Consider the following 57,671-nt stretch of genomic DNA (forward strand, 5'->3'; position numbering starts at 1 on the left):
CCAGGCGGCCATAAGGGTTAGGCGCAGCCGCCGCGATCGCGGCGCTCAGACGGCCGACCACGGCGACCAGCCGGCGGTGTGGCCCGGCGTTGTCGGCGGCCGGTACCGTCCCTTGTCCGGTCAAGAAGAACACGCCGTCCACGAGGCGGCGCTGCACCTGCTGGAAACGCTTGGCCTCAGTCAGGCAATCCCGTCGATGGTCGACAGGGTCACGGCCCGTGGCGGCAGCCTGACAGACGACGGCCGTCTGTTGTTCCCGCGAGACCTTGTTCTCGAAACAATCGAGACGGCCCGGCGTGACGTGGTGCTGCACGGTCAGCGTCCGGGTCTCGAGCTCGATCTCTCCGGTGCGCGCGTGCACATGAGTTCGGGCGGCGCCTCGCCCAGCATCGTCGATCTTGAGACCGGCCGGTATCGCGACGCCGCGACCAGGGATCTCTACGATGCCGCGCGCCTGGTCGATGCCATGGAGCACGTCCACCACTTCAGCCGGTCGCTCGTCGCGCGCGATGCGCCCGACACCTTCTCGATGGACGTCAACACCGCCTATGCCTGCCTCGTCGGCACGGCGAAGCCGGTCAGCGTCAGCATCACCGAACCGCATCATGTAAGAGCGGTCGCCGATATCTGCTATGCAATCGCCGGCAGCGAAAAGGCGTTTCGCGAGCGTCCCTTCCTGACCGTCATGGTGTGCCACGTCGTGCCGCCCATGCGCTTCGCCGAGGAGGCCTGCGAAACACTGGAGGCCGCCGTTCTCGCGGGGTTCCCGGTCCAGTTGATCGCCGCCGGTCAGGCCGGCGCCACCAGCCCCGCGACCATCGCCGGTTCGCTTGCCCAATCGGTGGCGGAGACCCTGGCCGCGCTCGTCTTCGTGCGCCTGATCGACCCGAACGCGGCGGCGATCTTCGCGCCCAAGCCGTTGGTTGCCGACCTCCGGACCGGCGCGATGAGCGGCGGCGGCGGCGAACAGGCCATTCTGATGGCGGCAGCCGCCCAGATGGGGCGGTTCTATGATCTGCCGACCAGCTCGATCGCCGGCATTACCGACGCCAAGATCGCTGACGCCCAGCACGGCTACGAGAAGAACCTTGCCGTCAGTCTGGCCGCGCACGCCGGCTGCAATCTGATCACCCAGGCCTGCGGTATGCAGGCGAGCTTGCTGGGCGCCTCGCTCGAAGCCTATGTGGTCGACAACGACATGCTGGGCGCTATCCTGAGATCCGTGCGCGGCGTGGAGGCAACGCCGGAGACCATAGCGAGCGACGTCATCGCCGAGGTCTGCCGCGGCGAGGGTCACTATCTCGGCCACGCCCAAACCCTCGCGCGCATGAAGGCGGACTACGTCTATCCGGAGGTCGGCGACCGGCGAACGCCGGCCGACTGGGAAGCTGACGGCGGCAACGACATGCGCACGCGGGCCAGGGCGCAGGCCCGGGAGATCCTGGCCCGGCACTATCCCGACCACCTGGACGATGCGACTGACCGGGCGCTGCGCGAACGGTATGACCTGCTGTTGTCGCGGACCGATATTGGACGACCAGCGTGAGCACACCCTTCCCTCACTTGTTCTCCGAGATTGAGATTGGCGGATGCGTCGTGCCCAACCGAATCGCCTCGACCGGCCATCACACCTACCTCTCCGACGAGGTGCCGGATGAAAGGCTGATTGCCTACCACCAAGCCCGCGCCAAGGGCGGCGCCGGCCTTATCGTGACCGAGATCGTCGCGGTTCACGAGACCGCTGGCTTCTCACCTGATCTCTTGAAGGCGGCCAGCCCGGACGTCATTCCCGCCTATGCAGAGCTGGCCAAGGCGTGTCATGCGTACGGCACGCGCCTGTTCGCCCAACTGTTTCACCCGGGACGCGAGATCCTTTCCGCGCACGCGGGCATGATGCCGATTGCCTATGCGCCGTCGGCGGTGCCGAACGAACGTTTCCACATCATGCCCAAGCCGATGTCGGACGCGCTGATCACCGATGTCATCAAGGGCTACGGGCAAGCGGCAGGTCATCTGGCCGAAGCCGGCTTTGATGGTTTCGAAATCGTCGCGAGCCAGGGTTACCTGCCGTCGCAATTCCTAAACCCGCGCGTCAACCTGCGTGACGATGCCTGGGGCGGCGATGCTGACCGACGCTTGCGCTTTCTAAGAGAGGTTATCAGCGCCATACGGCAGGCAACCGACGGCCATGTTGTCGGCATGCGCATCTCCGGCGCGGAGTTGGACGCGGAAGGACTGACCGACGCGGAAGTCCTGGACGTTGTCCGAGCCATCGACAACGACCTTGACTATGTCAGCGTTGTCGCCGGGACATCCGCCAGTCTCGGCGGGTCGATGCACGTCGTGCCGGCCATGGGTTTCGAGCACGCCTATGTCGCGCCGTTCGCCGCAGCGGTCAAAGCGGCGACGACGATCCCGGTCATCGTCACCGGCCGTATCAACCAACCGCAGGTGGCCGAGCAGGTTATCGCGGAGGAACAAGCCGACCTCTGCGGCATGACGCGCGCCATGATCTGCGATGCCGACATGGCGGCGAAGGCGAAGAGCGGCCGGCTCGATGACATCCGCGCCTGCATCGCCTGCAACCAGGCCTGTATCGGACGCGCTCACAAGGGCCTTGGCATCTCCTGTATCCAGCATCCGGAATCCGGTCGCGAGCTTGAGTATGGCGCGCTGCCCGCCGCGCCCGCGCGCCGGACCGTTCTGGTCGCGGGCGGCGGCCCGGCCGGCATGAAGGCCGCCGCGACGGCGGCAGCGCGGGGCCACGACGTCACGCTCTACGAAAGCCAGCCACAACTTGGCGGCCAGGCGCGGCTTGCCCAGACGCTGCCCGGCCGCGACGAATTCGGCGGTATCGTCACCAACCTCGAGCGCGAGATGGCCCTGGCCGGCGTGAGAATTGTCAAAGGCACGGTCGTCACCGCCAATCTCGTCCGCGACCTTCAGCCTGACAGCGTCATCGTTGCGACCGGCGCTTCACCGTACCTTCCGCGTCTCGACGGGATCGACGACAGCGCCCATGTAGTGACCGCGTGGGACGTGTTGCAGGACCGGGTCAATATCGGTGCGTCCGTCGCGATTGCCGATTGGCGCGCCGACTGGATCGGCCTGGGCCTGGCGGAGCGGCTGGCGAAGGCCGGGTCCGCCGTAACCCTGTGCGTCAACGCGGCCATGGCGGGTGAGACATTGCAGATCTACATGCGCAACCACTATGTCGCACGCCTGCACCGTCTGGGCGTTACGATCCGCACCCATGCGCGCCTCTACGGCGCTGATGACGGTGCGGCCTATTTCCAGGACACGTTGACCGAAGAGCCGATCATTCTGGACGACATCGATACGGTGGTGCTGGCCTTGGGCCACCAGGCTGAAGCCACCTTGGAGCATGAGCTGGCGGGGCTCGGGGTCGACGTTTTGGCGATCGGTGACTGTGTTGTGCCGCGCACGGCGGAAGAAGCCGTTTTCGAAGGCATGCAAGCGGGGAGAACGGTGTGAACAACAAGCCGACCATCAAGGGCGGTGACGCCGTCTATCGTGTCTTGCGCGATCAGGGTGTCACCACCGTGTTCGGCCTGCTTGGTGGATCCATGCTCGAACTCTATGACGCCCTTCATGGCGGCAACGAGATCGCCTATATCGGCGCGCGCGACGAACGCGCCGCCGGCCATATGGCCGACGCCTATGCCCGCATCTCCGGCGGGCCGGGCGTTGTGTTGGGTGCGCAAGCCGGACCGGGCGTCGTCAACCTGACGACGGCGGTTGCTGAAGCGCATCTCGCCTATTCGCCGCTTGTCGTCATCGCCGGCGCCATCCAACGCGCCGATCTCGGCAAGGATACCTTTCAGGAAGTCGATCAGGTCGGGCTGTTCGCGCCGATCTCCAAGCGTTCGATCATGGTCAACGAACCGGAGCGGCTCGCACCCATGCTGCGCGATGCCATGCGTCTGGCGATGAGCGGCCGGCGCGGTCCCGTCGTCTTGCATGTTCCACGCGATCTCTTCGCCACGAACGTGGCGGAACCGGAACCAGGCCCGGTCGCGATCGCCAAGGCAGGTCCGCCGGCACCCGACGAGATCGCGTCCATGGTGTCGCTTTTGGCGAAAGCCAAGGCACCGATCATCGTCGCCGGCGGCGGTCTCAAATGGGCGGGCGGCGCGGATGCGCTGCGCCATCTTGCGGAGGCACTCGACATCCCCGTCATCGCCTCGACCGGCCACGCCGATGTCATGCCGCACGGCCACCCGCTCTTCGCCGGCCAGGGCGGTCCCCGCGGCAACGCGGTCGCCAGCCGGCTGACACGCGAGGCCGATGCGATCCTGGTCCTGGGCGCCCGGCTCGCCTTCAATTCGACCTTCCTCAGCCACGACTACATCTCGGCCAGCGCGGCCATCGCCCAGGTCGACATCGAAGGCAGCGCCATCGGGCGCTACTTCCCCGTATCGCTCGGCATTCAGGCAGACGCCAGGGAGACGGCGGTCGCACTCAACATGGCGGTTGCCCAGGCGGGGCTGACAGGCGCTGGTTGGGCCGATTGGCTGGCCGGTTTTCGCAAGGACCGTGCGTCGCTCGATGCCGAACGCGAAGTTGAAGCAGGTTTGGACGGCGTGCCGCTTCACCCGCACCGCGCGCTGGCGGAAATCCGCACCGCCTTGCCGAAAAACGCCATCGTCACGCTGGACACCGGCAACGCCTGCTTGAATGCCGCCGACCGGTTGGCCCACCACCAGACGCCCGGGCTGGTCACGCCGCTTGATTTCGGGCTCGTGGGTTTTGGCTATGCCGCGGCCCTGGGCGCCAAGGCGGCGGCGCCGGAACGCCCGGTTGTCGCCGTCATGGGCGACGGCGGGTTCGGCTTCACCATGGCCGAGATCACATCGGCCGTGCATCACAATCTCGGTGTCATCGCGGTGGTTCTGGATAACGGCGCCTGGGGCGCTGAGAAAGCCTATCAAAGCGAGTTTTTCGGCGGTCGCCTGTTGGGCGCCGATATCGCGAGCCCGCCCTATGACGAGGTCGCGCGCCTGTGTGGCGCCAACGGCTGGCGCGCAGAAACGCCCGGTGAACTAGGTGCTGCCTTGGAAGCGGCACTTGCCGACGGCGGACCGGCCGTCATTCACACCAAGATCGACCCGACGGTGCTGCAGACCCTGCGAAAAGACCTATTTGCCGCGCCGAAATAGGATGGCAGCGGGCGACGCGGCGCCTTTCTGAGCGCGGTGATACACCAGGCAGGTTGCTGCGTAGAAACGACCAAATTCTCTTCTACCAGTCCGCACCGCACCCCATGGCCGAATGTCGACTCATTCTCATCCTCGGCGACCAGCTATCGCCCTCCCTTTCGTCGCTGGAGGCGGCGGATAAGGGACGCGATCAAATCTTGATGGTCGAGGTCATGGAGGAAGCGACCTATGTGCGCCACCACAAGAAGAAGATCGCCTTTCTGTTGTCCGCCATGCGCCACTTCGCCGAACACCTTCGAGGTGACGGCTGGCAGGTCGACTATGTGCGCCTGGATGACGACGGCAACACCGGCTCGTTCACAGGCGAAATCGAACGCGCCATAGGACGCCGTAAGCCTACATCACTGCTGGTCTGCGAACCCGGCGAGTGGCGCGTTCGCGCCATGATGGAGACGTGGGCCGAGCGTTTCCATCTGCCCACGACCATCCTGGACGACGACAGGTTTGTCTGTTCACACGCCGATTTCGCGCGCTGGGCCGAAGGGCGCAAGCAACTGCGCATGGAACACTTCTATCGCGAAATGCGGCAGCGTACTGGTCTGTTGATGGAGGGCAAGAAACCTGTCGGCGGCAGATGGAATTTCGATGCGGACAACAGAAAACCGGCGAAACCCGATCTCCTGTTGCCGCAGCCTCTGCCATTCGATCCCGACGAGATCACTCAGGACGTGCTGCGCCTGGTAGCCGACCGTTTCAGCGACCACTTCGGCGATCTCAACCCCTTCTGGTTTGCCGTGACGACGGCGCAGGCTGAAGCAGCATTCGATCACTTTGTCGAATCAACCCTGCCTCTTTTCGGTGACTTCCAGGACGCGATGCTGAGGGATCACCGTTTTCTCTATCACAGCGTCATCAGCCACACGATCAACGCCGGTCTCCTGGACCCGTTCGATGCATGCCGCCGTGTCGAGACCGCTTATGACACCGGTCAGGTGCCGCTTAACGCCGCGGAAGGGTTCATTCGCCAGATCATCGGCTGGCGCGAGTACGTGCGCGGCATCTATTGGCTCTTCATGCCCGGCTATCTAGACAACAACGTTTTCGGTGCGTCGCGGCCGCTTCCCGGCTTCTATTGGACCGGCGAGACGGACATGGCGTGCCTGAGCGCCGCGATCACCCAGACAAAGGAAGAGGCCTATGCCCATCATATTCAGCGCCTGATGGTGACCGGCAACTTCGCCATGCTGGCGGGCGTTGAGCCGCGCGCGGTTCACGAATGGTATCTGATGGTCTATGCCGATGCTTACGAATGGGTCGAACTGCCGAACACGCTTGGCATGAGCCAGTTCGCCGATGGCGGTCTGCTCGCTTCGAAACCCTATGCGGCAAGCGGAAACTACATCAACAAGATGTCAGACTACTGCGGCACCTGCCGCTACGACGTGAAGCAGAAGACAGGCGACGGCGCCTGTCCCTTCAACGCGCTCTATTGGGACTTTCTCGACCGCAGCGCCGATGTCTTGCGCGGCAACCCCCGCCTCACCAACGTCTACGCCACATGGGACCGCATGGACGGAAACAAGCAGGCGGCCTACCGCGAGAGCGCGGCATCTTTTCTGGCGACGCTTCAATGACATCGCAGAAGCTCACTGAGGACCTGCCATGAAGACGATCGTGTGGTTTCGTCAGGACCTCCGTCTCTCCGACAACCCTGCCCTCAGTTACGCGGCCGAACGCGGCGCGATCATCCCCGTCTGCATCCTTGACGACGGCGGTCGCCCGCTCGGCGGCGCGAGCCGCTGGTGGCTGCACAAGAGCCTTGCGGCCCTCAAAGACGATCTGCCGCAACTCACCCTGTTGCGCGGCGACCCACTCGAGGCCCTGAACAAACTCATCGATGAAACCGGCGCCGACGCGGTCTGCTGGAATCGCTGTTACGAACCCCACGCCATCGCGCGTGACAAAAGGATCAAGGCAGCGTTGCGCGAGCGCGATTTGGAGGTGCGGAGCTTCAACGGCGCCTTGCTGGTAGAGCCGTGGGAGGTGAAGACTGGCCAAGGCGGTCCGTTCAAAGTGTACTCACCGTTCTGGCGAGCGGCGAAAGCGCGTGACGTCGCCACACCGCTCGCCGTCCCGAAACTCGACATTGATGCGCCACGAGGCATCGGCGATGACGTCGATGACTGGAACCTCTTGCCGTCGTCACCGAATTGGGCAGCCGGTTGGGAAGACATCTGGCAGCCCGGGGAGGCCGGCGCGCAGGCACAGCTCGATCGTTTCCTGGACGATGGCCTCGCGGGCTATGGCACCCTGCGCGACCGTCCGGACAAGACGAATGTCTCGCGTCTGTCGCCGCATCTGCACTGGGGTGAGATATCGCCACGCCAGATCTGGTCGCGCACCCAGTTCCTGGCCGATCGTGAACCCGCACACCGCAAGGACATCGACAAGTTCTTGAGCGAGATCGGCTGGCGCGAGTTCTCCTATCATCTGCTCTATCACTTCCCGTCTCTGCCCGAAGAGAACTGGCGACCGGCGTTCGACGCATATCCATGGCGCGACGACATTGTGGAACTGGAAGCCTGGCAGAAAGGGCAGACCGGTTACCCGCTTGTCGATGCCGGCATGCGCGAACTATGGCAAACCGGTTACATGCACAATCGCGTGCGCATGGTCACCGCCAGCTTCCTGGTGAAACACCTGCGGCTTCACTGGTCCCACGGCGAGGCGTGGTTCTGGGATACCTTGCTCGATGCCGATCTCGCCAACAATGCGGCGAGCTGGCAGTGGGTCGCCGGCTGCGGTGCCGATGCCGCCCCCTATTTCCGCATCTTCAATCCGATGACGCAAAGCGAGAAGTTCGACCCCGAGGGTGCCTATGTCAGACGCTGGTGCCCGGAGCTTGCCCGCCTCGACGACAAGGCGATCCACGCGCCGTTCAAAGCAACAGAGGCGACACTCAGCGCCGCCGGGGTCGTGCTGGACAGCACCTACCCGCGACCTATCGTCGACCACACGGCCGCCAGAGCGGCGGCCTTGGCGGGTTACGAGGCCGTCAAGGCGGCCGGGCGCCCTATCGACAGCACCATTTAACCCCATGGCGACACGCTCTAGACTGCCCCGGTGGAGCATGCCTCTGAGAGCCTAGCGCCGACATACCCGCTGGATGTCGGTCCAGAATCCCTGCACCGCAACCTCGCTGCCGTTGCGCAAGCCGTGTGCACGCCCCGTTTTTACGAAGAACTGGCGCGGCTTCTGGCCGAACTGTTGGGCAGCGAACGCCTGATCGTCATCCGCTACAACCGCTATGGCGCGCCTGAGTTCATCATCAACACGGCGATGACCGACGAGGCGATCGAGTTTTACAGGGCCGATCTCTACCGCGTCGATCCGCTTTATCAGTATAGCCGGACCCAGGAATCCGGCGCCGTCGTCGCTTTGAGCGCGCTACGCCGCGACGATGGGGACAACCCCTATTACGACACCATTCGCCGGACCGCGCTGATCTATGACGAGCTGGCGATCCTGTTGCCGGCACCCGGACAGGTCTTCATCGGCGTATGTTGCGATCAGTCGACCCGCCGGTTCCAGGATCACGAGATCGACGCCATCCGTCGTCTTTACCCACTGCTTGACGCGCTTCACGCGGCCCATCTGGATCAGGTCCTGCGCCTGACCGTCGGCGGCGGCAATCAGCCGCTGTGGGAACTGCCCGGCGTCATGATGCTGTTGGACCGCAACAAACGGCTGCTTTACCAAAGCGACGACTGGCGGGCGATGGAGGCAAGTCATCCTGAACTCATCCAAATCGCCGCCATGTTGCGGGGACCGTCGGGCATGATCCCGCTGGATCGCGATCGAAGCCTGCATTGGCAGCAGTTGGACGAGGCCTTCGGCGTCGCACTGGGCGGTTGGATCTGCGCGGTCGAGAGCCGCGCGTCCGATGCGCTGGACGCGGACTGGAACAGCGTGGTCGCCCAGTTTCGGGATCGCCACGGGCTGACCCCCAGAGAGGCGGAGATCACCGCCTTTGTGATGCTGGGTTTTCCCAACGAGTTGATCGCCAAGAAGCTCGGGATCAGCCATGGCAGCGTGAAGAACCACCGCTATCGGCTCTACCAAAAACTCGACATCACCACCGAGCGCGAGCTTTTTTCGCTCATCCTTCATGGCCTTCTGGCTCATGACGCCCCGCCCCGCGATGCCCTGATGGCCGGCTGACATGGGAAAGGTGACTGGGGACACCATTGCCGTGTCCGCGGACGCCTCCTAGGCTGGCGGCAGATTGGCCGTCTTGGGATTTTGGCGGCGCGCTGAACCTTGCCAATCGGCAGGTCTGCGGCCGTTTTGCTCAAACATCTCCCGGAGCGGCTGACCGAAAGCAGACACCGTGGCCTTGATGTCGCGGTTCACCAATCATGGAAGGGGCATGCCATGAACACTTCATCGTTTCCGCGGTCAAGCAAACTTAAGGCGCAGTCGGATATCCGGCCGTTTCCCCTCGAGGAGTACGAAGCGCGCTGGGAAAGGGCGCACGTCGAAATGGCCAGGCTCGGCTATGACTGCGCCGTGGTCTTCGGCAAGACATCCGGCGTCTACGAGCGCGCCGGTGACATGCTCTATCTGACCAACTTCTTCTCCACCCATTCCGGCCAGGAGCCCGACACCAATCTGTGGAACGCGCGCTCGTTCAGCGCCGTCATCCTGCAGCCCGGCGAGGTGCCCGAATTGGTCACCGACGAGACCGAGGCGCGCTACGACCAGATCGCCACCGACCGGTTCAGCGGTCTCTACGACCCCGTCGGCGGCCTGGCGGACCGCTTGCGCGAACGCAACATCGAGGGACGCGTCGCGATCGTCGGGACCGACTTTTTCCCGATGAAGTACTGGCTGCAGCTGGAGGCCAAAACGCCGCAGATCGAGTGGGTCCACGAAGACGATCTGATCCGCAACGTGCGTTTGATCAAGAGTCCGCTTGAAATTGCGCTTTACCGAGAGGCAGGCGAGATTGTCACCAAGGCGCATGTCGCCCTGATGGAAGCGCTGATCCAAGGTAAGTCGGAGGGCGAAGCTGCCGGCGCCGGCGGCAAGATCCTTCTGGAGCATGCCTGCAACTGGCACCGGATCGCCATATCCCACGGCGATGTCAGTCAGTATCTGGAAAGCGATCCGATCCAGGGCTTCAGCACCAGGACACCCGCCCAGGGGGACATTGTCCACGGCTTTATCTATGGCCCCATCTACAAGGGCTACTGGCTCGACCCCGGCCGCACGGCGGTGTGCGGCGGCAAGCCGACGCCGGCGCAAAAACACCTGATTGAAACGCTTGTCGATGTGATGGAACAGCTCATGGCGGCCATCAAACCGGGCGTGAAGGTCAAGGATGTCGCGCTTCTGGGCGACAAGTTGTCGGAGGAGTCCGGCTATCAGTCGGAGGTCCTTAAGACGTCATGGCCCTATTACGGCCACAGCGTCGGCTGCATGTGGGAAGCGCCCTACATCGAATCGCGCATTTGCAGCGACGACGAGCTGTTCGAAGAGAACATGGTGCACTCCGTCGAGGCGTTCTACGAGTCGAAGGAAGCGGGCACCGCGACGTTCGAGACCAACTTCATCATCACCGCCGACGGTGTCGACGAAATCACGACGACACCGCATCTTTTCTGGTAGGAGACACAATGTCAGACCGTGCGGCGCAGGGAACGCCGCACGGCCTTGTCTCTGGCCACCACGGCGAACCCGCGTCATCACACTGTCTGATCGCGGGATAGCGCGCATCTAGACCGATGCGACGCGCCTGGACATGTGCTAAGCGGGCGCCGCGGCGGGCCATGCAAGGGCTTGGCCGGCGCCGCGATCGTTCAGGCCTTAGACCAACGAGTTCCAGATGACATCAAGAACCGGATTCTACATCGGCGGTGAATGGGTGACGCCGGCCGGCAGCCGGACCCAGCCCCTAATCAATCCCGCGACCGAGGAGGTCTGTGGCGAACTCGCCTTGGGCGAGCAAGCCGATGTCGACCGCGCGGTCAAGGCCGCCCGAGACGCCTTCGCCGCCTATGCCGATACGCCGCTAGCCGATCGCATCGCGTTGCTGCGGCGCATCGTCGATCTCTATAAGAGCCGGTTTGATGACATCGGCGAGAGCATCTCGCGACAGATGGGCGCGCCCCGAGCATTCGCGACGCGGTTTCAGGCGGGCGCCGGCCTGAGCCACTTCAAGCAGGTCGCCGCGCTGCTGGAGTCCCACGCCTTCGAACACAAGCTCGGCGCGACGCGGGTGATGCACGAGCCGATCGGCGTCTGCGGCATGATCGTGCCGTGGAACTGGCCGATGAACCAGATCACCTGCAAGGTGGGCCCGGCGCTCGCCGCCGGTTGCACGATGGTCTTGAAGGCCTCGGAATTGGCGCCGGACCCGGCGATCATCCTGGCCGAGATCCTGGACGAAGCCGGTGTGCCGCCCGGCGTGTTCAATCTTATCCAGGGTGAAGGACCCGTCGTCGGCGCGGCGCTCGCCGCGCATTCCGACGTCGACATGATCTCGTTCACCGGCTCCACCAACGCCGGCATCGCCGTCGCACAGGCCGCCGCGCCGACCGTCAAGCGAGTCGGTCAGGAGCTTGGCGGCAAGTCGGCGAACATCCTGCTGGATGGCATCGACTTCGAGGATGCGGTCACGCGCGGTGTGCAGCTCTGTTTCCGCAACGCCGGTCAGTCCTGCAATTCGCCGACGCGCATGCTGGTGCCGGCCTCGCGACTGGCGGAGGTCGAGGTCATCGCGGCGCGCACGGCCGAAAAGACTCGTGTCGGTCATCCGGACGAACCGGAAACCGTTCTGGGTCCGGTCGTCTCGGCCAAGCAATGGCAGAGCATTCAACGGCACATCGAGCGTGGCATTGAAGAAGGCGCGACGCTCGTGCACGGCGGCCCCGGGCGACCGGACGGGCTTGCGCGCGGCTACTTCGTGAAGCCCACCGTGTTCTCGAACGTGAAGTCCGGCATGACCATCGAGCGCGAGGAAATCTTCGGTCCCGTGCTGAGCATCATGCCTTACACGGACGACGACGAGGCCATCGCGATCGCCAACGATACGCCGTTCGGCCTGGCCGCCTATGTCGAAGCGCCGGACCTTGAACGCGCCCGATCGGTCGCGCGCAAACTGCGTGTCGGTATGGTGCACCTGAACGGCGCGCCCGCGGATCCGGCCGCGCCCTTCGGCGGCTACAGGCAATCGGGCAACGGCCGCGAGTGGGGCGAGCACGGCCTTGCAGAGTTCACCGAGACCAAAGCCGTCATGGGTTACGGTGAGGCCTAACAACCTAGGGGCGAACGGGGTGTCTTATTGAGGTCCGGGCTGTGACGGTCCATCATAACAACGGGATCGACGTCACCATGAGCCGAGGAAACCGCCATGAGCACCAAACCCGCACGACTGATTTCTGAAGGCCACACCGGCGGCATGGCACCCTCACATCTGGTCAGCGCCGAAGCGTTCACGACCGGTGATCAAACCGAGATGATCTCCCACGCCTATACGTCCGACGACGAGAGTATTCTTACCGGGGTCTGGGAATGCGCGCCTTGCAAGGAAGAGATCGACGCCTACCCGGTCAACGAAATGATGACCGTGCTGGACGGCTCGGTGACAGTTACCGACGCCGACGGCAACGCTGAGACCTACGTATCCGGCGACACCTTCTTCATTCCCAAGGGCACGCCGTGCACCTGGGAAATCACCAAGACACTGCGCAAATTCTACATGATCGCCGCCTGAACCTTCGATAGCGCAGCGTTATGCCCGCCAATCCCTTCATTGCGGGCGAACGGCTCTTCACCTTCGCCGTCGTCGCCGATACGCATGTCACGGAGGTCGAGGCCGATGCGATCGGCGGCTATGACGTCGATACGGTCAAGCTGGGCGCCGACCGGTCGCGCTATGTGGTTCACCAGATCAACCAGCTTGCGCCGGACTTTGTCATCCACCTCGGCGATATCACCCATCCGGAGCCCGGCACGCCGGCCTATGACGATTCAGCGACGCGTTTCCATCAAGTCTATGCCGACCTCCAATGCCCGCTTCACTTGGTGGCCGGCAATCACGACATCGGCGAAAAGGCCTTTCCGGACGAACCTCTCGCGCCGCAGCAGACACAACGGACCGTCAACGACGAGATGATCGCCGAATACGAACGGCAGTTTCAGGATCACTTCTACGCGTTCGATCACAACGACTGCCTATTCGTGGTGATCAACGGCATGATCGTCAACTCAGGGCTCCCGTGCGAGGCGCACCAGCGGGAATGGCTCGAAGCCCTCCTGAAAGACAACCATGGCCGGCGCGTCTTCATGTTCTCGCACTATCCGACCTATCTGACCGACGCGAGTGAATCCGGGCACTACGACGCCACCGACGAACCGGGACGGGCATGGTTGCTGGGCCTACTCGCGCGCCACGGCGTCGAGGCATTCTATGCCGGCCACGTTCACAACTTCTTCTTCAACCGTCACGGCGCGACCAACTGTTACGTCCTGCCGTCGATCTGCTTCCTGCGGCACGACTATCACGAACTGTTCCGTGTCGCGCCTGGCATGAAACAGGGACGTCATGACGGCGCCAAGCTGGGCTACGGCATCGTCGAGGTTTATGAGACCGGCCACCTCAATCATATCGTTCGCACCCACGGACAGACGCTGGAAGCCGGCGAGGCCCCGCCCCGATCGTCCGCAAAGGCGCCGCCTGTCCACGGCCTGAAGCCGAGAACACGCGGCGTTGGTCTCTATCTGCGCCAGCCGTGGTGTGACACCGCCGACATTCCGACGCCCTGGGGGATCGATGCCTTCAGCCGAAAGCGGGTGCGCAATGACTATCCGCTGATGGCGCTTTGGGAGATGGGCGTGCGCGACCTGCGTGTGCCGCTGGATGACCTGGCGGATCCTGAGACCGGCGCGCGCATGGCCGAGCTTGCCGCCCTCGGCCATCGCTTTACGGCCTATTCCTATGGTTTGCCCAAGGGCGCGGCGAGCGATGCTCTGCGTCAACGTGGCGATTGTCTGGCGGCATGGGAAGTGATCGCGCCGATCACCAGCGTGAGCGATTTGCTGACCGACATCGCAACGCTGAAAGGCGAGACGCCGGCCTTCTTCAACGCCTACCGTGTCGACGTCGAGGCGTTCAGCAGCAGCCACGGCCTGACGGCCGACGAACGCGGCGCTGTCGAAGCTCTGCTCGCCCTGCCGGGCGCCCGCGATGCCATTGATGGCATCGTGTTCGGCATTAGCTGGCAGGAAGCGCCGGCCCCGGCGATCGCGAATGCGCGCGATAGCGTCGCGGGCCTCGGTGTCGCGGCCGCCGTGCACGTCCAGTTCGCCCATCGCAGACCCCTGAGCCAGGACGAGACCGAGCGGCACGACGCCAGCCGTATCGCCGAAGCTGTAACGGCCGCCATGGCATTCGATGACATCACCGTGTTTCTCGACAACTTCACCGGTATCGACCGCGGCTATTACTTCAGCGGCGGCCTGGTCGACCGTCTCTACAATCCAATCGCCGGCGCGCACATCGTGCGCCACCTCCACGCCGCCCTCGCCGACGGATGCGTCATCGTCGCGGTGAGAGACGATGGTCAGGCAACAGTTGTCGAACTGAGCGGCAATGTCGGCGATGTGGCGATCGTACTGCCCAAGGTCAGTCTGAATGCAGCCGAGCTTGCGGCGCTTCCTTCACCCGCGACCAGCCGCTGGATCGACCTCGCGAGCGGAACGCCGATAACGAACGGCATCAACGGCCCGGTCTTCGTGTCGACAAGCAAGGGTGGCGAAGGACACAGCTGACCGGGCATCGCGCCCGGCCGTTCTCTCACGGAAAACTGGCGGAGGGGGAGGGATTCGAACCCTCGGTACGCAGAGCGCACAACGGTTTTCGAGACCGCCCCGTTCGACCACTCCGGCACCCCTCCGCTTGATGGGTTTTGTGGCCTCTCGCGAGGGCGCGGGACCATACCCCTTGCCCCGCCCCAGCGGCAAGACCCGCATACCGGCGCCGCAAACCGCGCGTGGTGGGCCCCATCGCCCACCCCGACCGCGTGTCTTGCCAGCGCTTGGCGGCCCCACCTATAATCGCGCGCCGGTCCTGGGGCGCGGTAACAAAGAAATAGAGCCGGAGAGACACGATGGAAGAAGAAGGCGGAATTGGCGGCGTATCCGTAGCGGCATTGCTGGCCGTCGGCTTTCTGCTTGCTTTGCTGTTCTCGGTGCTGTGCCGCGGACTGGCCAAGCCGACCGAGATGAACCCCAACTGGATGGCGTTCCTGGCCTTCATGTTCTCGATCGTTCCACCGGCCGTTCTGCATGCGTTTGGGCTGGAAAGCCTCGCGTTCTATGGCTTCCTGGGCGGTATTCTGGTCTTGATCTATGTCTTGGCCAACCGTGGCGAGGTCAGCCATCCGACCATCATGTTCGGCACCGATACCGGTGGGCGCACCAACATTCTGGGCTGCTATCCCGGCGAAGTCCTGACCATGACGCTGTTCGCCGTCTTGCTCTATGAGCTCACGACGATCTTTCTATGGGACGAACTCTACCGGTAATCGTCCGCCATAGCGCTTGAGATGCGTAAGGCGCGCGCACCGCGGGGCCGCGTCGGCGTCTAACGGCGAGGCCTAGATCTGTCGTAATGAGTGTGAGCTCTGCGCTTCCTGCAACCACGCTGTGGGCCGTACCTGCCCGAACGGCGCCGGCGAGCTTTCGAGGCGTCGACGGCGCCTTGGCTGAGTCGCGGCAAAGCCGCTTCAGGGCTGGATCTCAGCCACTTTTGCCGGGTGCTTTCCAGCCATGTCGCATCCGGTTGACATCGGGGCGCGGATACCTATAGTTCGCGGCTCCGCCCGCCAGATCAGGCCGATTTGGGCCGTGCGCGGATCAGATAAAGAAGGCCTTTTCGCATGTTCGCAGTGATTGAAACCGGCGGCAAACAGTACCGCGTCGCCCAGAACGACATCGTGACCGTGGAGCGCCTGGACGGCGACCCCGGCGAATCGGTGACCTTTGACCGTGTTCTGATGATGGGCAGCGGCGAGGACGTCGAAATCGGCGCGCCCGTGCTTGACGGCGCCCAGGTCACGGCCGAGGTGGTGGACCAGACCAGGGCTCGCAAGGTTCTGATTTTCAAGAAGAAACGGCGCAAGCACTATCGCCGCCACGCGGGCCACCGTCAGGAACACACGGTGCTGAAGATCACCGAGATCCTGGCCAAGGGCGCCAAGCCCAAGGCAGCGGCCAAGAAAGCCGCGCCGGCCAAGGCAGCCGACGATGGCGCGGCCGAGGAGAAGGCACCGGCGAAGAAGGCAGCGCCCAAAAAGGCAGCAGCCAAGAAGGCGCCGGCGAAGAAGGCAGCCGCCAAGAAGGCCGCGGCGCCTCAAACCGATAGCTCCGATAGCCAGGAGGATTGATCCATGGCGCATAAAAAAGCAGGCGGCAGCTCGCGCAACGGGCGCGACTCACCGGGCCAACGGCTGGGCGTGAAGAAGTTCGGCGGCGAACAGGTCATCGCCGGCAACATCATCGTGCGCCAGCGCGGCACCAAGTTCCATCCCGGCGAGAATGTCGGCATGGGCAAGGATCATACGATTTTCGCGACCACCGATGGTCACGTGCGTTTCCGGCGCTTGAACGCCCGGCGCATGTTCATCGACGTGGTCCCGCCGGCGGAGGCTGCCGAATAGGCGTCTGCCCCGAACCGGATCGAACACGAGGGGGAATGGCGCGCCATTCCCCCTTTTTGTTGGGCTGAGATCATGAAGTTCCTGGATGAGGCCAAGGTCTTCGTCAAAAGCGGCAACGGCGGCGCCGGCGCTGTCAGTTTTCGCCGTGAGAAGTATGTCGAGTTCGGCGGACCGGACGGCGGGGACGGCGGACGCGGCGGGGACGTTGTCGTGGAATGCGTGCCCAACCTCAATACGCTCATTGACTTCCGCTACCGCCAGCACTTCAAGGCGAAGAACGGAAGGCCCGGCGAAGGCGGCAACCGCACCGGGGCGAGCGCCGCGCCGGTTGTCTTGCAGGTACCGCCGGGGACTCAGGTTCTGGCCGAGGATCGCGAGACCGCCCTGGCCGATCTGACCGAACCGGGCGACCGGGTCGTGCTCTTGAAGGGCGGCGATGGCGGGCGCGGCAACACGCGGTTCAAGTCGTCGACCAACCGGGCGCCGCGCCGCTCCGACCCCGGCTGGCCGGGCGAGGAGCTGTGGCTGTGGCTGCGTCTGAAACTGATCGCCGATGCCGGCCTGGTCGGTCTGCCCAATGCCGGCAAGTCGACCTTTCTGGCCCGCGTCACCCGCGCCAAGCCGCGCGTCGCCGACTATCCTTTCACGACACTGCATCCCCAGCTGGGCGTCGTCGGCGTCGACGACAAGGAGTTCGTGCTGGCCGACCTGCCCGGCCTGATCGCTGGCGCGCATCAGGGCGCCGGCCTGGGCGACCGGTTCCTCGGCCATGTCGAGCGCTGCGCTGTCGTCCTGCATCTGGTCGACGGCACCGCCGACGATATCGCCGGCGACTACAAGATCATCCGCGGCGAGATCGAGGCCTATGGCCACGGCCTTGCCGACAAGCCGACCGTTGTCGCGCTGAACAAGATCGACGCCCTGGACGACGAGTTGCGTGATATGCAGCGCGAGGAGCTCAGCACGGTCGCCGGTCCCGATATCGCCATGATGTCGGGCGTCACAGGCGAAGGCGTCGATGCGGTTCTGCGCGCGCTGATGGGTCATATCGAGGCCGCGCGCCGGCCCCTGGTCGAGGCCTGAGCGATGGTTGACCGTCTGAAAAAAGCACGGCGCGTGGTCGTCAAAATCGGCTCGGCCCTGCTGGTCGGCGATACGGACGGGCGCGTGCGCCGGTCGTGGCTGGAGACGCTGGCCGCCGACATCGCCGCCATGCGGGCCAACCGCCAGGAGGTCGTCATTGTGACGTCCGGCGCGATCGCCTTGGGCCGGCGCCGGCTGGGCCTGACGGGACGCTCGCTTCGGCTCGACGAAAGCCAGGCCGCCGCCGCGTGCGGCCAGATCCATCTGGCCCATGCCTATGAAGAGGCGCTCGGTCATCATGACATCCGCGTCGCCCAAGTCCTGCTGACCCTGGAAGATACCGAAGCGCGTCGCCGGTACTTGAACGCGCTGGGCACCATCAATCGCCTGCTGCGCGTCGGCGCCGTGCCCGTCGTCAACGAAAACGATACGGTCGCGACGACCGAGATACGGTTTGGCGACAACGACCGGCTGGCGGCCCGGGTCGCGGCCATGACCAGCGCCGACGTCCTGGTGCTTCTGTCCGATATCGACGGGTTCTATGACTCCGATCCGCGCAAGCGGAAGGACGCCACGCTGATCCCCGAGGTTACCCAGATCACCGACGAGGTCGCCGCCATGGCCGGCAAGGCGCCGCCGGGCGACTCCTCTGGCGGCATGGAGACAAAGCTGACCGCGGCCAGGATCGCGGTCGCCGCCGGCTGCCACATGGTGATCGCGAATGGCCATCATGATCATCCGCTTCGGCATATTCAGGACGGCGGGCCGTCGTCCTGGTTCGTCGCCGCTTCGACCCCGCGCGCAGCCCGCAAGAGCTGGATCGCGGGCTCGCTGAAGCCGGCGGGATCGCTGATCGTCGACGATGGCGCGCGCAAGGCGCTGGCCGCCGGCAAGAGCCTGTTGCCCGCCGGCGTCACGACCGTCGAGGGCCGCTTTCAAAAAGGTGACGCGGTGCTGGTCAAAGACGCCCGGGGTCGCGAAATCGCCCGGGGCCTGGTCGCTTACTCATGCCAGGACGCCCGCCGCATCGCCGGTCACAAAAGCGGTGAAATCGGCGATTTGCTGGGCTACCGTGGCCGCGAAGAACTGATCCACAGAGACGATTTGGTGTTGTCATGACCGCTCTATCAACAGCGGAAAACCTGGCCGAAGACGATATCGCCACGGTAATGGACGACATGGGCCGCGCCGCGCGCGATGCTTCGCGCGCCCTGGCCCAGGCGACCACCGAGACCAAGAACGCGGCGCTTCGTGCGGCGGCAGCGGCATTGCGCGACCGCGAGACCGCGCTGATCGAGGCGAACAAGGCCGATCTCGCGGTCGGTCGCGAGCGTGATCTCTCGAACGCCTTGATGGACCGGCTGACGCTCAATCCTGACCGCATCGCGGCGATGGCGGCGGGGCTTGAGGCGATTGCCGACCTGGAGGATCCGGTCGGTCGCGAACTCGCCCGCTGGCAACAACCCAACGGCTTGGACATCGCTCGGGTCGCGGTGCCGCTGGGCGTTATCGGGATCATTTACGAGTCCAGGCCGAACGTGACGGCCGATGCCGGCGGGTTGTGCCTGAAGGCCGGCAACGCGGCCATTCTGCGCGGGGGATCGGAGAGTTTTCACTCGTCCCACGTCATCACCGCCTGCCTGCACCAGGGATTGCGCGAAGCGGGCCTGCCGGAGACGGCGGTCCAGCTGGTGCCAACGACAGACCGGGCGGCGGTCGGCGAAATGCTGACGATGACGCGCTGGATCGACATCATCGTGCCGCGCGGCGGCCAGACCCTTGTCGAGCGGGTCCAGAACGAGAGCCGGGTCCCGGTCATCGCCCACCTGATGGGACTGTGCCACACCTATGTTGACGCCACTGCCGATCCTGACATGGCGCGCGACATCGCACTCAATGCCAAGCTCCGGCGCACCGGTATCTGTGGCGCCATGGAGACCCTGCTGTTCGATCGGCGTTTGGATGACGACACGCGCAGAACAGTCGTAGCGCCACTCCTGGATTCTGGCTGCGAGTTGCGCGGCGACGCTGCAGCGATGCGTCTGGACACCCGCATCCAACCCGCCAACGACGAGGATTGGGATACCGAGTACCTGGATACCATCCTGTCGGTGCGCGAGGTCGATGGCGTCGAGGGCGCCCTGGAGCACATTGCCCGGCATGGTTCCGACCACACCGATGCCATCGTCACCGAGAACGCGGCGGCGGCCGAACACTTCCTGGCCTCGGTCGACAGCGCGATCGCCATGTGGAACGCCTCGACCCAGTTTGCCGACGGCGGTGAGTTCGGCATGGGCGCGGAGATCGGTATCTCGACAAACCGTCTGCACGCCCGCGGGCCTGTCGGCGTCGATCAGCTCACGACATTCAAGTATGTCGTGCGCGGCAGCGGACAGACGCGGCCCTGACGCCGGATCTCGCCCTTTTGACATCGGCGGCGGGCCGCAGCATCGGCCTGCTGGGCGGCTCGTTCAATCCGGCCCATGAAGGTCACGTGTTTGTCACGCGTATGGCGTTACATTCCCTGCGCTTGGACGAGGTCTGGTGGTTGGTCGCTCCGCAGAACCCATCAAAGTCGACAACCGGCATGGCGCCGCTTGACGAGCGCCTGGCGAATGCCGAGGCCTTTGTCGATCTGCCGAGGGTCAGGGTGACCGATATCGAAAGCCGGCTTGGCACCCGCTACACCGCCGATACCTTGCGGTGCCTTCGCCGGCGCAGCCCGACCGCGCGATTTGTCTGGCTGATGGGCGCCGACAACCTGGCGACCATCCATCATTGGCACGAATGGCACCGAATCTTCACAACAGTCCCCGTTGCGGTTTTTGACCGGGCTCCTTATTCTCTGAGCTGTCTGGCCAGTCCGGCGGCTATTCGGTTCCGCCGCAACAGGATCGCACCGCTGAGGGCGCGCGATCTGGCCGACCAGGAGGCGCCGGCCTGGACCTATTTGATGGGCCCACGCCACCCGGCATCGGCAACCGCGATCAGGACGGGTCAGGCCAAGTACCGGCATGCCGGCGCTTGAACGATGTGACAGTGCATGGCGACAACAATGAAGGGAGCATCCCGATAGCAAGCAAACGTCCCCGCGGGGCCGAGACCCCGACGATAGCGGCGCTTATCATCAGCGCCCTTGAAGACGGCAAGGCCGACGATATCGTCGAGATTGATCTTGCCGGCAAAACCAGCATCGCAGACAGAATGATCATCGCCAGCGGCGGCTCGCAGCGCCAGGTTCTCGCGCTGACCGATCGCGTGCTGAAAGCGCTGAAGGGAACCGGCCGCAAGGCCATCGGCGTTGAAGGCCGAACGCAGGGCGATTGGGTCCTGGTCGATCTCGGCGATGTCATCCTGCACATCTTCCGGCCGGAAACGCGCGAGCATTACGGCCTGGAGAAGATGTGGTCGGTCGCCCTGCCGCCGGCCGAGCCACTGGAAGCGCACGCCTGATCGTGCCATGCGGATCACGATTGCGGCGGTCGGCCGCTTGCGCAACGGACCGATCCGTGACCTGATCAGCGACTACACGAAACGCCTGCCCTGGGATCTGACGATCCGCGAGATCGCCGAAGGGCGACAGCCGGGCCGGCGCAAGGATGACGAGGCGACCGCCCTGCTCGCGACCGTCACCGATGGCGCGGGCATTATCGCGCTTGATGAGCGCGGCAAAGATCTGACAAGCGAAGCCCTGGCCGATTGGCTGGCGAAACGCCAGGACGATGGCCAACGGGACTGGACCATACTGATAGGCGGCGCGGACGGCCTGGGCGCGCTGGTCCTCGACCGGGCGGACATGGTGCTTTCGCTCGGCCGCCTGACCTGGCCCCACATGCTGGCGCGCCTGCTTGTGGTTGAGCAACTCTACCGCGCCCACACGATCCAAATTGGCCACCCCTACCACCGGGAATAGTCTGCCGCAGAGATGACACGGTTGTGCGCGAAGCAAGGATTGTGCGCACTGTAAGGCCAGCCAAGCCACTGATATAAGGTGCCCATGAACGAACCGACCCGCTCGAGCCCCATCGTTCTTTGCATTCTGGACGGTTGGGGCTGTGGCCCCGATACGCCCGATAACGCGATTCGCGCCGCCCGGACCCCTGTCTGGCAGCGCCTCATGGCATCGGCGACCCATACCCAGCTCGACACGTCCGGCGAGGCGGTCGGCCTGCCACGCGGCCAGATGGGCAATTCCGAGGTCGGTCACCTGACGATCGGGGCCGGGCGGATCATGATGCAGGATCTGCCGCGCATTGATCGCGCGGTGGCGGACGGTTCGCTTGCCGCAAACCCGACCCTGGCAAGCCTGATTGACGGTGTGAAGCGCGGCACCGGCCGGTGCCAGCTGATGGGCCTGATGTCGCCGGGCGGCGTTCACAGCCACCAGGACCACGTGGCCGCGCTGGCCAACATCCTGGCCGAACATGGAATCGAGGTCATGGTTCATGCCATCCTCGACGGACGCGATGTCCCACCGTCAAGCGCCGAAGAGTTCATCCAGGCCTTTTCGGCTGCGGCGCCAAAGGCAGAGATTGTGACTGTGATCGGGCGCTATTTCGCCATGGATCGCGACAACCGCTGGGAACGCGTCGAACTGGCCTATGACGCCATGGTCACAGGCCGCGGTCACGCCGCCTCAACCGCATTGGATGCCCTGCGCCAAGCCTATGACAAAGGTCAAACCGACGAGTTCGTCGAACCCGCAGTAGTCGCTGGCTATGACGGCATGTGCGACGGCGACGGCCTGATCATGGCTAACTTCCGGGCCGATCGCGCCCGCCAGGTCTTGGACGCGCTGCTCGATCCCGATTTCGATGATTTCAAGCGGTCGCGCCGCATCGCGTTTTCTGCCGCAGCCGGTATGGTGTCTTACTCCAACGCGCTTGATCCACTGTTGCCGTCGTTGTTCGCGCCGCAGCAAGTAACGAACAGCTTCGGCAGCGTGATCGCCGACGCCGGCCTTCGCCAGTTGCGGATCGCGGAGACCGAGAAGTACGCGCACGTCACCTACTTCTTCAATGGCGGCGATGAGCATGTGTTTGAGGGCGAAGACCGGATCCTCGTCCCCTCGCCCAAGGTCGCGACCTATGACCTGAAGCCGGAAATGTCGGCGACGGAAGTGACGGACAAGCTTGTGGCGGCGATCCGCACGCGCAGTTTTGACGTCGTCATCTGCAACTTCGCCAACCCGGACATGGTTGGCCATACCGGTGTCCTGGCCGCGGCGATCAAGGCGGTCGAAGTGGTGGATACTTGCCTGGGCCGCCTGGCGGATGCTGTAAGCGACGCGGGCGGTCTTCTCTTGATCACCGCTGATCACGGCAACATCGAAGCCATGCGCGATCCGCAAACGGGCAAGGCTCATACCGCCCACACTACGAACCCGGTTCCGCTGCTTCTGGTCGGTGCCAAGCCCGGCATCGAGCTCGAGCGCGGCCGGCTGTGCGACATCGCGCCAACCCTGCTTGATCTGCTGCACCTGGAGCAGCCGAGCGAAATGACGGGCCACACGCTGATTGCCGCGAGACAGAGACGTGCGGGAGACTAGCCGGATCGCTATAGCTGCTGCAGCGGGTGCCCTCGCCACCGTCTTTGTTCTGCCGGTCATCCTGGCGGACGATACCGAGGGCGACGCCGGTTTGCGGCTGGAGTCCGTCGAACGGGAGCTCGACGAAACCCGGCAGGCGCGCGAGGCGCTGGGCGAGGAAGCCGCGGCGATCGCGGACGAGCTGGACGACCTGCGCCAAGCCATGCTGGCGACGGCCGCACGGATCCGCGAGCATGAGACGTCAGCGGAAGAGCTGAGCGCCACACTGATCAGCCTGAACGCGGAACTCGACGACCAGCGCGCCGCTTTCGATGCGCGGCGCGATCAGTTGGCGCTGGTGTTATCGGCCTTGCAGCGGATCGCGCGCCAACCCGCCGATATGCTGATCGCCTTGCCGCGCTCCCCGACCGATACCCATCGCACCGCGATGCTGCTGGCATCGATCACACCTTATCTGGACGAACAGGCCGCACTGATTGCACGTGACATCGCGACCCTGAACGCGCTGAAACTGCGCATCGCCGAGCAGACCGATGAGTTGGAGGCGGTCCGTGCCAGCGCACGCGAACAGCACGACGTCGTCGCCGGCCTGGTCGCGCGCAAGGAGGAGATTCTGTCGGGCCTGCAGACCGAACAGGCCGCGCTCACCGCGCGTAACGAAGCGCTGACGGTCGAGGCCGGCAACCTGCGCGATCTGCTGCGCCAACTGGCCGAACAGGCGGCCGCCGAGCGGGCCGAAGGCGCCAGCCCCGAAAGCGTCGCCGCGGCCGGCGCGATCGCGACCATGACGTTTACCTCAGCCCAGGGCAATCTGCCGCTTCCTGTGCGGGGCGATATCGTGACCGATTTCAACGCCGCCATCGAGGATGGCGCGCGCAGCGAGGGCATTGTCATCGCGACCGCCAGCGGTGCGCAGGTGGTGACGCCCTATGACGGCCGAATCGTGTATTCCGGCGTTTTTGGGCACTACGGGCTAATGTTGATCATCGCGCATGGCGAGGGATACCATACGGTGTTGGCTGGCTTTTCGCGTGTAGATGCCGTACTGGGCCAGTGGCTATTGGCCGGTGAACCCGTTGGGGTCATGGCGGAGGGGGTCGATAACCCTCAACGCCTGTATGTCGAATTTCGACGCAATGGTGAACCTATTAATCCGCTGCCGTGGCTTGCGGCTGGCGACAACAAGGTGAATGGATGATGAAAAAGATTGTTCTGGTGGCGGGCTTGGTTCTTGCCTTACTGGCGCCCCACACGACCCACGTCGATGCGGCCAGCTCCGACACGTATCGACAGCTTAACCTGTTCGGCGACGTGTTTGAACGCGTGCGCGCCGAATACGTCGAAGAGGTCACCGACGAAGAGCTGATCGAGGCCGCCATTCGCGGCATGTTGAGTTCCCTTGATCCGCATTCCAGCTATCTCAACCCCGAGAGCTTCGGTGAGATGCAGGTCCAGACCCGCGGCGAGTTCGGCGGACTGGGTATCGAGGTCACCCTGGAGGACGGCCTGGTCCGGGTCGTGTCTCCGATCGATGATACGCCGGCCTTCCGCGCCGGCATCGAGGCGGGCGACTTGATCACCCACCTGGATGGCGAGCCGATCCTGGGCATGACCCTGGGCGACGCGGTCGACCGTATGCGTGGTCCCGTCAACACCGACATCGTGTTGACGGTGCTGCGCGAGGGTGTCGAGGAGCCGCTCGAGATCACCATTACCCGCGATATCATCGTCATCCAGTCGGTGCGTTCGCGCGTTGAGGACAAGGTCGGCTATATCCGCATTACCTCCTTCAACGAACAGGCCGATGAAGGCGTTCAAGAGGCTCTCGAAGAGATCAAGGCCGAGCTGGGTGACGAGCTGCAGGGCATTGTCCTGGATCTCCGAAACAATCCCGGTGGCCTGCTGGATCAGGCGATAGCCGTCTCCGATGCCTTCCTGGATCAAGGCGAGATCGTCTCGACCCGTGGCCGTCGGCCGGACAGCTCGCAACGGTTCAACGCCCGCGCCGGCGATCTGGCCGAGGGCTTGCCGATCGTCGTCCTGATCAACGGCGGTTCCGCCTCGGCATCGGAAATTGTGGCCGGCGCCCTGCAGGACCACCGCCGCGCCATCATCATGGGCACGGATTCGTTCGGTAAGGGCTCGGTCCAGACCATCATTCCCCTGCCCGGTCACGGCGCCATGCGCCTGACAACCGCCCGCTACTACACGCCGTCCGGTGTTTCGATCCAGGCCAAGGGCATCGTGCCGGACATTTTTGTCGAGGCGGCCGTCATCGATCCACTTGAAGACAGCCTTGAGCGGCATGAGGCGGATCTTCGCAACTCCCTGGATGCCGAGGGCACCGACGAGGATGTCGATGACGCGGTCGGCGAAGAGGTTCTGGACGAGAACATCGAAGAGGAGATCTCCGAAGAAGAAGAGGCGCTCGACGATTCCGGCCGCTCCGAACAGGCACGTGAGGACTACCAGCTGAACCGTGCCCTCGACCTCCTGGAAGGCCTCTACCTGCTCCAGGACGTGGTCGCCCAGAACGACCAGTGAGCGCCGTTGTCGACGGTTGACTTACCCTATAGACGTTGCGCCGGCGTGGTCCTGATCGACCGCGCCGGTCTCGTTTTTGCTGGCAGCCGTATTGACGGCATGGGCTGGCAGATGCCCCAGGGCGGCATCGACGAGGGCGAGGCGCCACGCGATGCCGCCTTGCGCGAACTGCTTGAGGAAATCGGCACCAACAAGGGCGACATCATCGCCGAGACGGCGGACTGGCTCACCTACGACCTACCCGACCACCTGATCGGCAAGGCGTTGAAGGGCCGCTACCGCGGCCAGACCCAAAAGTGGTTCGCCATGCGGTTCACCGGTTCCGACGACGACATCGACGTTAAGGGGGTGGACGACCCCGAATTTGATGGCTGGACGTGGATGCGTGCCGCGGACATGACGGCGCAGATCATCGCGTTCAAGCGCGATGTCTATCGCCAAGTCTTCGACGAGTTCGGTGATCTGCTGACCTGAGCGCCCAAGTGTCTTCGGACGACTGTACAAGCAGGTTACGCGGCGGCTTCCCGCATGGCGCGCAGCACGACCAAGCGTGCCTCGGCCCGCGCCCTTTCGCCATCGCTTTCGGCGTCGCGCAGGTCAAGCTCGGTTTCCTCGATCCGCCGATCGACATCGCCGGTGTCGATGTCGTCGACCATGGCGGCGTCTTCGGCCAGCACCGTGCAGCGATCGGGCGTCACCTCGGCAAAACCGCCGCCGACAAAGACACGGTGAGCAATTTTGCCGCCATCATGGATGTCGATGACACCCGGCCTGACGGTTGAGATCATCGGCGTATGGCCGGGCAGCACACCGAAATCACCCTCGTTACCAGGCACGATAACCATGTCGAAGGCTTCGGAGACCAACAGGCGCTCCGGGCTGACCAGTTCGAAGTTGACCTTGTCGTCGGCCATGGTCAGCGTAACTCCTTAAGCCGCTTCGGCGGCGAGGCGCTTGGCCTTTTCGACCGCGTCCTCGATCTTGCCGACCATGTAGAACGCCTGCTCCGGCAGGTCATCGTACTCGCCGGCGACAATCGCCTTGAAGCCCTTGATGGTGTCTTCCAGCTCGACATAGACGCCCGGCGAACCGGTGAAGACCTCGGCAACGTGGAATGGCTGGGACAGGAAGCGCTGGATCTTGCGCGCGCGCGCGACAACCAGGCGGTCTTCCTCCGAGAGCTCGTCCATGCCCAGAATGGCGATGATGTCCTGGAGCGACTTGTAGCGCTGCAGAACCTCCTGCACCGAACGGGCGACGTCATAGTGCTCGTTGCCGATGACGCGCGGATCGAGAATACGCGACGTGGAGTCAAGCGGGTCGACCGCCGGGTAAATGCCGAGCTCAGCAATCTGACGCGACAACACGGTCGTGGCGTCCAGATGCGAGAACGACGTCGCCGGCGCCGGGTCGGTCAAGTCGTCGGCCGGGACGTAAATGGCCTGGACCGACGTGATCGAGCCCTTGTTGGTCGAGGTAATGCGCTCCTGCAGCGCGCCCATCTCGGTCGCCAGCGTCGGCTGGTAACCGACCGCGCTGGGGATACGGCCGAGCAGCGCCGACACCTCGGAGCCCGCCTGGGTAAAACGGAAGATGTTGTCGACGAACAGCAGCACGTCCTGGCCTTCCGCGTCGCGGAAGTATTCGGCCAGCGTCAGGCCACTCAGGCCAACGCGCGCGCGGGCGCCCGGAGGCTCGTTCATCTGGCCATAGACCAGCGCGCATTTGGACTGATCGCCTTCCAGGTCGATAACGCCCGACTCGATCATCTCGTGATAGAGGTCGTTGCCTTCACGCGTGCGCTCGCCGACGCCGGCGAACACCGAGTAACCGCCGTGACCCTTGGCGATGTTGTTGATCAGTTCCATGATGATGACGGTCTTGCCGACGCCGGCGCCGCCAAACAGGCCAATTTTGCCGCCCTTGGCGTAGGGCTCCAACAGGTCGACAACCTTGATGCCGGTGACCAGCACCTCGGCTTCCGTCGACTGATCGGTCAGGACCGGCGCCTCGCGGTGGATCGGCAGAGTATCGGACGTGTCGACCGGTCCGCGTTCGTCGATCGGATCGCCGACAACATTCAGGATTCGGCCAAGCGTCTTCGGACCGACCGGCACCGAGATCGGCGCGCCGGTATCGCGCACCTCCTGGCCGCGCACCAGACCCTCGGTCGCGTCCATGGCGATGGTGCGGACCGTGTTCTCGCCCAGATGCTGCGCGACTTCCAGGACCAGGCGCTTGCCTTGGTTCTCGGTCTCAATCGCGTTCAAGATATGCGGCAGCTCGGCCTCGAAGCGCACGTCCACGACGGCGCCCATCACCTGCGTAACCTTGCCGACTGAATTGCTCATCCTGTTTCTCCCGGTCCTCGTCAGTCGCCTAGAGCGCTTCGGCGCCCGACACGATTTCGATAATTTCCCTGGTGATCGCGGCCTGACGGGTACGATTGTACTCCAGGTTCAGGCGTTCGATCATTTCGCCCGCGTTGCGGGTCGCGTTGTCCATGGCGGTCATGCGCGCGGCGTGCTCCGATGCCTGGCTTTCCAAGAGCGAGCGGTACATCTGAACGCCCATGTTCTGGGGCATCAGAACCTCAAGGATCTCCGCCTCATCGGGCTCGAACTCATAGACGGCGCCGCCCATGTCGTCGCTGATATCGACCTCGCCGCTCTCGTCTTCATCGCCACCGCCGAACGGCACCAACTGCTGCCAGGTCACGACCTGGGCGATCACCGACTTGAAGCGGTTGTAGATGACCGTGCAGACGTCGAATTCGCCGGCTTCATACATCTCGAAGATGCGCTCGGAAAGCTCGGCAGCCTTGTCGAAGCCCAGTCCGCCCTTGTCGATACCCTCGATCGAATCAACGATCATGTCGCTGTGATCGCGGCGCAGCGCATCCTTGCCCTTGCGCCCGACACAGAGCAGCTTGACCTCTTTACCGTCCCTGCGCAGCTCATCGATCCGATTGCGCACAGCGCGGTTAATGTTGGAGTTGAAGCCACCGCACAGTCCACGGTCTGACGTCACGACAACGATCAGATGCACGTTGTCGCTGCCGGTACCGGCAAGCAACTTGGGCGCATCGTCGCGGCCGGCAAATCCGGCGGCCAGCGAGCCCATCATGCGTTCCATGCGCTCGGCGTAAGGACGCGCCGCTTCAGCGCCTTCCTGAGCACGCCGCAGCTTGGCCGCGGCGACCATCTTCATGGCGCTGGTGATCTTGCGTGTCGAGCGGACCGAGTTGATCCGCATACGCAATGCCTTGAGATTCGCCATAGACTAAGTCCGACCCACCGTTTCCGTCACCGCGCTCAAGCGGCAAACTTGTTGGCGAAATCATCAAGGAAGGCCGTCAGCTGATCCTTGATTTCATCGCTGATGGTCTGTTCAGCGCGGATCTTGTCCAGGATGGCCGCACCGTTGGCGCGGATCTCCGACAGCATCTCCTGCTCGTAACGGGTCACATCGTTGACCGGCATGCCGTCGAGATAGCCGTTCACGCCAGCGAAGATCGACGCCACCTGCTCTTCGACCGGCATGGGCGAATACTGGTCCTGCTTCAAGAGTTCGGTCAGACGTTCGCCGCGCGCCAGAAGGCGCTGGGTCGAGGCATCGAGGTCAGAGGCGAACTGGGCGAACGCCGCCATCTCGCGATACTGCGCAAGCTCCAGTTTGATCGAGCCGGCGACCTGGCGCATCGCCTTCACCTGGGCGGCCGAACCGACACGGCTGACCGACAGACCGACGTTAATCGCCGGGCGGATGCCCTGATAGAACAGCTCAGATTCCAGGAAGATCTGACCATCGGTAATCGAGATCACGTTGGTCGGAATGTAGGCGGAGACGTCACCGGCCTGGGTTTCGACCACCGGCAGCGCCGTCAGCGAGCCCGAGCCATGCTCTTCGTTGAGCTTGGCGGCACGCTCTAGAAGGCGCGAATGCAGATAGAAAACGTCGCCGGGATAGGCTTCGCGGCCCGGCGGGCGGCGCAGCAGAAGCGACATCTGGCGATACGACACCGCCTGCTTGGAGAGATCGTCATAGATCACCAGCGCATGCATGCCGTTGTCACGGAAGTACTCGCCAATCGCGCAACCGGAATAGGGCGCCAGGAACTGCATAGGCGCCGGATCCGACGCGGTCGCGGCGACCACGACCGAGTAATCCATCGCGCCGTTATCGGTCAGCGTCTTGACGATCTGCGCGACCGTCGAGCGCTTCTGACCGACGGCGACATAGATGCAGTAGAGACGCTTCTTCTCGTCGCCGGATTCGAAATTCTGCTTCTGGTTCAGCACCGCATCGATGGCAACAGCGGTCTTGCCGGTCTGGCGGTCGCCAATGATCAGCTCACGCTGGCCACGGCCGACCGGAACCAGAGCATCCAGCGCCTTCAGGCCGGTCTGCACCGGCTCGTTCACCGACTGGCGCGGAATAATGCCCGGCGCCTTGACCTCGACCAAGCTGCGCTCGGTGCTGTCGATCGGACCCTTGCCGTCGATCGGGTTGCCAAGCGCGTCGACGACGCGGCCCAGAAGGCCCTTGCCGACAGGCACGTCAACGATGTCGCCGGTACGCTTGACCGTATCGCCTTCGACGATGTTCTGGTCACTGCCGAAGATAACGATACCGACATTGTCGGTTTCCAGGTTCAAGGCCATGCCCTGAATGCCGCCGGGGAATTCGACCATTTCGCCGGCCTGCACGTTGTCCAGACCGTAGACGCGGGCGATACCGTCACCGACGGAAAGCACGCGGCCGACCTCGGCGACTTCGGCTTCGGCGCCAAAGTTCTCGATCTGGTCTTTGATGATTGAGGAAATCTCGGCGGCGCGGATATCCATCAGCCAGCCCCCTTCATAGCAATTTCAAGCCGTTGCAGTTTGGTACGGATGGAGCTGTCCAACATCCGCGAGCCAATTCGAACCACCAGACCACCCAGGAGATCAGGATCGACGCGGGCCTCCACGGCAACATCGCGCCCAACCACGTTCTTCAAGGTGGCGGTGAGTTTGTTCAGTTCGCCCTCAGACAGGGCGCGTGCCGAGGTGACCTCGGCGGTCGTCTCGCCGCGGTGGGCGGCCAGAAGCTTGGTGTAGTCACGAATAATGTCGCTGAGCGCGAAGAGCCGACGTTTCTGAGCCAGCAGACCGACAGTCCGGCGCGTCAGTTCGCCGAGACCCATGGCCTCGACCACCGCCGCCATGGCGCGGCCCTGCTCATCACGGGAGACGATCGGGCTGCGGACAAGGCGCGCCAGATCCTCTGATTCATCCAGGGCGGCCTGTAGCGAACGCAAGTCGCCGGCGACCTCGTCCAGCACCTTGCTTTCGTCGGCAAGGTCGAACAAAGCGGTCGCGTAGCGGCCCGAAAGGCCGGTTACAACACTGTCGTCGGTGGCCACCTGAGACTGTCCTCGCTGTCGCCTTCTAAGTTACTGTTTGCATTGGATTTTTTGCATCCAAAGAACCCCCTTGAACAGGGCCCCCAGATGCCCCGGCGAAGGGCAGGCCGTAGCTAGCACAGGCCCTTTCGCGTTGCAACAAGACTCCCCTTGGAGACCCTGCGGAAACACCTAGAAGAAGCTGTAGGGATCGATATCAACCTGCAACCTCATGGTGCCGCGCAGCTTCACTGGCTTCAGCCAGGCCCGGATGGCGCCTTGCAAGTCGACATCCCGGCGGGCATGAACCAGAAGCCGCCAGCGATAGCGCCCTCTGAGCAGGGCAAGCGGTGCCGGTGCCGGACCGAGCGTCTGGATCCCGTCGCCACGCGGCCCGTGCCGGGCGAGCTCGCGGGCAAGGCTGCGGACATCCGCCTCGCGTGTGCCGGACAGGATGATGCCGGCCAGTCGGCCGAAGGGCGGCATGCCGGCGGCGCGGCGTTGTTCCTTCAGGTAACCCAGGAAACCCTCGCGATCGTCTGATGCCAGGGCGGTCAGGACCGGGTTTTCGGGATCATAGGTCTGCAGCAGGACCCGGCCCGGATGCTCGGCCCGCCCTGCCCGTCCGGCGACCTGGTGCAGAAGCTGCCAGGTGCGCTCCATGGCGCGCAGATCACCGCCTTCTAGCCCCAGGTCCGCATCGACCACGCCGACCACCGTCAACATCGGAAAGTGATGGCCCTTGGCGGCGACCTGGGTACCGATCAACAGGTCGATCTCGCGCGCCTCGAACCGGGCGATCATCTCCTGGGTCGCGTCCGGCCCAACCAGCGTGTCCGACGACATGACCTCCGTACGGCAGTCAGGAAAGCGATGCTCGACTTCCTCCAGCAGACGCTCAACGCCGGGCCCGCAGGCGACCAGGCTGTCGGTACTGGAGCAAACTGGGCAGCTATCGGGTATCGGACCGCTGAAACCGCAGTGGTGGCACTGCAAGCGCCCGTAATGGCGGTGTTCAACGAGCCAGGCCGAACAATTGGGACAGGCGAAGCGATGACCGCAGGTGCGACACAGGGTAAGCGGCGCGTATCCCCGGCGGTTGAGGAACAACAGCCCCTGCTCGCCTGCATCCAGTGCCGTCTGTATGGCGTCAATCAAGGGCGGCGACAGCCAGTGGCCTCGCTCGGTCCCGGCGCTGCGCATGTCGACGGCAGTGACATCCGGCAGGGTCGCCCCGCCATGGCGCTCAGCCAGCATTAAACCGCCGTACCGGCCAAGCTCCACGTTGACCAGAGTCTCCATCGACGGCGTCGCCGAACACAGGACGACCGGAAGGTCCTCCAGACGGCCCCTGACAACCGCCATGTCGCGGGCGTTGTAGCAGACGCCGTCCTCCTGCTTGAACGAACCGTCGTGTTCCTCGTCGACGACAATAAGGCCCAGCTTGGCGAATGGCAGGAAGAGGGCCGAACGCGCGCCGACGATGACACGGGCGCTGCCGTCGGCGACGGCGCGCCAGGCATCACGCCGTTTCTTGCGCGGCACGTCGGAATGCCAGACCACCGGTTCGGCGCCGAACCGTTCGGCAAAACGGCGCAGGAACTGCGCCGAAAGCGCGATCTCCGGCAACAGCACGAGGACCTGTTTGTCATGGCGTAGCGCCTCGGCGACCGCTTCGAAGTAAACCTCGGTTTTGCCCGATCCGGTGACGCCTTCCAGAAGCGTCGTCGCGAAACCTCCGCGCTTCACCTGCATGGTCAGTTCGTCGGCAGCGACCGCCTGGTCGTCGGACAACACCGGTCCTTGCGCCTCGGGATCCGGCAGCGGAAGACGGGGTGCCGCAGGAAGCTCGACGATCTCGACAGTGCCCGTTTCGACCAGTCCCTTGATGACAGACGAGCCGACACCGGCTTCGCGCACGATGTCGGCTTTTTCCAACGGCGGTGCGTCCCGCAGCAAGTTGACGACCCGTTGCCTGGCCGGCGTCATGCGCGGCGGCAGGTCTCCGGCCCGTCGATAGGCCAGCCGCGGGCGCGGCGGATCGAGCGCCTCGCTGACGCGAAGCACCATGCGCAGAACGGCACCCGGGGAATTCACGGTGTAGCGGGCGACCCACTCCACAAAGTCGCGCAAGATCGGCGACAACGGCGGCGCCGGCTTCACTTCAAGGATCGCTTTCAACTTTTCCGGCGCGACGTCGCCCAGAGGCTCACCCCACACAACGCCCAGAACGCTGCGCCCGCCAAGCGGCACCATGACGTAGCTGCCCGGAACAACATCAACGTCTTCGGGCACCAGATAGTCATAGAGCGCGTGAATGGGCAGCGGCAGCAGCACACCGACACTGTCGCTGCCGACATCATCCGGGCGTGTTATGGCGTCACCGGGCAGCATCCGCTACACTTTCACATCAAATGCCGTTCATTCGTCCAGCCCCGAAGGGAGTGCTATAAAAGCCCATGAAGTTCTTTGTTGATACAGCCGATGTGGCGGAGATCCGCGATCTCGCCGATACCGGTCTTCTGGACGGTGTAACGACCAATCCTTCGCTTATCGCCAAATCGGGCGGCGATTTCGTGGAGGTTCTGAGAGAAATCTGTTCGGTCGTCGCCGGACCGGTGAGTGCGGAAGTCACCGCGACCGATGCCGACGGCATGGTGGCCGAAGGCAAAAAGCTTGCCCGGGTCGCCGACAACATCACCATCAAGGTACCGCTGACCTGGGACGGTCTGAAAGCCTGTCGGGCGATTACCCAGCACGGCACCAAGGTTAACGTGACGCTTTGTTTTTCCGCCAACCAGGCGCTCCTGGCAGCCAAGGCCGGGGCGACGTTCATCTCGCCCTTCGTCGGGCGCCTGGACGATATCGGCCATGACGGCATGGAGTTGATCGCCGAGATCAAGACCATCTACGACAACTACGCGCATCTCGACACGGAAATCCTTGTCGCCTCAATCCGGTCACCGATGCATGTCAAACAGGCGGCCATGATCGGCGCCGACGTTGCAACGGTCCCGCCGGACGTGTTGCGCAAGCTGGCCAGCCACAGCCTGACCGACAAGGGCCTCGCGGCCTTCCTGGCTGACTGGCAGAAGACCGGCCAAGCCATCTTGTAGGTCACGGAAAGGGACCATGGACACAAAACCGGACAGCGCCAGGCTCAACGAAGCGGATGACGTGACGCCGGAACGTGTCGAGCGGTTTCTGCGCGATCATCCCGACTTCCTGGCACAACGGCCGGAGCTGTTGCGCCAGATTGCCGCACCGTCGCGCGACCTCGGCGACAACGTCGCCGACTGGCAGGTCTTTCTGATCGACCGGCTGAAAGCCGACAAGGACGACATGCGCGAGGCGCAAGGCGCCCTGGTCGAGCGCACGCGCCGGCACCGCTCCCTTCAAGACCGTGTCCACGCGGCGTCGCTGACGTTGATGAGCGCGGCCGATCTGGATCACCTGGTCGAGATCGTGAACGCCGATGTCTCGATCCTGCTCGGCGTCGACGTCGTCAATCTGTGCGTCGAGACCGAAGCCATACATGGTGCGGCCAGGATGACCGCCGGCGTGCGCTGTCTGACGCCTGGCACGGTGATGGACATCATGCAGGACGACCGCGACGTCATCCTGCGCCCGACCGACGATGCGGATGAGCGCCTCTTCGCCGGCGCCGCACCGCTTGTTCGCTCCGAGGCCCTGGCGCGCTTCGGTGGCGAAGCCGATCTGCCCAATGGCATCCTGGCCTTGGGTTCGCGGCGAGACGATCACTTCTGCGCCGGCGATCCGGTCGAGCTTTATCGTTTCCTCGCCATGGTGCTCGACCGCTGCCTGCGCAAGAAACTGGGCCTGCGCGTCTGAGCACGCGGCCTCACGACCTCGACGAGGCGGTGCGTCTGTGGCGTGACCGTCTGAGCGACGAACGCCGCGCGTCCGGCCATACGGTCCAAGCCTATCAAAGCGACCTCGCGCAGTTCCTCGCCTTCCTGACCGACCATCAGGGTGCGGCGCCTGACTTCGCCATGCTGGCAGCCATGAAGCCCGCCGACTTCCGCGCCTGGCTTGCCCAGCGCAGCCGCGACGGACGCGCCAAGACGTCAACCGCGCGGGCGCTGTCGACCGTACGCAGCTTTTTCCGCTTTCTGGAGCGCGAAGGGCTGGTCGGCAACGCTGCCATCGGCGCGGTGCGCTCGCCGCGCTTGCCGCGCCAAGTACCGCGCCCGCTGAACGAGTCGGAGGCCGGCGAGATGGTCGAACTCGCCGAGTCGCTGACCGACGAGCCGTGGGTCGCCGCGCGCGATGTCGCCATCATGCTCTTGATGTATGGCTGCGGCATGCGCATTGGCGAGGTGCTGGGATTGACGGTTGGCCAGGTCAGTGGCGGCCGGGACGTCCTGGTCGTGCGCGGCAAGGGTGACAAGGAACGCATGGTGCCGCTGCTGCCGGTCGTGCGCGAGGCGCTGGACGACTATGTCGGGCGCCGCCCCTTTGCCGGCGACAACGCTCAGCCCCTGTTCGTCGGGGTGCGCGGCAAGCGCCTACAGCCGGGTGTCGTGCAAAGACGGTTCCGTCATCTGCGCGCCGCCCTTGGCCTGCCGACGACGGCGACGCCGCACGCCATGCGCCACAGTTTTGCGACCCACTTGCTGGGCGGCGGCGCGGATCTGCGCACGATCCAGGAACTGCTGGGGCACGCCAGCCTCTCGACGACGCAGCGTTACACCGATGTCGACGCCGAGAACCTGATGAAGATCTACCGGAGCACACACCCCCGCGCTTAGGTTTTGCGCCGCCCCAACAGCAGTAAAGCCGCCATACCGACCAGGCCCATGGCCCCCATGGTGCCGAACGCGAACACCCATGTTGTCACGGTGATGGAACCGCCGGCGCTGTCCAGCACGACGCCGACGAGAGTCGGTGACAGGAAGGCGGCACCGAAACCGAACATCGAGTGGACGGCCATGGTCGCGCCGCGATAGCCCGGCGGCGCCGCCGCGACCGCGCCGGCGGTGATCGATGCCGAATCGGCCTGAATGGTCAGCGCGAAGATCATGCAGGCGACAACCGCAACCCAGAACGGAAGTGCCGCCGAAAAGCCAACGACCAAGCTGGTCGCGAAAGACACGCCAATCGCGATCAGCACCAGGCGCCGGCGGCCAATGCGCATGGCAACCTCGTTGCCGCCGATGCTGGAGACAACCGCAATCAAAGAGACCAGGGTCGCCATGACGGTGGCATCGACCTCCGCGCGTGCCATGGTCGATCCCAGCGTCGCGCTGAAAACGAGAAACGGCACGAGCCACGAGCGCATGGCGAATAGCTCAGCCGTGTGACCGGCATAGGTGAGCACGTAACCCATCACATGGCGGTCGGCGAAGACCGGACGAAAGTCGAACACATGGGATCTGGGTCTGGCCCTCGCCTCAATGTGTCGAGGCGCCAAACACAGCCACAACAGCGTACCGCCGATGACAGGGCCTATGGCGGCGATCAAGAATGCCGTACGCCAGTCGGTCAACTCCAACGCATAGCCGGCCAGAACGTATGACACCGCCGAACCGACACTGAACGAGGATGTGTAGTAGGCGACGGCGCGCGACTGCAGCCGATCGCTGATGCGGTCAGTCAGGGCGCGCAGGCCGGGCATGTAGGTGCCGGCCAATCCAATGCCGGCGACAAACCGCCACAGAATGGCGCCCCAGAACCCTTCGGCAAACAAGCCGAAGCCGATCAAGCCCAGTGCCGCGAAGGCCATGCCGACCAGGACGATCAGCCGGGCATCGACCCGGTCGGTGATGGTTGCCAACAGGGGCACGGCGACCATGTAGCCGGCGAACAGCGTGCCGCTGATCCACCCCGCTTGCTCATTCGAGAGCATCCAAGCCGGTTGCAGGATCGGCTGCAGCGACCAGTAGGTCGCAAAGCCGGTCATGCCGAGTACCTGGATAACGCACATGACTGCGACCAGCGTTACCGGCCGCAGGTTACGGAACACGGTGTATCCGGCTGTCAGTCGCCGAACAGGCTATCGATCTCGTTGCCGATGTCGTCGACCGCGGTGCCGACCGCGCCGGCCGCGTCGTCGACGACTTCACCAGCTTCGTTGACCACACCGCCGCCGTTGTCGCCCGAGCCTTCGGTGTTGGCATTGGCCGTGACACAGCCGTGATCACCGCCGCCCAGATCACCAAGACTGAGCAGAAGCGCCGGCGGGAAGATCGTCGCACCCAGCAGGCCGCCGACCTTGAGCGCCAGGGCCGCCTCGTCGGGCGTAAAGCTGGGCGACGCCAGCGTGCCACCAACCCGCACCGGCACGGCGACGCTGAGCGAGACATCCTTGGACTTTGGCGTGATCAGAAGGTCGATGGTCTCCTTGCCCAGATCGATCTTGCCCTCGCCAACAACGGTCGAGAACTGCGTGTCGATCAAGAATACCTTCTGTTCGGCGATACCGTCCTTGATGTCGTAGTCGATGGCCAGGCAGTTAAGCGTCGCCGCTTCGGTACCGCTGGTGATCAGCGTGCCGATCAACGCGTTGCTGCCGCCCATCAGCAGCTCCAATCCACCGGTGTCGAGCTGGCCTTCTTCCATCAACAGCGAGGCTTCGCCGTTCAACGACGCCATGATGGCCGCGATTGAATCGCCGGTGCCGTTCACGTCGACCTTCAGGTCGCCGTCGCCCGACAGCATCTCGGTCACAGCGGCATCCTTCAGCATTTGCCCGACGTTCAGACTGTCGGCCGTCATCTTCAGCACCATGGCCGGCGTCGCCGAGCTGGCGTTGAGGTCAAGGCTTGATGAGACCGTGCTGCCGGCCACCGTCGCCGTCATGCCATCCATCTTCAGGTCACCGGACGTCAGCTTGATGGGCAGCACGACATCCTTGGCCACCATGACGGGCGTTTTGAGGGTCGTGATCGTGATTTCGATGTCGGCGTCGACCGCCTTGAGGCCGTCGACCGGAAGCGGATCGGACGGGAATACCTTGCCGGATGAATCGGACGATGCTTCACCCTCTCCGCCACCGCCAAAGACCGACACATCAAGCTCTTCGACCGCCAGCTTGCCGCCGATGGACGGTCGGTCGCCCGACTGGTCGACCGAGATATCGCCGGTCGCCTTGATACCCGCCACGTCGGCCGTCAGGCCGGTCAGATCGAAGGTTTCGAAGTTGCCCTTGACGTGGCCGGCGACCTTCAGCGCGCCATCGAATGGCAGCGTGACCCCGGCAACGCTGGCGGCCTTTGACGGGTCGTCGCTGGAAACATCCAAGTCGAGGTCAAGATTGCCGGCCGACGAAACGGCGCCGACCGTGCCCTTCAGCGTCATGGTGACACCATAGGCGGTAATCGCCAGGTCGACGGGCGCGGTGTCGTCGCCCATCAGGGCATCCAGGCTGCCGGCAACGCCGCTGACCGTCAGGCCCTCATCGTCCGAGGTCGCCTTGAGATCGATGTTGAGGGGGCCGGATGGCGAATCCGTGCTGAGCTCGACGCTTTCGATATCGACCTTTTGTTTCTCGCCGGTCACGCCGTCGAGATAGGTGATCGACGCGTCTGTGATTTCCATGCCGTCGATACGCGGCAATAACATCTTGTCGGTGGCCACCTCGTCGCCGGCGTCCTGGGCGCCGAACTGCCAGTTGCCGACACCGTCGCTGTTCGTCTCAAGCAGGATCTCCGCGCCATCGACTGTCAGGCTGACGATGTGGATGTCACCGCTAAGCAGCGGCAAGAGTGCGACCTGAACGTCGAGCTCCTTGGCCTTGACCATTTGGGGCTGGGTACCCCACTCAGCGTTCGACAGTTCGACATCGCGCGCGACAATGGTCGGCCTGAGCGAGATACCAAGCTCCAAATCGCCGCCCAGCGTCAGCTGGCGACCCGTCGCGTCTTTGACGACGTCCTGGATATCGCTGCGGTAATCGTTGGGATCGACCGTCGCGACCGCGATGACGAGGCCAACGATGACGATGACGACAAGGCCGACGAGGCCGAGGAGAATAGTTTTCAGGCGCATGACCGCCTCCCAAAATGTCTAAATGTGAATAGCGCGCTTGCCGACCGCCAAGGCGGCTTCCTTGACCGCTTCGGAGAACGTCGGGTGCGCATGACAGGTGCGCGCGATGTCTTCTGCTGAGCCGCCGAACTCCATCGCCACCGCCGCCTCGGCAATCAACTCGCCGGCGTTGGCACCGATGATGTGCACACCAAGCACCCGATCGGTCTTGGCATCCGCCAGGATCTTAACGAACCCCGCCGTTTGGTCATAGGTGCGCGCCCGGCTGTTCGCCAGGAAGGGAAACATGCCGGCGACGTAATCAACCCCTTCCGCCTTTAGTTCTTCCTCGGTCTTGCCGACACCAGCGGCTTCGGGATCGGTATAGACGACGCCAGGAATGACGCCGTAGTTCACGTGACCTGCCTGTCCGGCGATGATCTCGGCGACAGCGACACCTTCGTCCTCGCCCTTATGCGCCAGCATCGGACCGCGCACGCAGTCGCCAATCGCATAAATGCCGTCGATGGTGGTGCGGAAGTGATCGTCGATCTCGACCATGCCGCGGCTGTCCAAAACGACACCGACGTCTTCGAGGCCCAGGCCAGCCGTATAGGCGCGACGGCCGACAGCGACCAAAACAACATCACAGTCCACAGTCTCGCTGTCGCCGCCCTGTGCCGGTTCGACTTTGACTCTAAGGCTGCTCTTCGTTGCCTCGACACCGGTCACCTTGGTGCCAAGGCGGAACGTCATGCCCTGGCGCTTCAGGAGTTTCTGGAATTCCTTGGCGACATCGCCGTCCATGGTCGGCGTGATGCGGTCGAGGAACTCGACGACCGTGACCTCGCTACCCAGGCGCCGCCACACCGAACCCATCTCCAGACCGATATAGCCGGCGCCAATGACGATCATGTGTTTGGGCACCTGCTTCAGTGACAACGCCCCGGTCGACGAGACAACGCGCTCTTCGTCGATCTCGATGCCGGGCAGACTGACCGGCTCCGACCCCGTCGCAATAATGATGTTCTTGGCCGTCAGGGTGTGGCTCTCGCCATCGCCGGCAACCACGACGGTCTGTTTGCCGGTCAGGGTCGCCGCGCCATAGAAGGGCGTGATCTTGTTCTTCTTGAACAAACCGGCGACACCCTTGGTCAGCGTATCCACGACCTTGTCCTTGCGTTTCATCATGGCAGCCAGGTCGAGGTCGACGCCCTTGACGGCGATGCCGTGATGACCCAGATGGCTGGCCGTCTGCTCATAAAGCTCGGATGACTGCAACAATGCCTTGGAGGGAATGCACCCGACGTTCAGACAGGTCCCGCCCAATGTCTTGCGCTTTTCGACCACAGCGGTCTTCAGGCCCAGTTGGGCGCAGCGAATGGCGCAGACGTAACCCGCCGGACCGGCACCGATGACGACGACATCGAACGCTTGTTCGCTCATGGCACTTCTTCCCTCCTCGTCCTCACGTCAGTCATACCCGGCCTGAGCGCCATGATCCATACTAGAGCGGAGTTGTGACGTTCAGCCGTAGAACAGGCCGCAGAGGCGCTCGGGTCGACAGGTCGACCCCTCACAAAAACCCTTCGGTTTCAAAGGGTAAAGGCGCTAAATGTCGAGCAGCAGGCGCTGGGGGTCCTCAATCGCGTCCTTGATGCGCACCAGGAACGTGACGGCCTCACGACCGTCGATGATGCGGTGGTCGTAGCTCAGCGCCAGGTACATCATGGGTCGCGCTTCGATGGCGCCATCGACCACCATGGGACGTTCCTGAATTTTGTGCATACCCAGAATGCCCGACTGGGGTGGATTCAAAATTGGCGTCGACATCATGGAACCGAAGATGCCGCCATTGGAGATGGTGAACGTACCGCCGGTCAAGTCGCCTGTCGTCAGTTCGCCTTCGCGCGCCTTGCGGCCCATCTCGTTGATCGTCTGCTCAACTTCGGCAAACGACATCTTGTCGGCGTCGCGAAGCACGGGAACGATTAGGCCCTGGGGCGAGCTCACCGCGACGCCGATGTTGTAATAGTACTTGTAGACGATCTCGTCGCCAGCGATCTCGCCATTGACGGCAGGGATGTCCTTCAGCGCCTGAACCGCGGCCTTGACGAAGAACGACATGAAACCCAGGCGTACACCGTGCTTCTTTTCGAACCGGTCGCGGTACTCCTTGCGGGCCGCCATGACCGCCGACATGTCGACCTCGTTGAAGGTCGTCAGCATGGCGGCGTTGTCCTGAGCGGCCTTCAGGCGCTCAGCAATGCTGCGGCGCAGCCGCGTCATCTTGACGCGCTTCTCGCGGCCCTCCGGATCGGCCGGCGTCGGCGGCACGATCGTTTTTGTCTTCTGCGGCGCGGCGGCGGCTGGTGTAGCGGCCGGCGCCGGCTCGGCAGCCTTCGGCGCCGTCGCAGGCGCGCTGTCGCTGGACTCCAGGAATGCAAGCACGTCGCCCTTTAGCAATCGGCCATCCTTGCCCGTGCCCTTGATGGCGCTGGGATCAAGGTTGTTCTCCTTGATAAGCTTGCTGACCGCCGGCGACAACGCGATGTCGGCGCTATCGGCCTTGTCGGGCGCCGCGTCGGGCTCTTCGGCAACAGGCGTCTCGGCTGGCGCTTCCGGCGATGCGCCGCCTGCCGCCCCCTCGTTGAGGCGGGCCAATAAAGCGCCGACCTCCACGTCAGTGCCTTCACCGGCGACGACTTCGGCCAGGACACCGTCGGCTGGTGCGTAGACCTCCATGGTGACCTTGTCGGTCTCCAGTTCCACCAGGGCCTCGTCCATCTTGACGGCGTCGCCCTGCTTCTTGAACCAGTTGGCGACCGTCGCCTCCGTTACCGACTCACCCAGCTGCGGAACCGTGATGTCGACTGTCATCGTGCCTGTCCTCTGGCGATAAAGCGGGCGCGCGCCATCATCCGGTCAGCGCCTCCATAACGAGCGCTTCCTGTTCGCGCTGATGAACCTTGATGAACCCAGTGGCCGGCGAGGCGGCATCGGGACGCCCGACGTAACGCGGGTACCGCGCTGTCGTCTTGTGGGCGTCCAGTTCCTGTTCGATCTGATCGGAGACATAGGTCCACGCACCCATGTTGCGCGGTTCCTCCTGGCACCAGATGAACTCGGCATTGGGATAGTAATCCACGGCCTCCTGCAACGCGCCGATCGGAAACGGTGCCAGTTGCTCCAGGCGGACAAAGGTGACGTCGTCGAGGCCGAGCTCTGCGCGCTTTTCGTAGAGATCGTAGTAGACCTTGCCGGTACACATGATGACGCGCTTCATGTCCTCGCCGCGCTTGGCGTCGTCCAACTCCCACAGGGTGCGATGAAACTGCGTGTCGCCGCTGAAATCGTCGATCGACGACACACACAGCTTGTGGCGCAACAGCGACTTCGGCGTGAAAATGATCAGCGGCTTGCGGAAGTTGCGTTTCATCTGGCGGCGCAGCACGTGGAAGTACGACGCCGGCGTCGTGCAGTTGACGATCTGCATATTGTCTTCAGCGGCAAGCTGCAGGTAGCGCTCCGGCCGCGCGGAACTGTGCTCTGGCCCCTGCCCTTCGTAACCGTGAGGCAGCAGCATGACCAGGCCTGACATGCGGAACCACTTGCTTTCGCCGGCAGCCAGGAACTGGTCAATAATGACCTGGGCGCCGTTCGAGAAATCGCCAAATTGCGCCTCCCACAAAACCAGGCACTTTGGATCGGTCAGGCTGTAGCCGTACTCGAAACCCAGAATGCCGGCTTCCGACAGCATGCTGTCGATGACCTCATAACGGCCTTGGTCGTCGCTGATGTGGTTCAGCGGGATATAGCGGTCTTCGGTGAGCTGGTCGATCAGGACCGAATGGCGCTGGCTGAAGGTGCCGCGACCACAGTCCTGGCCGGATAGACGCACGCTCGCGCCTTCATAAAGCAACGTGCCGAACGCAAGTGCTTCACCCATCGCCCAATCGATACCTTCACCGGTCTCGATCATCTTCTGGCGCTGCCCCATGATGCGCAGCAGCTTACGGTTGGTATTGAATTCATCGGGCGGCGTCGAAATCGCCTTGCCGACGGTGATCAGCTCGTCTTTCTTGACTGCGGTGTTACCGCGCCGCGCGCCATCGCGTTCGGCCACTTCCATGCCCGACCACGCGCCCTCAAGCCAATCGACCTTGTTGGGCTTGTAGCTCTTGGACGCCTCCAGGTCTTCTTCCAGCTGCTTGTTGAAATCCTGGATCATCTGATCGGCCTGTTTGGCCGTCATCGCGCCCTCGCTTATCAAACGCTCCGTATAGAGCTGGCGGGTCGTCGGATGCTGGGCGATGGTGCGGTACATGATCGGCTGGGTGAACGCCGGTTCGTCACCCTCGTTGTGACCATGGCGGCGGTAACAGAAGATATCGATGACGACATCGCGGCCGAACTCCTGGCGGAACTCGGCGGCCAGCCGCGCGACGTGGATCACCGCCTCCGGGTCATCTCCGTTCACGTGGAAAATCGGCGCCGCCACCATCTTCGCTACATCCGACGGATAGGGCGACGACCGCGAAAAGCTGGGGCTGGTTGTAAAGCCGATCTGGTTGTTGACGATGATATGGATCGTGCCGCCGGTCCGGTAGCCGCGCAGCTCCGACATACCAAGCGTCTCGGCGACCAGACCCTGCCCGGCGAACGAAGCGTCACCATGCAGCAGGATGCCCAAGACGCATTTGCGCTCTTCGAGCGGGCGCAGAGTCTGTTTCGCACGGACCTTGCCCTGGACCACCGGATTGACCGCTTCCAGATGTGACGGGTTGGCGGTCAGGCTCAGGTGAACCGTGCGACCGTTTTCAAGCTGGCGATCGGCCGACGTGCCCAGGTGATACTTGACGTCGCCGGAACCCTGCACCGCATCGGGGTGGCCAGCCTCGCCCTGGAACTCGGAGAACACCGCCATATAGGACTTGCGCATGACGGTCGTCAGCACGTTCAGTCGCCCGCGATGGGGCATGCCGAGCACAACATCGTCGACGCCCAGTTTGGCGGCGGTGTGGATAATCGCCTCCATCGCTGGGATCGTGCTTTCCGCGCCTTCCAGCGAAAAGCGCTTGGCGCCCGGATACTTGATGCTGAGGAACTTCTCGAAACCTTCGGAATGGTAAAGCTCGTTCAGGGTCCGTTGCTGGACTTCGGCACTCAGTTCCGGCCGGCTTCGGCTGCCTTCGAACTTGCGCTGGATCCAGGCCTTTTCCTGTGGGCTCTGGATATGCATGAACTCGACGCCGATGGTGCCGCAATAGGTCTCGCGCACCGCGTTGAGAATTTCACGCAAGGTCGCCGTTTGAAAACCGAGGACGCCGTCGACAAAGAACTCGCGGTCCAGATCCTCGTCGGTAAAGCCGTAGCTCTTGGGATCAAGCTCAGGGTGATGACGCTCGCCTTCCAGGCCCAGGGGATCGAGATTGGCGGCCAGATGACCACGCACGCGATAGGCGCGGATCATCATCAGAATGCGAATACTGTCGCGCGCCACCGCATAGTGGGAGACGCCCTGACCGGTGGCGACCGGTGCGGGCGCCCATGACGGTACCGGCGCCGCGCCGTTGCCGCCGCGGTCGGTCTGGCCTCTTGCCTGGGTGTCGTCTTCGTCGTCGCCGTATTCGATGTCGGCGATCTTGCGCGCGTCACGGCTGGGCTGAAGCTCCTCCAGCACCGATCGTTCGTCATCGTTGAGGTCGGCGAAAAACGACCGCCAACTCTCGTCTACCGCGTTGGGGTCGTTCAGGTAGCGTGCATACAGCTCTTCGATGTAGCTGCTGTTGGTTCCGTAGAGAAAGGATAGTTGGTCGGCGGTTTGTCCCATGGACCTTTACCTCGGCGCTCCAGGCGTCCGTAGTTGCATTCGACGTTATCCCCCCATGGCTTTCAGCATGGTCGTGCCCAGGCTGGCCGGTGAATCCGCGATATGGAAACCGGCGTCCTGCATGGCTGCGATTTTATCTTCTGCCTTGCCCTTGCCGCCGGAGACGATCGCGCCCGCGTGGCCCATGCGGCGGCCAGGCGGCGCGGTGACGCCGGCGATGAAACCTGTAATCGGCTTCTTGCGTTTTTCGTGTTTGATGAAATCCGCGGCGTCTTCCTCGGCGCTGCCGCCGATTTCACCGATCATGATGATGCCTTCCGTCTCATCATCCGCCAGAAACATCTCCAGGCAGTCGATGAAGTCGGTGCCGTTGACCGGGTCGCCGCCGATACCGATGCAGGTCGTCTGACCGAGGCCCGCGGCGGTCGTCTGGTGCACGCCTTCATAGGTCAGCGTGCCTGAGCGCGAGACAATACCGATCTTGCCGCGCATATGAATGTGGCCGGGCATGATGCCGATCTTGCATTCGCCGGGCGTGATAACGCCGGGGCAGTTGGGCCCAACCAGCCGCGTCGACGTACCGTCAAGCGCACGCTTGACGCGCACCATGTCGAGAACCGGGATGCCTTCGGTAATGGCGACCACCAGCGGCACGCCGGCATCGATCGATTCCAGGATCGCATCGGCCGCGAACGGCGGCGGGACATAGATGACCGACGCGTTTGCGCCGGTCTGGTCGACACAGTCCTGCACCGTGTCGAAGATCGGCAGGTCCAGATGCATGCCACCGCCCTTGCCCGGCGTCACGCCACCGACGACGTCGGTGCCGTAGGCAAGCGCCTGCTCGGTGTGAAAGGTCGCCGTCTTGCCGGTGAAACCCTGGACCAGGAGCTTGGTCGATTTGTCGACGAGAACGGCCATCAGCCTGCTCCTATCGCGGCAACCGCCTTGGCGGCGGCGTCCGACAGATCGTCGGCCGAGGTGATCTTGAGACCTGATTGATCGAGGATCGCCTTGCCCTGATCGACGTTGGTGCCTTCCAGCCGTACGACGACGGGAACCTCCAGGTTCAGTTCTTTGGCGGCCGCGACGATACCGTCGGCGATGACGTCGCAGCGCATGATGCCGCCGAAAATGTTCACCAGGATGGCCTTCACGTTGGGATCGGAGACGATGATCTTGAATGCGCTGGAGACCTGCTCCTTGGTCGCGCCGCCACCGACATCCAGGAAGTTCGCGGGCTCGCCGCCGGCGAGCTTGCAGATATCCATGGTCGCCATGGCAAGGCCGGCGCCGTTCACCATGCAGCCGATGTTGCCGTCCAGCTTGACATAATTCAGCCCGACCTCGGCGGCTTCCAATTCGGTCGGATCTTCCTGCGCGTCGTCGCGCATGGCCGCCAGATCCGCGTGACGGAACAGCGCGTTGTCATCCAGGTTGTACTTGCAGTCCAGCGCCAGCAGATCGCCGTCCTCGGTCACCACCAGCGGGTTGATCTCAAGCAGGCTGGCGTCGGTGTCGTTGAAGGCTTTGTAAAGACCGGCAACAAATTTTCCTGCCTTCTTCACCTGGTCGCCTTCGAGACCAAGCGCGAAGGCGATGCGCCGGCCATGATGACCCTGCAGGCCGGTCGCCGGATCGATCGCGATGGTCAGGATCTTCTCCGGCGTCGAGGCGGCAACCTCCTCGATGTCCATGCCGCCCTCGGTCGAGGCAATGATGGCGATGCGGCCGGCGCCGCGATCGACCAGCATGGCGAGATAAAGCTCGCGCGCGATCGACGAGCCCTCCTCGACATAGACCGCGTGGATGGGCTTGCCTTCCGGTCCGGTCTGATGGGTTTTGAGGCTGGTGCCGATCAGCGCATCGGCGGCTTGGCGGACCTCATCGCCAGAGCGGCATACCTTGATGCCGCCTGCCTTGCCGCGCCCACCGGCATGGACCTGGGCTTTGACGACCCAGAGGTCGCCACCCAACTCACCAGCTGCTTTTTCGGCTTCGTCGCCGCTGCGCGCGACTTTGCCGCGCGGGATCGCAACCCCGTACGTGGCCAAGACCTCCTTGGCCTGGAACTCATGAAGATTCATTGGGGCGCCCTGTGGGCAGTAATCATCGAAACAGCCGGCTGTTGGCGTGTTAACGGCACTTTAACATCACGGATTCCCATGACAACAGTCATCAGTGGCATCACGACGAGCTTTCTTGACTAAGTTTCACGGATTTACTTGATGGTGACCGCCATCACATCTGTCCATCAAGACGATGTGACCGATGGCCGACCGTCGGTCACGGGTTGTAGATGCCGCAGCCGAACACGTAGCCGTCATGAAGGACGACCCAGCTTGACTTCGGCTCGACCTGACCAGTCATCGGATTCTCGTACTTGTAGTCGACCCACACCCCGTGGGTGGTTGCTTGTTCGACGATGTTACGACCGAAGGGTGTGCCGTCGACATCCTGCAATCCGAGGACATCGGTGCCGACCTGATCGGGATGCAGGGCGTTCGCGACCAGGAGGCCGTCCGTCGCATCGATAACAAACAAGTAGAGTTCGTGGTGGCGGAAGTCGGGCAGCCCCATGTTGATCAACGCAAACGCGTTGGCGGCCCTTTCGTCCTCGAACACCAGAATGCCGCGCTCGACCATGATCTGGGCATCACGCGCGGTGCCCACCGCGCCATTATCGGAGGCAGCAGCGGTGGTGCCAGCGGAGATGCCAAGAACGATCAATGTGACCCAAATCAAATGCCTCATATGCCAACCTCCCCGGCATAGATGCCGCACGCGAAAATGAACCGGTCGTGCAACACGACCCACGTGGACTTGGGCGCCGGGGCGCCGGTCAACGGATCAATAAAAATGTAATCAACCCACGCGCCTTCCGGCGTGGCGTGCGAGACGATGTCCCGCACATACCGCGTGCCCGCCGAATCCACCGCGTTGATGGCGTTGGTGCCGACGCTCTGGGGGTAGAGCGCGTGCGCGGCCATGAACCCCGCCTGATCGATGACGAAGAGATAGAGGTCACGATCCCTGAATCCGGGATCCGGCGACAAGGTTATCTGGCGGAACGTGTCGCCCATGCCGGCCTGGTCATATAGAGCGATGGCGCGCGCCACCATGGCTTGCGCCTCCTCGGCGGTGCCGCGCTCCACGTCTTCGGCCTGGGCCGATGGGCCACAGACCAGGACGATCGCGAAAAGGGTCGCCAGGCGCTTCATCGATCGGCCTTTCACGAAGCGTTCAGGACACCTTCCAAGGCTTCCATCAGAGAGCGCACCGAGGCAACCGAACTGTCGAACATCGCCTGCTCGTCGCTGTTGAGTTCCATCTCGACGATCCGCTCGACACCGCCGGCGCCGATGACCACGGGCACGCCGACATAACAGTTGTCGACGCCGTACTGGCCGGTCAGATGGGCGGCGCAGGGCAGCACGCGTTTCTTGTCTCTCAGATAGGCCTCGGCCATCTCGATCGCCGACGACGCCGGCGCGTAGAACGCCGAGCCGGTCTTCAACAGACCGACGATTTCCGCACCGCCGTCGCGCGTGCGCTGCACAATCGCATCCAAACGATCCTGGGTCAGCCAACCCATCTTGATCAGGTCCGGCAACGGAATGCCGCCGACCGTCGAATAGCGCACCAGCGGCACCATGCTGTCGCCGTGACCGCCCATGACCATGGCCGTGACGTCCTCGACCGAGACGTTCATCTCCTGGGCCAGGAAGGTGCGGAAGCGCGAGCTGTCGAGTACGCCCGCCATGCCGACCACGCGCTCAGGCGGCAGGCCGGATACACGCTGCAGATGATAGACCATGACGTCCAGCGGATTGGTGATGCAAATGACGAAGGCGTCGGGCGCGTGCTCCTTGATCCCGGCGCCGACCTGGCTCATCACCTTGGCGTTGATGCCGATCAGATCGTCGCGGCTCATACCCGGTTTGCGCGGCACGCCGGCGGTGACGATGATGACGTCGGCGCCGGCGATGGGCTCATAGTCGTTGGCGCCTTCCATCACCGCGTCGAAGCCCTCGACCGCGCCCGACTGGACGAGGTCGAGCGCCTTGCCCTGGGGCACGCCCTCGGCGATGTCGAAAAGGACGGCGTCGCCCAGCTCCTTCAGACCCACGAGGTGCGCCAGGGTACCGCCGATCTGGCCTGCGCCGATCAGCGCGATCTTGCTGCGTGCCATGATGGTCAATCCTCCAAGTTTTCTATTTCAGCACCGGCATGATGAACTCCGCGCCCTGGCGGATGCCCGACGGCCAACGCTCGGTGATGGTCTTCAGCTTGGTATAGAAACGCACGCCCTCGGGCCCATGCATGTGGTGGTCGCCGAACAGCGAGCGCTTCCAACCGCCGAAGCTGTGATAGGCGACCGGCACCGGGATCGGCACGTTGACGCCGACCATGCCGACCTTGGTCCGGGTGGTGAAGTCGCGGGCGGCATCACCGTCGCGGGTGAAGATCGCCGTGCCGTTGCCGAACTCATGATCGTTCACCAGGCCAAGCGCCTGGTCATAACTCTCGGCGCGCACGACAGCGAGCACGGGGCCGAAGATCTCTTCCTTGTAGATCCGCATGTCCGGCGTCACCCGGTCGAAGATCGAGCCGCCGATGAAGTTGCCGTCCTCGTAGCCCTGCAGCGAGAAGCCGCGGCCGTCGACCACGAGATCGGCGCCTTCCTCGACACCGACGTCGATATAGTTCTTCACCTTCTCATAGTGCTGGCGCGTGACCAGAGGCCCCATATCGGCATCGGGATCGTTGTAGGGCCCGATCCTGAGGCTCTCGACACGCGGCTTGAGCTGGTCGATCAGCGCGTCGGCCACCTTGTCGCCGACGGTGACGGCGACCGAGATCGCCATGCAGCGCTCGCCCGCCGAACCATAGGCCGCGCCCATCAGGGCATCGGTCGCCTGGTCCAGGTCGGCATCGGGCATCACCACCATGTGGTTCTTGGCGCCGCCCAGCGCCTGGACCCGTTTCCCGTTGGCCGTGCCGGTGTGATAGATGTATTCGGCGATCGGCGTCGAGCCGACGAAGCTCACCGCCTGGACGGTCGGGTCGGTCAGCAGTGTGTCGACCGCCTCCTTGTCGCCGTTGACGACGTTCAGAACGCCCGGATGAGCGCCGGCCTCTTCCAGAAGCTCGGCCAGGCGCAGAGAGGTCGACGGCACCTTCTCCGACGGTTTCAGAACGAAGGTGTTGCCCGCGGCGATCGCCATCGGGAACATCCACATCGGCACCATCGCCGGGAAGTTGAACGGTGTGATGCCGGCGCACACACCGAGCGGCTGGCGCACCGAATAGCTGTCCACATTGGTGCCGACGTTCTCGGAGAACTCACCTTTCAGGACCTGGGCGATGCCGCAGGCGTATTCGACGACCTCGATGCCGCGGGTGATCGATCCCTTGGCGTCCGACAGTGTCTTCCCGTGCTCGCGCGAGGTGAGCTCGGCCAATTCGTCCATGTTGGCTTCGATCAGCGCCTTGAAGCGGAACATGACGCGCGCCCGGTTCTGGGGCGTCACGGCGGCCCAGTCGGGATGCGCCTTGGCGGCGGTCTGGATCGCCTGGCGCACCTCGTCGGCGCTAGCGAACGGCACCTGCGCGATAACCTCGCCGGTCGCCGGATTGGTCACGTCGCCCGTGCGCCCGCCGGCGCCGGCGGCGCGCTCGCCGCCGATATAGTGATAAAGCGTCTCTGCCATGGTGGTCTCCTTGGGGTCCCCTTGGGGGCCCGCAACGCAAGATGGGGAAGCTGCGGCTGTCGGCGCTAAACAACCAGCCCCCATGGCGATTCGCAAGGGGATTCTTGCACTGCAGCATAACCGACCGGACCCGGGCAGGGCACCCACGGGTGTCGGCGATCCGAACCTGAATACAGGCGAATTAAAGACAAGAAAATAAACCTCTGATTGCGCAATTTGTTCGTGCTACGTTTCAAAGACGGGAGGTGGAATCAACCTTAACGGGGAGTTCCCACGATCATGAGTCGAAGCCGGACATCACGACGCCAACACCGCAAGACCGAGTCCACACGCAAGCCTACGGCCATCGACGCCGGCGCCATCACCCGGATGGTCGCCAACGACGAGGCCAACCCGTTCCCGATGGGATCGCGCGAACACATCGCGTTCGCCTTTGCCGACGAACTGAAACGCGAGGCCGCGTCCGACAGCGAAACGCCGCTCGCCCGACAGGCGCGTCGCATCTTTCCGGCCTCGCCTGCGACGACGCGTCGCGTCGCGAGGGCGGATGTCGATGCGGTTGCGACGGAACCACCGGCGGCTACACCGCCGATTCCGGCAAGGAAGCCGGAGCAGGAGGCCACCGAAACAAGCCCGGTCGCCGCGCCGCCGACACCGACCGCAAAACCCAAGGTGCCATACCAAGAGCTGTGGCACCCCGACCAGCTACTACGCGTGTCGGACGACTTCGCTTGGAAGATCGACCAACAGGAAACATCCGAAGGCCGGTGGGACAAGGTCCATCCTTCAACAGATGCCGCAGGCCGATATCAGCTGACACCGGTTGCCCTTGATGACATCGGGCTCGTGGACGGCAACGGGGAGTGGTACGGGCACCCCTATCCCGACCTAGAGGAGTTCCTTGGAAGTCCTCAACTGCAGAACCTCGCTCTAGCCGCCTGTCTGAAAGTAACCCAAGGCTATCTGACGCAGACTTACACAAGAGAAGTCGAACCCGGCAACTCCGAAGAGGTAAGCCCCTACGATTTTCTCGGTCAGGAGATTGAAGGAAAAGTCAGAACATTCGAAGTCACGGAATCCGGACTGCTTGCCGCAGCCCACCGCTGGGGCGCCGGGAATGTTCTCGCCTATCTTCTACATCAAAGAGAAAACAAATGGGTGACGGATGAAGAGGGCTTCGGAGGCAAAAAGGACGTCTTTCTCGCCATCGAAACGCGGCTACGAGAGTTTCAGCCCATCCCCTTGTATCCGCAACCCGACTCACCGCCACTCAACGACCCAAACCTGCTCATATGATCGGTCACTTGCAACGCTTAGCGGCCGTGAGCCTGCTGCTTGCGGGCATACCGGTACACGGTGGAGAGGCAACCACTTTAAGCTTCTTTCTCGTTCCCGCCGGTTTCGAGTTCTATGGCGGCTTCGTCGACGCGAACGAAGATGGACGCGACGATCTCGTGATCCTGCTTGATCACGACGAGATTTGCGACGGAGACGTATGCGATGTCTTCTTGTTTGAGCTGGTCGTCGAGAACCGACAAATCGACTATCCCTGTGACTGGCGGCTTTACGACGAGCAACGCAGGCCGTTCAGACGGGCGTTCGACGAAAACTCCGTAACCATCGGCGGGCAAACCGTTCGGCTTGAACGCTTGCCCTATGAGCACTTCGGGACGCCGCAAGAGGACATGGCGTGCACGCTGCATCGCCGCAAATGGCCCGATTACTTTCACTTCAAGTACAAGAACGTCCTGCCTGAACCGGAGTAGGCTCTATGCCGCACGTTGAGCAACACGCGCCTGGATCTCCTTGGCACCGACACTGCCGGATCATCGATCGAATAGGGCAGACCTTAAGGCACAGTCTGGCCGCGATGATCGCCATATGGGCTCTTCTTGGTCTTGCTCGAGATCTGAACGCGGCCAATTACATCTACCTGACCCCGGACATCGGCGAGCATCTTTGGCTTGTTGAAGAGTACATGCCGACATCGTCCTACGGTGACGAATTCGCCACCGGTGCGTTGATCGAAATGGACTTCTTTGGCGGCTTCGCAGACCTCGACGGCGACGGCGTCGACGAGTTGCTGATCGCCGTCGATCACCCCATCGCCTGTGACGAGGACATGTGCGACGTCTTCACCTTCAAGGTCGATTGGCAGAGGCAGAGCCTTGCCGCCCCGTGCAACTGGCTGCCTGCCGAACGGACCCGGGCACCGATCAAACGATCGATGTTCGAGCGGTTCGTGGAAACCGTCGAACACACGGTCGTCCTGACCAACATAACCCAGCCCTATCATCACCTGTCGATCGGGACCTTTGACGGCCGGTTCGATGGGCAGCGCTGGAGAGAGTACTTCTCGGCGATCTACGATACGCCCATCGAGCGTGACGAGATACGGCTAAGCGATGTTCGCGTCGGCACCTACGACCTCAACGGCGACGGCCGCGACGAAGTCTTCATCTATGCGGTGTCGCCTTCCATGTGCGGGTTCGACGAGTGCGGCGGCGCGATCCTGGAGCTGTTGCCCGCCGAGGAAGGCGGGAGACCCGGCTGGCGCTGGATCGGCGACCTGTTCAGTCTTTACGTCGCCGACAACCTTATCATCGGCGACGACTTCTCGTCTCATCCAGCGCGCCGCATTAAGGTGCTCAACAAAGTGATCGATGGTTACCCTAGCCTGTGCACGCGGCAATTTCACTTGAGCTGGAACGGCGACACCTATGACCTCTCGGATCATGGCTGCGCCCTGCCCTAAGCCTCCTCCCGCGCCGGGCGCAGCAGCCAGGCGGCGAGAGCGACGGCGATGGCCGCGCCGATGCACTGGGAGATGACGAAGGCGGGCACGTGGTCAGGGGCGATGCCGCTGAAGCTGTCGGTGAAGGAGCGCGCGATGGTGACCGCCGGGTTGGCGAACGAGGTCGAGGCGGTGAACCAGTAGGCCGCGGTGATGAAGAGGCCGACCGTGTAGGGCACGGCGTCCGGGCGCCAGCGCAGCGTCAACAGGATGGTCGAGACGAGGCCGAAGGTGGCGACGATCTCGGCGAACCACTGGGCGGGCCCGGTGCGCGCCTTGACCGATTCCTGGATCATGGTGACATCGAACATGACGTGGGCGACGATGACGCCGAGAAGGCCGCCGATGATCTGGACGATGACGTAGAGGCCGCTGTCGCGCAGGCTGATCTGGCGCTTCAGGGCGAAAGCGAGCGTCACCGCCGGGTTGAAATGGGCGCCTGAGATCGGCCCGAACATGATGATCAAGACGATCAGGATGGCGCCGGTCGGGATCGTGTTGCCGAGCAGCGCCAGCGCCACGTTACCGCCGGCCAAAGACTCGGCCATGATGCCGGAGCCGACCACCGTCGCCAGCAGAAACGCCGTGCCCAGGGCTTCCGCCGCCAGGCGGCGCGCCAAATCAAACGTCATGATGTCTCACACAGAAGTCGTCGACGGGAATTTGGTCTCCGCAGAGCGCGGAGGTTCAGGAAGCTCTCTCCTGGTCGCGGCCGATCTGCTCGACGCGGTCCTGCAACGCCAGCTTGTCGAGCGAGGCGATCGGTAGCGCCGTGAAAAGCTTGATGCGTGCTTCCAGAGTCAAGAAAGCGTTCAGGAAGGCCTTGTCGATCTTGGCTTCGTCGGTCTCGGCCGCCGGATCGGGCACGCCCCAGTGGGCACTGATCGGCTGGCCCGGCCAGACCGGGCACACCTCGGCCGCCGCCTGGTCGCAGACCGTGAAGACGAAGTCGAGCGCCGGGGCGCCCGTTTGCGCGAACGCGTCCCACGACTTCGATCGCAGACCATCGGTCAACAGGTTGCGTTTTTCCAGAAGCGCGATGGCGTGCGGGTTCACCGTTCCCGTGGGATGGCTGCCGGCGCTGTAGGCGTTGAACGTCTTCTGGCCCCACAGGTTCAGAATGGCCTCGGCCATGATGCTGCGCGCCGAGTTGCCGGTGCATAGAAACAAAACGTTGAACGGTCTGCGCGTTGCGTCGCCCATACCCCGGCCTCCCCACTGCCATACACAACGACATGCTAGTCCCGTTCGATGTCACATTTATGTCGTCGCGTGGTCGAGTTTGGAATTGGCCGCCTTCAGCAACAGGCGTCCGGTGCCTTCGGCTCGTGGGGCGCGTCGTTCTCGGCAGCAATGTGCGCGATGTTGGCGTCGTCCAACTTGTCGGTGCCGTAGGTGACGGAGGTGCCATAGGTGTGAAAGGTCTCCCACGCGACGCCGCCGGGATCGACCGTCCACGACTTCGCCGACTGGTGATAGCAGCAGGCGCCTTCGCTGAGGTCGCTGGTTGCCTGGCCGGCCGCCTTCAGACGCTCTGTCACCTCGTCCAGCTCGGCGCGGTCGTCAACGTCGATGCCAAGGTGATCGACGCCGGGTTTGCGGTCGCGCGACGTCGTCGCGAAGTTGACGCAGGGCTCGTCCAGGCGCCAGCGCGCATAGTCGTCCTTCACAACATCCGGACGGGCGCCGAACAGGGCGGAGTAGAAGGTGATCGCCTGGTCGAGATCCTCGACATTAACGCTGACGTGCAGTCGCTTCATGGCTCATTCTCCTCAAGTATTAATGCGCCGGCGTTTGACAGCGGCACGGTCGGTGCGCAGGTGCCGCCGGAGCCCCGGCAGCAATTCTCGGTCAAAAAACCGACCAGATCCTCCATCGCCGCGAAGTTGGCGGCATAGATGATCGAGCGGCCATCGCGGCGCGATCCGACCAGACCGGCCTGGGCTAGCTGGTTCAGGTGAAAGGACAAGGTGGCGGGCGCAACACTGAGCGCGCGGGCGATCTCGCCGGCGGCCATGCCCGGCGGACCAGCCTCGACCAATAGGCGGAATGCGGCCAGCCGGTGTTCCTGGGCCAGCGCCTGAAGCGCTTCTATGGTCTGTCCGGTGTTCATAGTTTGATATTTATGGAATTATCAAACTACGTCAAGAGCCAATCGCGGGATGCTGGATCAAGCAAGTCTGACTGGTATCGCCCGCGCCATCGTCTATATGTCACTCATGTCAAAACCTCTGGACGAATCAGGTCTCGACCTCGCCTTTATCGACGTCGTGGCCGACTGGCTGATGGACGAGGCGCTGGCCGACACGACCATGTCCGAGCTGGTCAAAGGCTGCTGTCAGCGCCTGCATGCGGCCGGCGTGCCGCTATCGCGCGCGATGGTCAGCTATCGCACACTGCATCCTCTGTTCGGCGCGATCTGGCTGATGTGGCATCGCGGAGAAGGCATGGGCACCTACGAAATGCCCCACGGCCGGGTCGGTGACGAGGTGTTCCGCAAGAGCCCCTTCTTTCACATGCTCGATAGCGGCGTGCCGTATCTGCGACGCAAGCTCGAGGGCAATGACACCCTGCTCGACTTTCCTGTGCTGCAGGATCTCACCGAACAGGGGGCCACCGACTATCTGGCGGGCAATGTCCCGTTTGGCCCCTCCACGGCCATGGAGTCGAGCGGTGACGGCATCTTCGTATCGTGGACGACCGACCGGCCCGGCGGTTTCAGCGAGACCGATATTCGCTCGCTTCGGCGCATCCAAAAGCGGCTCGCGGTTGCCTGCAAGGTCAGGATCAGAACCGAGGTGACGCAGAACATCGTCACCACCTATCTGGGCCCCGACCCGGGCAGCCGGGTCTTGGATGGCCGCATCAAGCGCGGCGACGGCGAATCCATCCACGCGGTCATCTGGTATTCGGATCTCAGAAACTCGACGCGCCTGGCCGAACTCCTGTCACCGGCCGACTATCTGGCCGCGCTCAACAGCTATTTCGAGTGCACGGCCGGTGCCGTGCTGGACCACGGCGGACAGGTCCTGCTTTTGATCGGTGACGCGGTGTTGGCCATCTTTCCGACCGCCGAAGCCGGCGAAAAAGCCGCCGCGGCCAAGGCACTGGCCGCGGCCAAGGAGGCCGGCGAACGCATGGAGGAAATCAACGTCCAGCGTCACGATGCCGGCGAGAGCCGCCTGACCTGCGGCCTGGCGCTCCATATCGGCGATCTGACCTACGGCAATATCGGCGTACCGCAGCGCCTGCAGTTCACCGTGGTCGGCCCCGCCGCCAACCAGGTCGCGCGCATCGAAGCGCTGACCAAGACACTCGACCGGCCGCTGTTGGCAAGCGCCGAGTTCGCCGGTGTTCTGGATGTGGCGTGGGAAGACCTGGGAAGCCACGTCCTGAAAGGCATTCCCCAGCCGGTCGACGTCTTCGCGCCGCCGTCAGCCTGACTTGAGGGAACGCGGGCTTACTTCTGGTAGACCCAGCAATCGTCGATGATCAGTTCGTAGTGGCCCGCCGTTTCGTCCTTGCGGCTGTGGTGACGCGCGATATCGGCGATCAGCCATTGCGGTTTCAGGACTTCTTGGGTCGAAGGCCATCGCGCGACCTCCACAATCCGATCTTCGGATGTGCCAAAAAACACGCGCACAAAATCTCGCTCGATCGTCGCGCCGTACCACTTCCACTGATCGTCCCACAGGTTCGTCGGCGTCCATGGGGTGTCCGCGCCCTCGCCGACACGGAAGAACTTGCTGAGGTAATGGCGCTTTTCCCACCGGCCCGGCAGCGTGCGCCACGCGTTGATCACGTGCTGGGTGAAGTCGATGCCGTCGGGTTCCCAATTGACGGCTTCGATGAAATCCATCTCGCACTCGCTCTCGGT

At 63.6% G+C, this 57,671-nt stretch carries 52 protein-coding genes and 1 tRNA gene (1 of these 53 running past the window's edge); 30 read left to right on the plus strand and 23 right to left on the minus strand.

Translation table 11 applies throughout. The features are described 5' to 3' along the window. From AAF563_13110 to AAF563_13155, 10 genes are all read left to right on the plus strand, one after another. The coding region (locus AAF563_13110; GenBank protein MEM7122216.1) for a trimethylamine methyltransferase family protein at positions 1-1,546 on the plus strand (1,546 nt) is incomplete at its 5' end. Beyond that, entirely contained in the window at positions 1,543-3,495 is a 1,953-nt protein-coding gene (locus AAF563_13115) for an FAD-dependent oxidoreductase (protein ID MEM7122217.1), read from the plus strand. The genes AAF563_13110 and AAF563_13115, both read left to right, overlap by 4 nt. After that, the gene (locus AAF563_13120; protein MEM7122218.1) at positions 3,492-5,180 is read left to right on the plus strand and encodes a thiamine pyrophosphate-binding protein; all 1,689 of its coding nucleotides are present in this window, start codon (positions 3,492-3,494) and stop codon (positions 5,178-5,180) included. Before AAF563_13115 ends, AAF563_13120 begins: the two co-directional genes overlap by 4 nt. A 104-nt stretch (positions 5,181-5,284) precedes the next feature. Further along, positions 5,285-6,814, plus strand: coding sequence for a cryptochrome/photolyase family protein (locus tag AAF563_13125; GenBank protein ID MEM7122219.1), 1,530 nt, complete (start codon positions 5,285-5,287; stop codon positions 6,812-6,814). A gap of 28 nt (positions 6,815-6,842) precedes the next feature. Next, on the plus strand, positions 6,843-8,273 hold the full coding sequence (locus tag AAF563_13130) for a deoxyribodipyrimidine photo-lyase (GenBank protein ID MEM7122220.1): 1,431 nt from the start codon (positions 6,843-6,845) through the stop codon (positions 8,271-8,273). 30 nt (positions 8,274-8,303) lie between these two features. Further along, complete coding sequence (locus tag AAF563_13135) at positions 8,304-9,401, plus strand: LuxR C-terminal-related transcriptional regulator (protein ID MEM7122221.1); 1,098 nt, start codon at positions 8,304-8,306, stop codon at positions 9,399-9,401. A gap of 213 nt (positions 9,402-9,614) precedes the next feature. Continuing rightward, on the plus strand, positions 9,615-10,850 hold the full coding sequence (locus tag AAF563_13140) for a M24 family metallopeptidase (protein MEM7122222.1): 1,236 nt from the start codon (positions 9,615-9,617) through the stop codon (positions 10,848-10,850). Positions 10,851-11,067: 217 nt separating this feature from the next. Beyond that, positions 11,068-12,498: an aldehyde dehydrogenase family protein gene (locus tag AAF563_13145; protein ID MEM7122223.1), complete on the plus strand. Its 1,431-nt coding sequence runs from the start codon at positions 11,068-11,070 to the stop codon at positions 12,496-12,498. A gap of 96 nt (positions 12,499-12,594) precedes the next feature. Beyond that, entirely contained in the window at positions 12,595-12,957 is a 363-nt protein-coding gene (locus AAF563_13150; GenBank protein MEM7122224.1) for a cupin domain-containing protein, read from the plus strand. A gap of 20 nt (positions 12,958-12,977) precedes the next feature. Continuing rightward, positions 12,978-15,014, plus strand: coding sequence for a metallophosphoesterase (locus AAF563_13155; GenBank protein MEM7122225.1), 2,037 nt, complete (start codon positions 12,978-12,980; stop codon positions 15,012-15,014). Positions 15,015-15,050: 36 nt separating this feature from the next. Here the strand turns inward: AAF563_13155 and AAF563_13160 are convergent. Continuing rightward, positions 15,051-15,139 (minus strand) — tRNA-Ser (locus AAF563_13160). 213 nt (positions 15,140-15,352) lie between these two features. On the opposite strand from AAF563_13160, the gene AAF563_13165 reads away from it, so the two are divergent. The 13 genes from AAF563_13165 (at position 15,353) to AAF563_13225 (ending at position 26,552) form a co-directional block, all read left to right on the plus strand. Beyond that, the gene (locus tag AAF563_13165; protein ID MEM7122226.1) at positions 15,353-15,769 is read left to right on the plus strand and encodes a hypothetical protein; all 417 of its coding nucleotides are present in this window, start codon (positions 15,353-15,355) and stop codon (positions 15,767-15,769) included. 354 nt (positions 15,770-16,123) lie between these two features. Then, positions 16,124-16,630 carry a 50S ribosomal protein L21 gene (gene rplU / locus AAF563_13170; protein MEM7122227.1) on the plus strand — a complete coding sequence of 169 codons (507 nt, stop codon included), beginning with the start codon at positions 16,124-16,126 and terminating at the stop codon, positions 16,628-16,630. A gap of 3 nt (positions 16,631-16,633) precedes the next feature. Further along, positions 16,634-16,903, plus strand: coding sequence for a 50S ribosomal protein L27 (rpmA, locus tag AAF563_13175; GenBank protein ID MEM7122228.1), 270 nt, complete (start codon positions 16,634-16,636; stop codon positions 16,901-16,903). A 72-nt stretch (positions 16,904-16,975) separates the two neighbouring features. Continuing rightward, a complete protein-coding gene (gene obgE, locus AAF563_13180; protein ID MEM7122229.1) occupies positions 16,976-17,986 on the plus strand; it encodes a GTPase ObgE in 1,011 nt (336 codons plus the stop codon). Between the two features lie 3 nt (positions 17,987-17,989). Beyond that, on the plus strand, positions 17,990-19,105 hold the full coding sequence (proB, locus tag AAF563_13185; protein MEM7122230.1) for a glutamate 5-kinase: 1,116 nt from the start codon (positions 17,990-17,992) through the stop codon (positions 19,103-19,105). After that, a complete protein-coding gene (locus AAF563_13190) occupies positions 19,102-20,394 on the plus strand; it encodes a glutamate-5-semialdehyde dehydrogenase (protein MEM7122231.1) in 1,293 nt (430 codons plus the stop codon). Before proB ends, AAF563_13190 begins: the two co-directional genes overlap by 4 nt. A gap of 17 nt (positions 20,395-20,411) precedes the next feature. Continuing rightward, entirely contained in the window at positions 20,412-21,014 is a 603-nt protein-coding gene (locus tag AAF563_13195) for a nicotinate-nucleotide adenylyltransferase (GenBank protein MEM7122232.1), read from the plus strand. Between the two features lie 5 nt (positions 21,015-21,019). After that, entirely contained in the window at positions 21,020-21,439 is a 420-nt protein-coding gene (gene rsfS / locus AAF563_13200) for a ribosome silencing factor (GenBank protein MEM7122233.1), read from the plus strand. Positions 21,440-21,446: 7 nt separating this feature from the next. Beyond that, complete coding sequence (gene rlmH / locus AAF563_13205; GenBank protein ID MEM7122234.1) at positions 21,447-21,899, plus strand: 23S rRNA (pseudouridine(1915)-N(3))-methyltransferase RlmH; 453 nt, start codon at positions 21,447-21,449, stop codon at positions 21,897-21,899. An 84-nt stretch (positions 21,900-21,983) separates the two neighbouring features. Continuing rightward, positions 21,984-23,534, plus strand: a complete 1,551-nt coding sequence (gpmI, locus tag AAF563_13210) for a 2,3-bisphosphoglycerate-independent phosphoglycerate mutase (protein ID MEM7122235.1) — start codon at positions 21,984-21,986, stop codon at positions 23,532-23,534. Further along, entirely contained in the window at positions 23,521-24,732 is a 1,212-nt protein-coding gene (locus tag AAF563_13215; GenBank protein MEM7122236.1) for a peptidoglycan DD-metalloendopeptidase family protein, read from the plus strand. Before gpmI ends, AAF563_13215 begins: the two co-directional genes overlap by 14 nt. After that, entirely contained in the window at positions 24,732-26,078 is a 1,347-nt protein-coding gene (locus tag AAF563_13220; GenBank protein ID MEM7122237.1) for a S41 family peptidase, read from the plus strand. The genes AAF563_13215 and AAF563_13220 overlap by 1 nt, the downstream gene beginning before the upstream one ends. Before the next feature lie 6 nt (positions 26,079-26,084). Next, on the plus strand, positions 26,085-26,552 hold the full coding sequence (locus AAF563_13225) for an RNA pyrophosphohydrolase (GenBank protein MEM7122238.1): 468 nt from the start codon (positions 26,085-26,087) through the stop codon (positions 26,550-26,552). A gap of 35 nt (positions 26,553-26,587) precedes the next feature. Here AAF563_13225 and AAF563_13230 read toward each other — a convergent pair whose 3' ends face one another. The 6 genes from AAF563_13230 to AAF563_13255 form a co-directional block, all read right to left on the minus strand. Beyond that, a complete protein-coding gene (locus tag AAF563_13230; protein ID MEM7122239.1) occupies positions 26,588-26,992 on the minus strand; it encodes a F0F1 ATP synthase subunit epsilon in 405 nt (134 codons plus the stop codon). 15 nt (positions 26,993-27,007) lie between these two features. Continuing rightward, complete coding sequence (atpD, locus tag AAF563_13235; GenBank protein MEM7122240.1) at positions 27,008-28,429, minus strand: F0F1 ATP synthase subunit beta; 1,422 nt, start codon at positions 28,427-28,429, stop codon at positions 27,008-27,010. A 28-nt stretch (positions 28,430-28,457) separates the two neighbouring features. Then, the gene (locus AAF563_13240) at positions 28,458-29,357 is read right to left on the minus strand and encodes a F0F1 ATP synthase subunit gamma (GenBank protein MEM7122241.1); all 900 of its coding nucleotides are present in this window, start codon (positions 29,355-29,357) and stop codon (positions 28,458-28,460) included. Positions 29,358-29,392: 35 nt separating this feature from the next. Next, entirely contained in the window at positions 29,393-30,925 is a 1,533-nt protein-coding gene (atpA, locus tag AAF563_13245) for a F0F1 ATP synthase subunit alpha (GenBank protein MEM7122242.1), read from the minus strand. Then, positions 30,925-31,485, minus strand: coding sequence for a F0F1 ATP synthase subunit delta (locus tag AAF563_13250; GenBank protein MEM7122243.1), 561 nt, complete (start codon positions 31,483-31,485; stop codon positions 30,925-30,927). The genes atpA and AAF563_13250 overlap by 1 nt, the downstream gene beginning before the upstream one ends. Positions 31,486-31,656: 171 nt before the next feature. Further along, a complete protein-coding gene (locus tag AAF563_13255) occupies positions 31,657-33,858 on the minus strand; it encodes a primosomal protein N' (GenBank protein ID MEM7122244.1) in 2,202 nt (733 codons plus the stop codon). A 65-nt stretch (positions 33,859-33,923) separates the two neighbouring features. Here AAF563_13255 and fsa point away from each other — a divergent pair, with 65 nt between their 5' ends. From fsa to AAF563_13270, 3 genes are read left to right on the plus strand one after another with little or no spacing between them, the layout of a single operon-like run. Continuing rightward, positions 33,924-34,580, plus strand: coding sequence for a fructose-6-phosphate aldolase (gene fsa, locus AAF563_13260; protein ID MEM7122245.1), 657 nt, complete (start codon positions 33,924-33,926; stop codon positions 34,578-34,580). A 16-nt stretch (positions 34,581-34,596) separates the two neighbouring features. Beyond that, a complete protein-coding gene (locus tag AAF563_13265) occupies positions 34,597-35,316 on the plus strand; it encodes a DUF484 family protein (protein MEM7122246.1) in 720 nt (239 codons plus the stop codon). Positions 35,317-35,345: 29 nt separating this feature from the next. Further along, entirely contained in the window at positions 35,346-36,236 is an 891-nt protein-coding gene (locus AAF563_13270) for a tyrosine recombinase XerC (protein ID MEM7122247.1), read from the plus strand. Here AAF563_13270 and AAF563_13275 read toward each other — a convergent pair. The 11 genes from AAF563_13275 to AAF563_13325 all read right to left on the minus strand — a co-directional run bounded on the left by AAF563_13275 (position 36,233) and on the right by AAF563_13325 (position 51,000). Beyond that, the gene (locus AAF563_13275) at positions 36,233-37,450 is read right to left on the minus strand and encodes an MFS transporter (protein MEM7122248.1); all 1,218 of its coding nucleotides are present in this window, start codon (positions 37,448-37,450) and stop codon (positions 36,233-36,235) included. The genes AAF563_13270 and AAF563_13275 overlap by 4 nt on opposite strands. A 14-nt stretch (positions 37,451-37,464) precedes the next feature. Then, entirely contained in the window at positions 37,465-39,474 is a 2,010-nt protein-coding gene (locus AAF563_13280) for an AsmA family protein (GenBank protein MEM7122249.1), read from the minus strand. An 18-nt stretch (positions 39,475-39,492) separates the two neighbouring features. Beyond that, on the minus strand, positions 39,493-40,899 hold the full coding sequence (gene lpdA / locus AAF563_13285) for a dihydrolipoyl dehydrogenase (GenBank protein MEM7122250.1): 1,407 nt from the start codon (positions 40,897-40,899) through the stop codon (positions 39,493-39,495). A 165-nt stretch (positions 40,900-41,064) separates the two neighbouring features. Beyond that, positions 41,065-42,333 (minus strand): 2-oxoglutarate dehydrogenase complex dihydrolipoyllysine-residue succinyltransferase, encoded by a 1,269-nt coding sequence (odhB, locus tag AAF563_13290; protein MEM7122251.1) that lies wholly within the window; start codon positions 42,331-42,333, stop codon positions 41,065-41,067. Between the two features lie 37 nt (positions 42,334-42,370). Continuing rightward, a complete protein-coding gene (locus AAF563_13295; GenBank protein ID MEM7122252.1) occupies positions 42,371-45,286 on the minus strand; it encodes a 2-oxoglutarate dehydrogenase E1 component in 2,916 nt (971 codons plus the stop codon). 45 nt (positions 45,287-45,331) lie between these two features. Next, positions 45,332-46,207, minus strand: coding sequence for a succinate--CoA ligase subunit alpha (gene sucD / locus AAF563_13300; GenBank protein MEM7122253.1), 876 nt, complete (start codon positions 46,205-46,207; stop codon positions 45,332-45,334). Beyond that, positions 46,207-47,373, minus strand: coding sequence for an ADP-forming succinate--CoA ligase subunit beta (gene sucC / locus AAF563_13305; protein MEM7122254.1), 1,167 nt, complete (start codon positions 47,371-47,373; stop codon positions 46,207-46,209). Before sucC ends, sucD begins: the two co-directional genes overlap by 1 nt. A gap of 199 nt (positions 47,374-47,572) precedes the next feature. Further along, positions 47,573-48,040, minus strand: a complete 468-nt coding sequence (locus AAF563_13310) for a cache domain-containing protein (GenBank protein ID MEM7122255.1) — start codon at positions 48,038-48,040, stop codon at positions 47,573-47,575. Continuing rightward, entirely contained in the window at positions 48,037-48,522 is a 486-nt protein-coding gene (locus AAF563_13315) for a cache domain-containing protein (protein MEM7122256.1), read from the minus strand. The genes AAF563_13310 and AAF563_13315 overlap by 4 nt, the downstream gene beginning before the upstream one ends. Then, on the minus strand, positions 48,519-49,478 hold the full coding sequence (gene mdh, locus AAF563_13320) for a malate dehydrogenase (GenBank protein ID MEM7122257.1): 960 nt from the start codon (positions 49,476-49,478) through the stop codon (positions 48,519-48,521). The genes AAF563_13315 and mdh overlap by 4 nt, the downstream gene beginning before the upstream one ends. 22 nt (positions 49,479-49,500) lie before the next feature. Further along, positions 49,501-51,000: a CoA-acylating methylmalonate-semialdehyde dehydrogenase gene (locus AAF563_13325; protein MEM7122258.1), complete on the minus strand. Its 1,500-nt coding sequence runs from the start codon at positions 50,998-51,000 to the stop codon at positions 49,501-49,503. A 369-nt stretch (positions 51,001-51,369) separates the two neighbouring features. Between AAF563_13325 and AAF563_13330 the strand changes: the two genes are divergently transcribed. The 3 genes from AAF563_13330 (at position 51,370) to AAF563_13340 (ending at position 53,755) form a co-directional block, all read left to right on the plus strand. Further along, a complete protein-coding gene (locus AAF563_13330; protein MEM7122259.1) occupies positions 51,370-52,296 on the plus strand; it encodes a hypothetical protein in 927 nt (308 codons plus the stop codon). A gap of 26 nt (positions 52,297-52,322) precedes the next feature. Then, positions 52,323-52,766, plus strand: coding sequence for a hypothetical protein (locus tag AAF563_13335; GenBank protein MEM7122260.1), 444 nt, complete (start codon positions 52,323-52,325; stop codon positions 52,764-52,766). A gap of 212 nt (positions 52,767-52,978) precedes the next feature. Further along, entirely contained in the window at positions 52,979-53,755 is a 777-nt protein-coding gene (locus AAF563_13340; GenBank protein ID MEM7122261.1) for a hypothetical protein, read from the plus strand. On the opposite strand, the gene AAF563_13345 is transcribed toward AAF563_13340, so the two are convergent. From AAF563_13345 to AAF563_13360, 4 genes are all read right to left on the minus strand, one after another. Continuing rightward, entirely contained in the window at positions 53,752-54,426 is a 675-nt protein-coding gene (locus AAF563_13345; protein ID MEM7122262.1) for an MIP/aquaporin family protein, read from the minus strand. The two genes, AAF563_13340 and AAF563_13345, sit on opposite strands and share 4 nt — an antisense overlap. A 55-nt stretch (positions 54,427-54,481) precedes the next feature. After that, entirely contained in the window at positions 54,482-54,997 is a 516-nt protein-coding gene (locus tag AAF563_13350; protein ID MEM7122263.1) for an arsenate reductase ArsC, read from the minus strand. A gap of 95 nt (positions 54,998-55,092) precedes the next feature. After that, positions 55,093-55,554 carry an ArsI/CadI family heavy metal resistance metalloenzyme gene (locus AAF563_13355; GenBank protein ID MEM7122264.1) on the minus strand — a complete coding sequence of 154 codons (462 nt, stop codon included), beginning with the start codon at positions 55,552-55,554 and terminating at the stop codon, positions 55,093-55,095. Further along, positions 55,551-55,907, minus strand: coding sequence for a metalloregulator ArsR/SmtB family transcription factor (locus AAF563_13360; GenBank protein MEM7122265.1), 357 nt, complete (start codon positions 55,905-55,907; stop codon positions 55,551-55,553). The genes AAF563_13355 and AAF563_13360 overlap by 4 nt, the downstream gene beginning before the upstream one ends. 49 nt (positions 55,908-55,956) lie before the next feature. Between AAF563_13360 and AAF563_13365 the strand changes: the two genes are divergently transcribed. Continuing rightward, on the plus strand, positions 55,957-57,237 hold the full coding sequence (locus tag AAF563_13365) for an adenylate/guanylate cyclase domain-containing protein (protein ID MEM7122266.1): 1,281 nt from the start codon (positions 55,957-55,959) through the stop codon (positions 57,235-57,237). A 17-nt stretch (positions 57,238-57,254) separates the two neighbouring features. Here the strand turns inward: AAF563_13365 and AAF563_13370 are convergent, their stop codons facing one another. Further along, a protein-coding gene (locus tag AAF563_13370; protein MEM7122267.1) for a hypothetical protein crosses the window boundary here: on the minus strand, positions 57,255-57,671 show its final stretch. It continues 1,167 nt past the right edge of the window; 417 of the gene's 1,584 nt are visible here — the last part of the coding sequence; its start codon lies off the right edge, out of view; the stop codon is at positions 57,255-57,257.

Source organism: Pseudomonadota bacterium, from assembly GCA_039028155.1.
Classification (GTDB): Bacteria; Pseudomonadota; Alphaproteobacteria; order SP197; family SP197; genus JANQGO01.

Coding starts and splice junctions, on each gene's coding strand:
- AAF563_13125 (MEM7122219.1), top strand. CDS start 5,285: ATGGCCGAATGTCGACTCATTCTCATCCTCGGCGACCAGCTATCGCCC.
- AAF563_13130 (MEM7122220.1), top strand. CDS start 6,843: ATGAAGACGATCGTGTGGTTTCGTCAGGACCTCCGTCTCTCCGACAAC.
- AAF563_13140 (MEM7122222.1), top strand. CDS start 9,615: ATGAACACTTCATCGTTTCCGCGGTCAAGCAAACTTAAGGCGCAGTCG.
- AAF563_13145 (MEM7122223.1), top strand. CDS start 11,068: ATGACATCAAGAACCGGATTCTACATCGGCGGTGAATGGGTGACGCCG.
- AAF563_13150 (MEM7122224.1), top strand. CDS start 12,595: ATGAGCACCAAACCCGCACGACTGATTTCTGAAGGCCACACCGGCGGC.
- AAF563_13155 (MEM7122225.1), top strand. CDS start 12,978: ATGCCCGCCAATCCCTTCATTGCGGGCGAACGGCTCTTCACCTTCGCC.
- AAF563_13165 (MEM7122226.1), top strand. CDS start 15,353: ATGGAAGAAGAAGGCGGAATTGGCGGCGTATCCGTAGCGGCATTGCTG.
- rplU (MEM7122227.1), top strand. CDS start 16,124: ATGTTCGCAGTGATTGAAACCGGCGGCAAACAGTACCGCGTCGCCCAG.
- rpmA (MEM7122228.1), top strand. CDS start 16,634: ATGGCGCATAAAAAAGCAGGCGGCAGCTCGCGCAACGGGCGCGACTCA.
- obgE (MEM7122229.1), top strand. CDS start 16,976: ATGAAGTTCCTGGATGAGGCCAAGGTCTTCGTCAAAAGCGGCAACGGC.
- proB (MEM7122230.1), top strand. CDS start 17,990: ATGGTTGACCGTCTGAAAAAAGCACGGCGCGTGGTCGTCAAAATCGGC.
- AAF563_13190 (MEM7122231.1), top strand. CDS start 19,102: ATGACCGCTCTATCAACAGCGGAAAACCTGGCCGAAGACGATATCGCC.
- rlmH (MEM7122234.1), top strand. CDS start 21,447: ATGCGGATCACGATTGCGGCGGTCGGCCGCTTGCGCAACGGACCGATC.
- gpmI (MEM7122235.1), top strand. CDS start 21,984: ATGAACGAACCGACCCGCTCGAGCCCCATCGTTCTTTGCATTCTGGAC.
- AAF563_13220 (MEM7122237.1), top strand. CDS start 24,732: ATGAAAAAGATTGTTCTGGTGGCGGGCTTGGTTCTTGCCTTACTGGCG.
- AAF563_13230 (MEM7122239.1), bottom strand. CDS start 26,992: ATGGCCGACGACAAGGTCAACTTCGAACTGGTCAGCCCGGAGCGCCTG.
- atpD (MEM7122240.1), bottom strand. CDS start 28,429: ATGAGCAATTCAGTCGGCAAGGTTACGCAGGTGATGGGCGCCGTCGTG.
- AAF563_13240 (MEM7122241.1), bottom strand. CDS start 29,357: ATGGCGAATCTCAAGGCATTGCGTATGCGGATCAACTCGGTCCGCTCG.
- atpA (MEM7122242.1), bottom strand. CDS start 30,925: ATGGATATCCGCGCCGCCGAGATTTCCTCAATCATCAAAGACCAGATC.
- AAF563_13255 (MEM7122244.1), bottom strand. CDS start 33,858: ATGCTGCCCGGTGACGCCATAACACGCCCGGATGATGTCGGCAGCGAC.
- fsa (MEM7122245.1), top strand. CDS start 33,924: ATGAAGTTCTTTGTTGATACAGCCGATGTGGCGGAGATCCGCGATCTC.
- AAF563_13265 (MEM7122246.1), top strand. CDS start 34,597: ATGGACACAAAACCGGACAGCGCCAGGCTCAACGAAGCGGATGACGTG.
- AAF563_13280 (MEM7122249.1), bottom strand. CDS start 39,474: ATGCGCCTGAAAACTATTCTCCTCGGCCTCGTCGGCCTTGTCGTCATC.
- lpdA (MEM7122250.1), bottom strand. CDS start 40,899: ATGAGCGAACAAGCGTTCGATGTCGTCGTCATCGGTGCCGGTCCGGCG.
- odhB (MEM7122251.1), bottom strand. CDS start 42,333: ATGACAGTCGACATCACGGTTCCGCAGCTGGGTGAGTCGGTAACGGAG.
- AAF563_13295 (MEM7122252.1), bottom strand. CDS start 45,286: ATGGGACAAACCGCCGACCAACTATCCTTTCTCTACGGAACCAACAGC.
- sucD (MEM7122253.1), bottom strand. CDS start 46,207: ATGGCCGTTCTCGTCGACAAATCGACCAAGCTCCTGGTCCAGGGTTTC.
- sucC (MEM7122254.1), bottom strand. CDS start 47,373: ATGAATCTTCATGAGTTCCAGGCCAAGGAGGTCTTGGCCACGTACGGG.
- AAF563_13310 (MEM7122255.1), bottom strand. CDS start 48,040: ATGAGGCATTTGATTTGGGTCACATTGATCGTTCTTGGCATCTCCGCT.
- mdh (MEM7122257.1), bottom strand. CDS start 49,478: ATGGCACGCAGCAAGATCGCGCTGATCGGCGCAGGCCAGATCGGCGGT.
- AAF563_13325 (MEM7122258.1), bottom strand. CDS start 51,000: ATGGCAGAGACGCTTTATCACTATATCGGCGGCGAGCGCGCCGCCGGC.
- AAF563_13330 (MEM7122259.1), top strand. CDS start 51,370: ATGGTCGCCAACGACGAGGCCAACCCGTTCCCGATGGGATCGCGCGAA.
- AAF563_13340 (MEM7122261.1), top strand. CDS start 52,979: ATGCCGACATCGTCCTACGGTGACGAATTCGCCACCGGTGCGTTGATC.
- AAF563_13345 (MEM7122262.1), bottom strand. CDS start 54,426: ATGACGTTTGATTTGGCGCGCCGCCTGGCGGCGGAAGCCCTGGGCACG.
- AAF563_13350 (MEM7122263.1), bottom strand. CDS start 54,997: ATGGGCGACGCAACGCGCAGACCGTTCAACGTTTTGTTTCTATGCACC.
- AAF563_13355 (MEM7122264.1), bottom strand. CDS start 55,554: ATGAAGCGACTGCACGTCAGCGTTAATGTCGAGGATCTCGACCAGGCG.
- AAF563_13360 (MEM7122265.1), bottom strand. CDS start 55,907: ATGAACACCGGACAGACCATAGAAGCGCTTCAGGCGCTGGCCCAGGAA.
- AAF563_13365 (MEM7122266.1), top strand. CDS start 55,957: ATGCTGGATCAAGCAAGTCTGACTGGTATCGCCCGCGCCATCGTCTAT.